Annotated in this window: 48 protein-coding genes, 2 rRNA genes, 1 other RNA gene and 1 pseudogene (1 of these 52 running past the window's edge); 29 read left to right on the forward strand and 23 right to left on the reverse strand. The window is 46.8% G+C overall.

The window, feature by feature from the left end:
• From DN599_RS18055 to DN599_RS18065, 3 genes are all read left to right on the forward strand, one after another.
• Window positions 1-673, forward strand: a 23S ribosomal RNA gene (locus DN599_RS18055); the annotation flags it as partial.
• Window positions 674-921: 248 nt separating this feature from the next.
• Window positions 922-1,037, forward strand: a 5S ribosomal RNA gene (gene rrf, locus DN599_RS18060).
• Window positions 1,038-1,946: 909 nt separating this feature from the next.
• Window positions 1,947-3,218: a CinA family nicotinamide mononucleotide deamidase-related protein gene (locus DN599_RS18065; protein ID WP_110458992.1), complete on the forward strand. Its 1,272-nt coding sequence runs from the start codon at window positions 1,947-1,949 to the stop codon at window positions 3,216-3,218.
• Window positions 3,219-3,234: 16 nt separating this feature from the next.
• Here DN599_RS18065 and DN599_RS18070 read toward each other — a convergent pair whose 3' ends face one another.
• Window positions 3,235-3,777 carry a YceB family lipoprotein gene (locus tag DN599_RS18070; RefSeq protein WP_110458993.1) on the reverse strand — a complete coding sequence of 181 codons (543 nt, stop codon included), beginning with the start codon at window positions 3,775-3,777 and terminating at the stop codon, window positions 3,235-3,237.
• The gene (gene ppc, locus DN599_RS18075; protein ID WP_110458994.1) at window positions 3,777-6,413 is read right to left on the reverse strand and encodes a phosphoenolpyruvate carboxylase; all 2,637 of its coding nucleotides are present in this window, start codon (window positions 6,411-6,413) and stop codon (window positions 3,777-3,779) included. Before ppc ends, DN599_RS18070 begins: the two co-directional genes overlap by 1 nt.
• A 520-nt stretch (window positions 6,414-6,933) precedes the next feature.
• Here ppc and argC point away from each other — a divergent pair.
• The 5 genes from argC (at window position 6,934) to argH (ending at window position 12,397) form a co-directional block, all read left to right on the forward strand.
• Window positions 6,934-7,917 (forward strand): N-acetyl-gamma-glutamyl-phosphate reductase, encoded by a 984-nt coding sequence (gene argC / locus DN599_RS18080; protein WP_110458995.1) that lies wholly within the window; start codon window positions 6,934-6,936, stop codon window positions 7,915-7,917.
• A gap of 22 nt (window positions 7,918-7,939) precedes the next feature.
• A complete protein-coding gene (argB, locus tag DN599_RS18085) occupies window positions 7,940-8,725 on the forward strand; it encodes an acetylglutamate kinase (RefSeq protein ID WP_110458996.1) in 786 nt (261 codons plus the stop codon).
• A gap of 47 nt (window positions 8,726-8,772) precedes the next feature.
• On the forward strand, window positions 8,773-9,678 hold the full coding sequence (locus DN599_RS18090; RefSeq protein WP_110458997.1) for an ornithine carbamoyltransferase: 906 nt from the start codon (window positions 8,773-8,775) through the stop codon (window positions 9,676-9,678).
• A gap of 64 nt (window positions 9,679-9,742) precedes the next feature.
• Entirely contained in the window at window positions 9,743-10,960 is a 1,218-nt protein-coding gene (locus DN599_RS18095; RefSeq protein ID WP_110458998.1) for an argininosuccinate synthase, read from the forward strand.
• A 72-nt stretch (window positions 10,961-11,032) separates the two neighbouring features.
• Complete coding sequence (gene argH, locus DN599_RS18100) at window positions 11,033-12,397, forward strand: argininosuccinate lyase (RefSeq protein ID WP_110458999.1); 1,365 nt, start codon at window positions 11,033-11,035, stop codon at window positions 12,395-12,397.
• Window positions 12,398-12,492: 95 nt separating this feature from the next.
• Here the strand turns inward: argH and DN599_RS18105 are convergent, their stop codons facing one another.
• Window positions 12,493-15,042 (reverse strand): penicillin-binding protein 1A, encoded by a 2,550-nt coding sequence (locus DN599_RS18105; RefSeq protein WP_110459000.1) that lies wholly within the window; start codon window positions 15,040-15,042, stop codon window positions 12,493-12,495.
• A gap of 186 nt (window positions 15,043-15,228) precedes the next feature.
• Between DN599_RS18105 and DN599_RS18110 the strand changes: the two genes are divergently transcribed.
• The 9 genes from DN599_RS18110 (at window position 15,229) to DN599_RS18150 (ending at window position 24,284) form a co-directional block, all read left to right on the forward strand.
• Complete coding sequence (locus DN599_RS18110) at window positions 15,229-16,308, forward strand: pilus assembly protein PilM (protein ID WP_110459001.1); 1,080 nt, start codon at window positions 15,229-15,231, stop codon at window positions 16,306-16,308.
• A complete protein-coding gene (locus DN599_RS18115) occupies window positions 16,296-16,874 on the forward strand; it encodes a PilN domain-containing protein (RefSeq protein ID WP_110459002.1) in 579 nt (192 codons plus the stop codon). The genes DN599_RS18110 and DN599_RS18115 overlap by 13 nt, the downstream gene beginning before the upstream one ends.
• A complete protein-coding gene (locus tag DN599_RS18120; protein ID WP_110459003.1) occupies window positions 16,871-17,491 on the forward strand; it encodes a type IV pilus inner membrane component PilO in 621 nt (206 codons plus the stop codon). The genes DN599_RS18115 and DN599_RS18120 overlap by 4 nt, the downstream gene beginning before the upstream one ends.
• Window positions 17,491-18,006, forward strand: coding sequence for a pilus assembly protein PilP (locus DN599_RS18125; protein ID WP_110459004.1), 516 nt, complete (start codon window positions 17,491-17,493; stop codon window positions 18,004-18,006). Before DN599_RS18120 ends, DN599_RS18125 begins: the two co-directional genes overlap by 1 nt.
• 22 nt (window positions 18,007-18,028) lie before the next feature.
• Window positions 18,029-20,080 (forward strand): type IV pilus secretin PilQ, encoded by a 2,052-nt coding sequence (locus DN599_RS18130; protein ID WP_110459005.1) that lies wholly within the window; start codon window positions 18,029-18,031, stop codon window positions 20,078-20,080.
• A gap of 215 nt (window positions 20,081-20,295) precedes the next feature.
• Window positions 20,296-20,811 (forward strand): shikimate kinase AroK, encoded by a 516-nt coding sequence (gene aroK, locus DN599_RS18135; protein WP_110459006.1) that lies wholly within the window; start codon window positions 20,296-20,298, stop codon window positions 20,809-20,811.
• Window positions 20,812-20,826: 15 nt separating this feature from the next.
• A complete protein-coding gene (gene aroB / locus DN599_RS18140) occupies window positions 20,827-21,903 on the forward strand; it encodes a 3-dehydroquinate synthase (protein WP_110459007.1) in 1,077 nt (358 codons plus the stop codon).
• Window positions 21,904-21,919: 16 nt separating this feature from the next.
• On the forward strand, window positions 21,920-23,392 hold the full coding sequence (locus DN599_RS18145) for an AAA family ATPase (protein WP_110459083.1): 1,473 nt from the start codon (window positions 21,920-21,922) through the stop codon (window positions 23,390-23,392).
• A gap of 52 nt (window positions 23,393-23,444) precedes the next feature.
• Entirely contained in the window at window positions 23,445-24,284 is an 840-nt protein-coding gene (locus DN599_RS18150; protein WP_110459008.1) for a Dam family site-specific DNA-(adenine-N6)-methyltransferase, read from the forward strand.
• Here DN599_RS18150 and DN599_RS18155 read toward each other — a convergent pair.
• Both DN599_RS18155 and DN599_RS18160 read right to left on the reverse strand, forming a co-directional pair.
• Entirely contained in the window at window positions 24,281-24,502 is a 222-nt protein-coding gene (locus DN599_RS18155; protein ID WP_110459009.1) for a DUF2970 domain-containing protein, read from the reverse strand. The genes DN599_RS18150 and DN599_RS18155 overlap by 4 nt on opposite strands.
• Window positions 24,465-24,812, reverse strand: coding sequence for a hypothetical protein (locus DN599_RS18160; protein WP_110459010.1), 348 nt, complete (start codon window positions 24,810-24,812; stop codon window positions 24,465-24,467). The genes DN599_RS18155 and DN599_RS18160 overlap by 38 nt, the downstream gene beginning before the upstream one ends.
• Before the next feature lie 214 nt (window positions 24,813-25,026).
• Here DN599_RS18160 and rpe point away from each other — a divergent pair, with 214 nt between their 5' ends.
• The 3 genes from rpe to trpS are packed head-to-tail and all read left to right on the forward strand — an operon-like array spanning window position 25,027 to window position 27,408.
• The gene (gene rpe / locus DN599_RS18165) at window positions 25,027-25,707 is read left to right on the forward strand and encodes a ribulose-phosphate 3-epimerase (protein WP_110459011.1); all 681 of its coding nucleotides are present in this window, start codon (window positions 25,027-25,029) and stop codon (window positions 25,705-25,707) included.
• On the forward strand, window positions 25,704-26,402 hold the full coding sequence (locus DN599_RS18170; protein ID WP_110459012.1) for a phosphoglycolate phosphatase: 699 nt from the start codon (window positions 25,704-25,706) through the stop codon (window positions 26,400-26,402). Before rpe ends, DN599_RS18170 begins: the two co-directional genes overlap by 4 nt.
• A gap of 4 nt (window positions 26,403-26,406) precedes the next feature.
• Window positions 26,407-27,408, forward strand: coding sequence for a tryptophan--tRNA ligase (gene trpS / locus DN599_RS18175; RefSeq protein WP_110459013.1), 1,002 nt, complete (start codon window positions 26,407-26,409; stop codon window positions 27,406-27,408).
• A 70-nt stretch (window positions 27,409-27,478) separates the two neighbouring features.
• On the opposite strand, the gene DN599_RS18180 is transcribed toward trpS, so the two are convergent.
• Entirely contained in the window at window positions 27,479-28,354 is an 876-nt protein-coding gene (locus DN599_RS18180; protein WP_110459014.1) for a LysR substrate-binding domain-containing protein, read from the reverse strand.
• Window positions 28,355-28,486: 132 nt separating this feature from the next.
• Here DN599_RS18180 and DN599_RS18185 point away from each other — a divergent pair, with 132 nt between their 5' ends.
• Window positions 28,487-29,359, forward strand: coding sequence for a DMT family transporter (locus DN599_RS18185; RefSeq protein ID WP_110459084.1), 873 nt, complete (start codon window positions 28,487-28,489; stop codon window positions 29,357-29,359).
• A gap of 20 nt (window positions 29,360-29,379) precedes the next feature.
• Here DN599_RS18185 and DN599_RS18190 read toward each other — a convergent pair whose 3' ends face one another.
• The 4 genes from DN599_RS18190 to DN599_RS18205 form a co-directional block, all read right to left on the reverse strand.
• The gene (locus DN599_RS18190; protein ID WP_110459015.1) at window positions 29,380-29,949 is read right to left on the reverse strand and encodes a BON domain-containing protein; all 570 of its coding nucleotides are present in this window, start codon (window positions 29,947-29,949) and stop codon (window positions 29,380-29,382) included.
• Entirely contained in the window at window positions 29,946-30,539 is a 594-nt protein-coding gene (locus DN599_RS18195) for a phosphoheptose isomerase (RefSeq protein ID WP_110459085.1), read from the reverse strand. Before DN599_RS18195 ends, DN599_RS18190 begins: the two co-directional genes overlap by 4 nt.
• A gap of 69 nt (window positions 30,540-30,608) precedes the next feature.
• Entirely contained in the window at window positions 30,609-30,953 is a 345-nt protein-coding gene (locus DN599_RS18200; protein WP_110459016.1) for a YraN family protein, read from the reverse strand.
• A complete protein-coding gene (locus DN599_RS18205) occupies window positions 30,950-32,782 on the reverse strand; it encodes a penicillin-binding protein activator (protein WP_110459017.1) in 1,833 nt (610 codons plus the stop codon). Before DN599_RS18205 ends, DN599_RS18200 begins: the two co-directional genes overlap by 4 nt.
• A gap of 88 nt (window positions 32,783-32,870) precedes the next feature.
• Here DN599_RS18205 and rsmI point away from each other — a divergent pair, with 88 nt between their 5' ends.
• From rsmI to DN599_RS18220, 3 genes are all read left to right on the forward strand, one after another.
• Entirely contained in the window at window positions 32,871-33,713 is an 843-nt protein-coding gene (gene rsmI / locus DN599_RS18210) for a 16S rRNA (cytidine(1402)-2'-O)-methyltransferase (RefSeq protein ID WP_110459018.1), read from the forward strand.
• Window positions 33,714-33,787: 74 nt separating this feature from the next.
• An RNA gene (gene rnpB, locus DN599_RS18215) (RNase P RNA component class A) lies at window positions 33,788-34,139 on the forward strand.
• Window positions 34,140-34,512: 373 nt separating this feature from the next.
• On the forward strand, window positions 34,513-36,063 hold the full coding sequence (locus DN599_RS18220) for a GGDEF domain-containing protein (RefSeq protein ID WP_110459019.1): 1,551 nt from the start codon (window positions 34,513-34,515) through the stop codon (window positions 36,061-36,063).
• 197 nt (window positions 36,064-36,260) lie between these two features.
• On the opposite strand, the gene DN599_RS18225 is transcribed toward DN599_RS18220, so the two are convergent.
• The 6 genes from DN599_RS18225 to DN599_RS18250 all read right to left on the reverse strand — a co-directional run bounded on the left by DN599_RS18225 (window position 36,261) and on the right by DN599_RS18250 (window position 41,341).
• Complete coding sequence (locus DN599_RS18225; RefSeq protein ID WP_110459020.1) at window positions 36,261-37,643, reverse strand: ATP-binding protein; 1,383 nt, start codon at window positions 37,641-37,643, stop codon at window positions 36,261-36,263.
• A complete protein-coding gene (locus tag DN599_RS18230; RefSeq protein ID WP_110459021.1) occupies window positions 37,643-38,302 on the reverse strand; it encodes a response regulator in 660 nt (219 codons plus the stop codon). The genes DN599_RS18225 and DN599_RS18230 overlap by 1 nt, the downstream gene beginning before the upstream one ends.
• Before the next feature lie 69 nt (window positions 38,303-38,371).
• Window positions 38,372-39,214 (reverse strand): FAD:protein FMN transferase, encoded by an 843-nt coding sequence (locus tag DN599_RS18235; RefSeq protein ID WP_110459086.1) that lies wholly within the window; start codon window positions 39,212-39,214, stop codon window positions 38,372-38,374.
• 142 nt (window positions 39,215-39,356) lie between these two features.
• Window positions 39,357-40,649 (reverse strand): DUF3570 domain-containing protein, encoded by a 1,293-nt coding sequence (locus tag DN599_RS18240; protein WP_110459022.1) that lies wholly within the window; start codon window positions 40,647-40,649, stop codon window positions 39,357-39,359.
• Complete coding sequence (locus DN599_RS18245; RefSeq protein WP_110459023.1) at window positions 40,640-40,855, reverse strand: DUF4266 domain-containing protein; 216 nt, start codon at window positions 40,853-40,855, stop codon at window positions 40,640-40,642. Before DN599_RS18245 ends, DN599_RS18240 begins: the two co-directional genes overlap by 10 nt.
• A 3-nt stretch (window positions 40,856-40,858) precedes the next feature.
• Window positions 40,859-41,341 carry a TlpA disulfide reductase family protein gene (locus DN599_RS18250; protein ID WP_110459024.1) on the reverse strand — a complete coding sequence of 161 codons (483 nt, stop codon included), beginning with the start codon at window positions 41,339-41,341 and terminating at the stop codon, window positions 40,859-40,861.
• A 373-nt stretch (window positions 41,342-41,714) separates the two neighbouring features.
• Here DN599_RS18250 and DN599_RS18255 point away from each other — a divergent pair, with 373 nt between their 5' ends.
• Window positions 41,715-43,556: an SLC13 family permease gene (locus tag DN599_RS18255; RefSeq protein ID WP_110459025.1), complete on the forward strand. Its 1,842-nt coding sequence runs from the start codon at window positions 41,715-41,717 to the stop codon at window positions 43,554-43,556.
• Between the two features lie 103 nt (window positions 43,557-43,659).
• Here the strand turns inward: DN599_RS18255 and DN599_RS18260 are convergent, their stop codons facing one another.
• Together DN599_RS18260 and DN599_RS18265 are read right to left on the reverse strand one after the other, a co-directional pair.
• Window positions 43,660-45,339, reverse strand: a complete 1,680-nt coding sequence (locus DN599_RS18260; RefSeq protein ID WP_110459026.1) for a BamA/TamA family outer membrane protein — start codon at window positions 45,337-45,339, stop codon at window positions 43,660-43,662.
• Window positions 45,340-45,516: 177 nt separating this feature from the next.
• Window positions 45,517-46,737, reverse strand: a complete 1,221-nt coding sequence (locus tag DN599_RS18265; RefSeq protein WP_110459087.1) for a threonine/serine exporter family protein — start codon at window positions 46,735-46,737, stop codon at window positions 45,517-45,519.
• A 222-nt stretch (window positions 46,738-46,959) separates the two neighbouring features.
• Here DN599_RS18265 and DN599_RS18270 point away from each other — a divergent pair, with 222 nt between their 5' ends.
• Both DN599_RS18270 and DN599_RS18275 read left to right on the forward strand, forming a co-directional pair.
• Window positions 46,960-47,358, forward strand: coding sequence for an MAPEG family protein (locus tag DN599_RS18270; protein WP_110459027.1), 399 nt, complete (start codon window positions 46,960-46,962; stop codon window positions 47,356-47,358).
• Window positions 47,359-47,545: 187 nt separating this feature from the next.
• Complete coding sequence (locus DN599_RS18275; RefSeq protein ID WP_110459028.1) at window positions 47,546-49,834, forward strand: YgiQ family radical SAM protein; 2,289 nt, start codon at window positions 47,546-47,548, stop codon at window positions 49,832-49,834.
• Between the two features lie 79 nt (window positions 49,835-49,913).
• Here DN599_RS18275 and DN599_RS18280 read toward each other — a convergent pair whose 3' ends face one another.
• The 4 genes from DN599_RS18280 to speFL form a co-directional block, all read right to left on the reverse strand.
• Complete coding sequence (locus DN599_RS18280; protein WP_110459029.1) at window positions 49,914-51,068, reverse strand: porin; 1,155 nt, start codon at window positions 51,066-51,068, stop codon at window positions 49,914-49,916.
• Between the two features lie 84 nt (window positions 51,069-51,152).
• Window positions 51,153-52,472, reverse strand: coding sequence for a putrescine-ornithine antiporter (potE, locus tag DN599_RS18285; protein WP_110459030.1), 1,320 nt, complete (start codon window positions 52,470-52,472; stop codon window positions 51,153-51,155).
• A 58-nt stretch (window positions 52,473-52,530) separates the two neighbouring features.
• Window positions 52,531-54,693: an ornithine decarboxylase SpeF gene (speF, locus tag DN599_RS18290; RefSeq protein ID WP_110459031.1), complete on the reverse strand. Its 2,163-nt coding sequence runs from the start codon at window positions 54,691-54,693 to the stop codon at window positions 52,531-52,533.
• Between the two features lie 279 nt (window positions 54,694-54,972).
• On the reverse strand, window positions 54,973-55,077 hold the full coding sequence (gene speFL / locus DN599_RS19120; RefSeq protein WP_110459032.1) for a leader peptide SpeFL: 105 nt from the start codon (window positions 55,075-55,077) through the stop codon (window positions 54,973-54,975).
• A gap of 626 nt (window positions 55,078-55,703) precedes the next feature.
• Between speFL and DN599_RS18305 the strand changes: the two are divergent.
• Window positions 55,704-56,840 (forward strand): annotated as a pseudogene (locus DN599_RS18305) (ISAs1 family transposase).
• Window positions 56,841-56,969: 129 nt separating this feature from the next.
• Window positions 56,970-57,296, forward strand: a complete 327-nt coding sequence (locus tag DN599_RS18310; protein ID WP_110459034.1) for a YkvA family protein — start codon at window positions 56,970-56,972, stop codon at window positions 57,294-57,296.
• Between the two features lie 81 nt (window positions 57,297-57,377).
• Here the strand turns inward: DN599_RS18310 and DN599_RS18315 are convergent, their stop codons facing one another.
• Window positions 57,378-57,671, reverse strand: the 3' end of a protein-coding gene (locus DN599_RS18315) for a hypothetical protein (protein ID WP_110459035.1). It continues 3,267 nt past the right edge of the window; only the last 294 of its 3,561 coding nucleotides appear in the window; its start codon lies off the right edge, out of view; it ends in the stop codon at window positions 57,378-57,380.

The raw sequence follows: 57,671 nt of genomic DNA on the forward strand, positions 1-57,671 counted from the left end.
CTGGTGGGTAGTTTGACTGGGGCGGTCTCCTCCCAAAGAGTAACGGAGGAGCACGAAGGTTGGCTAAGTACGGTCGGACATCGTACGGTTAGTGCAATGGCATAAGCCAGCTTAACTGCGAGACATACACGTCGAGCAGGTGCGAAAGCAGGTCATAGTGATCCGGTGGTTCTGAATGGAAGGGCCATCGCTCAACGGATAAAAGGTACTCCGGGGATAACAGGCTGATACCGCCCAAGAGTTCATATCGACGGCGGTGTTTGGCACCTCGATGTCGGCTCATCACATCCTGGGGCTGAAGTCGGTCCCAAGGGTATGGCTGTTCGCCATTTAAAGTGGTACGCGAGCTGGGTTCAGAACGTCGTGAGACAGTTCGGTCCCTATCTGCCGTGGGCGTTGGATGATTGAAGGGAGCTGCTCCTAGTACGAGAGGACCGGAGTGGACGAACCGCTGGTGTTCGGGTTGTCATGCCAATGGCATTGCCCGGTAGCTACGTTCGGAATCGATAACCGCTGAAAGCATCTAAGCGGGAAGCGAGCCCTAAGATGAGTCATCCCTAGGACTTTAAGTCCTCTAAAGGGCCGTAGGAGACTACTACGTTGATAGGCAAGGTGTGTAAGCGTTGTGAGGCGTTGAGCTAACTTGTACTAATGACCCGTGAGGCTTAACCATACAACCCAAAAGGGTTTCAGTTAATGGTTAACTTTAGCGAAAGAATACAGNCACTTGATTTAGTGTGACTCAAATTTAACTCTTGTATAAAGAGAACAGCTTTCTAAATTTATAATTTTGGTTAATTACGCAGGTAATTGTTTGGCTGACAAAGCCGTAACGAGCGAAGCGNGGAGTGTACTTTAGTACATGAGCACTGTAGCGAGGAAACAATGCCGTCAGACGGACAATTAACCAGTAAGAATTTGTCTGGAAACCATAGCATTGTGGTACCACCTGATCCCATCCCGAACTCAGAAGTGAAACGCAATCGCGCCGATGGTAGTGTGGGGTCTCCCCATGTGAGAGTAGGTCATTTCCAGACGCCTAATACGACAAAGCCCGTTGCTAATGCAACGGGCTTTTTTCATTTTAGCCTGGAGCTAACCACTCGAACATGGGGAAATAAAAAGTCCGAACGTAGTGAGGCTCAAACTCATGTGGAGGTCGATAAATGTTCCAGACAATATCGACACTTCCGCCATCCTTGGCGGTCGTAGGGGGCAGCGTCTGCGCTTATTAAGCGCAGCTTGATGCTGGACCTGAACGCGGAGAGCTAGCTCAAAGCTGACCGTGACAAGACGCCTAATAAAGCAAAAAGCCTTAGCATAATACGCTAGGGCTTTTTGCTTTCTACGCTCCCGTGAAAGAATCACTCCGATGTCGGTCGATAAATGCCCCATACCATATCGACACTTCCGCCATTCTTGGCGGTCGACTGTCGCTAGCGGACTCCTAAGCACTCTGTGAGGGGGATTTTTCGTTTAACCGTTGTTGAAATTATTACTCGAATATGGGGAGGAGTGAGACATCTGCAGTTATCAAACAAAACTTGATACTGGCTTGGTAGTCAATTATTCCTGCAATTTCCTACATCTATATAGTTCTGCGCCAATGGTCATAGTGTGGGCAAGCTCGAAAGGAAAGATAGTCTATAAAGCCCGTTGCTAACGCAGCGGGCTTTTTGTATTTGGGCTTACCTTGTCTGTTTCTAGTAACTATGCTGCTTGCTATATTCATATAGGAGCGTGAAAAGCACAATACAGCCCAAGGCTGCCAACACAGTGTGTGAAGTGGTTATAAACTGCGTCCATGGATTTTTGACGCCGAAGAGTCAACGCATTAATGTCGATACTACCTAGAGGAACTGTCTATTGGTCGAAAATACTATTGCTATTGAATCTTGTGTTGCCTACCTTATGGCAAGATAAGTACGTGGTCTCAAGGGATAGATATGAAAATAGAGATGATTTGCACTGGTGAAGAGGTGCTTTCAGGACAGATTGTAGATACCAATGCCGCGTGGGCAGCCAATGCATTGATGGATCACGGCATAGAGATGCAGCAACGTGTCACCGTTGGCGATAGATTGGATGATTTGGTACAGGTCTTTCAAGAAAGAAGCCAACACGCTGATATTATTTTGGTTAATGGTGGCTTAGGGCCGACCAGTGATGATTTATCTTCGTTAGCTATGGCCAATGCTAAAGGTGAACCATTGGTTGAGTGTGCAGAGTGGCGTGCTCGTCTTGAAGAGTGGTTCACTCGAAATGGCCGTCAAATGCCGCCGAGTAACCTTAAGCAGGCGCTGTTACCTGAGTCGGCGATTATGGTTGATAACCCAGTGGGCACGGCTTGTGGTTTTAGGGTAAAGCTCAATCGAGCTTGGTTATTCTTTACGCCAGGCGTGCCATTTGAATTTAAACGTATGGTTGAAGAGCAATTTATTCCATTTGTTAAGCAACTTAGTGATACCCATGTCGAAGTTGAAGTTTATAAATTATTAACTATTGGCAGTGGTGAATCCGTGTTAGCTAATCAGCTTGAGCAGTTAAGCTTACCGGATGGGCTGACTTTAGGTTATCGCTCGTTTATGCCATATATCGAAATTAAATTATTTGCTCGTGGGGCCGAGGCGATTGCACAATTACCTGAGGTTGTTGCTGTTATAAAGCAGCAGCTCGGTGAGTGTGTGGTGGCGGATAATAGTGATTCATTAGCTAAGGTCGTGCATCAGTTGCTCCTTGAGCAAGCAAGCAGTTTGAGCGTAGCAGAGTCTTGTACGGGAGGCATGATTGCTAACAATCTTGTGGCTTTTGCAGGGAGTTCTGGTTATTTACATCAAGGATTAGTCACTTACAGTAACGAGTCTAAGATAAAGGTGCTCGGGGTCAAATCGACCACACTCGATGAGCATGGGGCCGTCTCAATCGCGACTGTCACTGAGATGGCGCAAGGTGTGCGAGGTCTTTTAAACAGTGATTATGCTTTGGCAACTAGCGGCATTGCTGGCCCAGATGGGGGGACAGAGCAAAAGCCAGTTGGTACTGTCGCTATCGCTCTGGCCACGGAAAGTGGCACCTATAGTCAAATGCTCAAGTTTCCGGGACGATCTAGGGAGCTAGTACGCGCCCTAAGCACTGCGGTAGCTTTCGATATGTTACGACGTGCACTGTTACAGCAAGCGGTGATTGTTGATTATGGTTATTACCACAGAGTCGAATAGTGATTAAGGTATATTTTTAATCTTTAAAAATCAGTTTTAATTTACCCGGAGTGACCTCAATTCGTTTGGTCATTTCGGCAATTAATGCCTGATTGCTTTGTTGGGTATCGAGCACATAAACGGGTTGAGTCTCAAGAAAGTGGGTTAAAAACCCCATCAGTTGCGGCGCTATTGGTGCGATAGCTTTTTCGATATCTTTAGGCGTTGAGGCGACTTCAACCAAACGCAGTTGGCGTAGATACACACTGTGGGTGTTGGCGTCATACCAAGGCTTGGCTTCAAATTGTGTAGTTAACTTTGCCGTCAGTGGCGTCAAGGGGTTACGTACCTTAACTGTACTACTGGCAGTAATGGCCATGATGTCAGGTTTATGCCCTAATTTCACAGCCACATCATTAACGCGCATTTCAATGCCAAACAGGGTATTACCCTGCTTGGTGTCGAAATGTATAGCATCATTAAGATAGTTGCTGAGTTGTTTTTCGCTGATGCTGTATTGACTGGCGCACCCAGTCAATAGCAGCAAAATACTCAGCATCGCTATGCGCAAAAGATTCATCAACCGGTATTTCTCATGCCTGCTGCAACGCCTGCAATGGTGAGCATTAGGGCTAATTCGACATTGCTTGATGCGGCCTCATCTTTGCGGGTTCGGGCCAGTAGCTCTGCCTGTAAAAAGTTTAGGGGATCGATATAAGGGTTACGAAGTTCAACCGATTCACGATTCCATGGGGTATGTGACATCAAGGTTTCTGCTTGAGTCAGCGCTAACACCGCCTTAATACCCGTGGCCATTCTGCTGCGTAACTCCTCACCAAGATGGTGCAACTCTTTGGGTACTAAGCAGGTTTCGTAATATTTAGCTAGATTAGGTTCGGCCTTGGCATAGACCATCTCTAACATAGATATACGAGTTTCAAAAAATGGCCATTGCTGCTCCATCTCTTGCAGTAGTGCTAGCTCGCCGCGATCGGCTGCCGCTTGTAAGGCTTCGCCTGCGCCTAACCACGCTGGCAGCATAAGGCGGTTCTGTGACCAAGCAAAGATCCATGGGATCGCCCTAAGACTTTCAATTCCACCATCGACACGGCGTTTGGCCGGACGACTTCCTAATGGTAGCTTACCCAGTTCTACCTCGGGGGTTGCTGCACGGAAGTAGGCGACAAAGTCAGGTTCGTCTCTGACTATCCCACGATAGGCTTTAACCGAATCGGCTGCTAGCCGCTCCATAGCATCACGCCACTCAGGTTTAGGCTCAGGCGGTGGTAAGAGCGTCGCTTCCATAACGGCCGAGGTGTACAGCGCCAAGCTTTGTACCGCTAATTTGGGGAGGCCAAATTTAAAGCGGATCATCTCACCTTGTTCTGTTACGCGGATGCGTCCATCTACTGAGCCAGGCGGTTGGGATAAGATCGCTTTGTGTGCAGGTCCGCCCCCACGGCCAATGGTGCCGCCACGACCATGGAACAAAGTGAGTTTAATATCGGCTCGTTTACATATTTGTACTAGCTGCTCTTGAGCGCGGTATTGTGCCCAAGCTGCTGCCATAACGCCGGCATCTTTGGCTGAATCTGAATAACCTATCATCACCTCTTGGCTACCTTTACAGTAGCCACGATACCAGTCGATATTAAATAGCGCTGACATGCAGCTTGAGGCATTGTTGAGATCATCTAAGGTTTCAAACAATGGCACCACACGCATGGGGTGCGGACAGCCGGCTTCTTTTAGCAATAACAGTACGGCTAGCACATCCGAGGGTTGGCTGGCCATGGAGATCACATAGGAACCCAGCGCTTTAGCTGACTGATTGGCGACCAATCTAACGGTGCTTAAGACCTCTGCCACATCATCACTGGGTTGCCAATTATGCGGGATGAGTGGGCGCTTACCCGTAAGTTCTCTAAGCAAGAAGGCTTGTTTTTCGTGTTCATCCCAGTGGTGGTAATCCCCTAAGCCTAAGTAGCGGGTAAGTTCGGCGATGGCATCGCTATGGCGCTGAGCATCTTGGCGAATGTCGAGTCTTAGCATGTGGATGCCAAAACAAGCGATACGGCGCAGCATGTCGAGCAATAAGCCGTTAGCAATCAGGCTCATGCCTGACTCTGTGAGGCTGTTGTACAGCAAAGTAAGCGGCTGCTTTAGATCATCTTCATGCCAAATGAGGGTGCTTAAGTCCACTTCGGGAGAATGCCCCTCGAGTCGCAAGTTTAGGTAATCTATGGTATCGCGTAATTTTTGTCTTAAGTCTCGCAGCACATCTCGGTAAGGCTCATGACTATGGTTAGTGAGTGCTGACAGCTCTGCGTTCGCCTCTTCCATTGACAGTTCATTGACCAGCAGCACCACATCTTTAAGGTAGAGTCTTGCCGCCGTATGACGGTTACGATCTAAGACTTCTTGGGTAATTTTGGCGGTAACAAAGGGGTTGCCATCACGGTCTCCTCCCATCCAACTTGAGAAGCGCACTGGGGCGATATTGGTGGGCAGCTGTTTGCCTGTGCGCTCTTCAACTTGTTCATTGAGTTGACGTAAAAAGTCTGGAATGGCCTGCCACAATGACGCTTCAATAGTGCTCAATCCCCAGCGGGCCTCATCGACGGGTGTTGGGCGTTCATGGCGGATCTCATTGGTATGCCAGATTTGCGCGATCAGTTGGCGTAATCTAAGGTGGTTCTGCTTTTTTTCGCGCTCGGTGAGCTGTGGGTTTTCTAAGGCTGCGAGAATGTCGACGACTGCCGAGTATTTTTGTATCAGCGTGCGTCGAGAAATTTCAGTTGGATGGGCTGTCAGTACCAAATCGATATCGAGTGTTTGTAAGCACTCGAGCATTTTGTCTTGATCAACTCGTCCATTAAGCATCCGCCCGAGCAACTGCTCTACAGGATCGGGCACGCAGACTAATTCGTCGCAATTTCTACTGATGGTGTGAAACTGCTCGGCAATATTGGCAAGGTTTAAAAATTGATTAAAGGCTTTGGCAAATGGCACTAACTCATCATCGGGAAGGGCGGCTAATAGCGTCAGCATCTGCTCTCTTGCCGCATCATTTCCTTGGCGTGAACTTTTAGCCAAGTGCCTAATCTGTTCAATTTTATCTAAAAATGGCTCATCCAAGTGGGTGCGAATGGTATCGCCTAAGATCTGGCCTAAAGTCCCTACATTGGATCGTAACGATGCGTACATATCAGCCATAAATGCTCCATACCTCTAAATTAATCATTCACAATACCCAGCCAATTAGGCTGCGGTCAAGATAGCATATCTGGATATTACAAACTTATGTGCTACACATCACTGCTTAGCGACACTTAAGTTGCATTGTTATTGCATTATCACTCCTGTTTTGGGATTGCTGCGGGCTTTATGGCGGTAGCCTAGTTATCGGCTACTATCCTAGGGCTGGGTTGAGTATCAACTAGCCAAAAAAGCATCAGTTATGACCCATTTTCGAAAAAATCACTATAAATATATATTCACGCATGTTGCATAAATAATTTCTCGTGATAATCTATCAAGCAACTTAAGGCCAGCGCCTTTATCTACAAGTGTATTATTGAGACGACAAATGAAGATTTCATACTTAAAAACGGATTATAAGGTTAGCTACACAAACTTCCTGCGACGATAAACTTGTCATGTTGGTATCTCTACCAGGGCTTAAGTAGTGCCCCCTCTTTTTCCTTTATGGTTAATTAATAAGAAGTCTATAAGTATGAAAAACATCGCAATAATTGGCGCCAGTGGATACACAGGTGCACAGATAACTGCATTAATTCAGGCCGATAAAGAGTTACAGATACAAGGTCTGTATGTGTCTGAAAACAGTCTCGATAAGGGCAAAGCCCTGGCCGATTTATATCCTGTATATTGCCATATCACCTTACCGCTATTACCGCTTTCTGAAGCTGCTAAGCAGACAATAATTGCAGAGGCCGATGCTGTCGTGTTGGCGACTGATCATGGTGTCAGTTTGCATCTTGCCGCTTACTTTTATGCTCAAGGGTTAACGGTGTTTGACTTAAGTGGTGCTTATCGGTTTGCCGATGCGCAGCAATACCCTAAATGGTATGGTTTTGAACATGAATATCCAGAGGTGCTTGCTAACGCGGTTTATGGGTTGGCTGAATGGAATCATGCTGCAATTGCAAACAGTAAAATGATTGCTGTACCAGGCTGTTATCCTACCGCTTCATTGACAGCCCTAAAGCCATTAGCTGCATTACTAGGTGAAAGCCTGCCGGTGATCAACGCGGTCAGCGGAGTGACTGGCGCCGGGAGAAAGGCGCAGCTGCACACCAGCTTTTGCGAAGTAAGCCTCACTCCTTATGGCGTGTTAGGGCATAGGCACCAACCAGAAATTGCAACTCAGTTGGGTAAAGAAGTTATCTTCACGCCGCATCTCGGTAACTTTAAACGTGGGATTTTAACCACGATTACGGTGCAGCTTAAAGCCGGGGTGACTGAAGCCGACATAGCTAACGCGTATAGCGTCTACAATGAATGCCCACTGGTTCATGTATATCAACATCAATTTCCTAAGATCGATGATGTCGTGCTGACGCCCAACTGTTTATTAGGCTGGAAATTCGATGCCCAAACGGGGTACCTCGTAGTGGCGAGTGCAATCGATAATTTGATGAAAGGGGCTGCTAGCCAAGCTCATCAATGCATAAAGATTCACTTTAATTATTCATAATCAAATTCACGAGAGCATAGCCATGATATCTTCACAGCAACCTTTAGTACTTAAAGTCGGTGGCGCGCTATTACAGTGCGAAATGGGAATGGCTCGCTTAATGACCACAGCAGCCAATATTATCAAAACAGGACAAGCTGTCATTATGGTGCACGGTGGTGGTTGTTTAGTGGATGAGCAATTGGCCGCCAATGGCATGCAAACCGTTAAGCTTGACGGTTTACGGGTTACGCCAGCTGAGCAGGTACCGATAGTCGTGGGGGCGTTAGCAGGGACGTCCAACAAGATATTACAGGCGGCGGCAGTTAAAGCCGGTGTGACCTGCGTAGGCATGAGCCTAGCCGATGGCGGTATTGTCTCGGCGCAGATAAAGGATGAGCAGCTGGGATTTGTCGGCGAAGTTAGCCCAAAAGATGCGACCTATTTAAATTTTATTTTGGCACAAGGCTGGATGCCCATCGTCAGCTCCATCGCTGTGGATGACTTAGGTCAGCTATTAAATGTCAATGCCGATCAGGCAGCAACCGTTTTAGCTAAATTGGTTAATGGCAAATTAGTTTTACTGTCTGATGTGAGCGGCGTACTTGATGGTAAAGGGCAGCTTATTACCTCTTTGAATAAGGCCGAAGCCGCTGAGTTGACTCGCCAAGGTGTTATCGACAAAGGCATGAAAGTTAAAGTAGAAGCGGCTTTAGAAGTGGCGCAGTGGTTGGGGCAACCCGTGCAGGTTGCTTCATGGCGCGATAGTGCTCAGTTAGCGGCATTGGTGCAAGGTGAAGCCATCGGTACTCAAGTACTGCCGCAATAACCTTGATTGCATATTCGCCAAGGATTTTTATTTTCAGGAGTAGAGTTATGAACCACCTATTATCGATTAAAGAGCTGAGCCAACAAGAGTTGGTGGAATTACTGTCATTGGCTAAAACGATCAAAGCGAATCCTGGTGACTACCGCACCGCATTAGACGGTAAGAGTGTGGTGATGTTATTTGAAAAGCCTTCACTACGCACTCGTGTTAGCTTCGATATCGGTATCAATAAACTCGGTGGTCATAGTGTCTATTTAGATCAACAAAATGGTGCCTTAGGCCAGCGTGAACCCGTGTCAGATTTTGCCGCTAACATCTCTTGCTGGGCCGATGCGATTGTGGCGAGAACCTTTTTACATTCAACCATTGAGGCGCTTGCCGAGCACGGTACAGTACCTGTAATTAATGCCTTATCGGATATGTATCACCCTTGCCAGGGCTTAGCCGATTTTCTTACCTTGGCAGAACAATTTGACGATTTGAGTCAACTTAAATTGGCTTATGTTGGCGATGGTAACAATGTGACTCACTCCTTGATGTACGGCGCGGCATTATTGGGGGCCACCATGACGGTTATCTGTCCTCAGGGACATTTCCCCGATGGCAAGGTTGTACTCGAAGCGCAAAAAATTGCCGCGGCTCACGGTGGCGAGTTAATGTTAACCACAGATGTTGACAAGATTGCCGGTCACGATGCGATTTATACCGATACTTGGATCTCCATGGGTGACAACACCAGCCTCGATGACATTAACGATAAATTTGGCCCTTATCAGGTTAATCGCACCATGATGCAAAAGGCTGGAGCAAAATATTTTATGCATTGCCTGCCAGCTTACCGCGGCGTAGAGGTAACTGCCGATGTGGTCGATGGCGAAGGGTCATTGATTTTACAGCAGGCCGAAAATCGTATGCATGCACAAAATGCCGTATTAGTGACACTATTAAGTTAATTAATTTCCCCTACAACACCATTGAATGCCTTGGCGTTCATGAATACATCATTAGGAAAGAGTCATGAGTAACGAAACAACAGCAGTAAAAAAAGTGGTATTGGCCTACTCAGGCGGTTTAGATACTTCGGCAATTATCCCTTGGTTAAAAGAGACCTACGATAACTGTGAAATCATCGCTTTCTGTGCCGATGTTGGGCAGGGTGAAGCAGAGCTTGAGGGGTTACATGAGAAGGCTATCGCTTCGGGTGCATCAGAGTGCCATATTGTCGATTTAAAAGAAGAGCTGGTGGCCGATTATATCTATCCCACTATTGCCACGGGGGCCATTTATGAAGGGACGTATCTACTGGGTACTTCTATGGCTAGACCGATTATTGCCAAGGCTCAAGTGGAAGTGGCTCGTAAAGTAGGCGCCGATGCTTTATGCCATGGCTGTACGGGTAAGGGCAATGATCAGGTGCGTTTCGAAGGCTGTTTTGCTGCTCTGGCTCCCGATCTGAAAGTGATTGCGCCATGGCGTGAGTGGGAGATGGTGAGCCGGGAAGATCTGCTCGACTACCTTGCCGAGCGAAATATTCAAACCACAGCGTCGGCGACTAAGATTTATAGCCGCGACGCTAATGCTTGGCATATTTCTCACGAAGGTGGTGAACTAGAGGACCCATGGAACGAGCCAAGTAAAGGGGTTTGGACCATGACAGTGGCGCCAGAAGATGCCCCAAATGAAGCGGAATATGTGTCAATCGAGGTGGAAGCTGGCCGCGTCACCAAGGTTAACGGTGAAGCATTATCACCGTATGCGGCGCTCATGACACTTAACACCATTGCCGCGGCACACGGTGTAGGCCGTATCGATATTACCGAAAACCGTTTGGTGGGGATGAAGTCACGTGGCTGTTATGAAACTCCGGGTGGCACAGTGATGTTTGCCGCGCTGCGGGCGATTGAAGAGTTAGTGTTAGATAAGAGTAGCCGTGAATGGCGTGAGCAAGTGGGCGCGCAAATGGCTCATTTGGTTTATGACGGTCGTTGGTTTACGCCGCTGTGTGAATCACTGCTGGGGGCATCGCAGCCGCTGGCAAATCTGGTTAACGGTGAAGTGGTGATTAAGCTCTATAAAGGGCAAGCACAGGCAGTGAAGAAGCGTTCTCCCAATAGCCTATATTCAGAAGCCTTTGCCACCTTTGGTGAAGATGACGTTTATAACCAGAAAGATGCTGAAGGTTTCATTCGTTTATATTCATTAGCTAGCCGCATTAGAGCATTAAACGCTAAGTAATTTAATGAGTTTACCGCTTGCAAGGGGCGAGTTATCGCCCCTGTATTTTTACCGAATGAAGAGGATATCGAGATGGCGTTATGGGGTGGAAGATTTAGCCAAGAGAGCAGTGCACTGTTTAAACTTTTTAACGATTCGTTGCCCGTTGACTATCGCTTGATCGAAGAAGACATTGTTGGCTCGATTGCGTGGGCCGATGCTATCGCCTCGGTTGGTATTTTAACTGATGTTGAATGTCTCGAATTAAAAAGTGCGCTTAATCAGCTTCTCGATGAAGTTAACGACAAGCCTGAGTTAATTTTGGCCTCTGGTGCTGAAGATATTCACAGTTTCGTCGAGCAATCACTGATCGCTAAGGTGGGCGACTTAGGTAAAAAATTGCATACGGGTCGTTCGCGTAATGATCAGGTGGCCACCGATCTTAAGTTATGGTGCAAAAAAGAGGGGCAAAGCCTATTAGGTTTGTTGGGTAAACTTAGAAGTGCCTTACTGGATTTAGCCGAACGTGAGCTCGATGCTGTTATGCCTGGCTACACCCATCTTCAACGTGCTCAGCCCGTGGCATTTGGTCATTGGTGTTTAGCCTACGTTGAGATGTTCGAGCGTGATATTAGTCGCTTAGAGGATGCGTTGAAACGCGCCGATACTTGCCCTCTGGGCACAGGTGCGCTAGCGGGTACGGCTTATCCTATGGATCGTTATGCGCTGGCGAAATCGTTAGGGTTCGCATCACCGACCCTGAACAGTTTAGACACTGTCTCGGATAGAGACCATGTGATTGAATTATGTAGCGATGCGTCGATCAGCATGATGCACTTAAGCCGTATGGCCGAAGACTTAATCTTCTTTAATAGCGGAGAGGCGGGTTTTATCGAGTTAGATGATCAAGTCACTTCTGGCTCATCATTGATGCCACAAAAGAAAAACCCAGATGCATTAGAGCTGATTCGGGGGAAAACTGGCCGCGTTTACGGCAGCTTAGTGGGGATTTTAACCACCATGAAGGCGCTACCGCTAGCCTACAATAAAGATATGCAAGAGGACAAAGAGGGGCTATTTGATGTCATGGATAGCTGGTCCATTTGCTTAGAAATGGCGGCGTTGGTGTTGTCTGGTTTAAAGGTGAATCGTGAAAATACCCTTAGGGCTGCGCAGCAAGGATATGCGAATTCGACTGAACTGGCGGATTATCTGGTTGCTAAAGGGATGCCTTTTAGAGAGGCGCACCATGTGGTCGGGGAGGTAGTCGTGGCCGCGATTGCTGAGCAAAAGCCGATTGAAGATTTTACATTATCTAGCTTACAGACCTTTGCCAGCGTGATTGAGCAAGACGTTTACCGATGCCTGACTATCGATTCATGCTTGGCTAAGCGTGAAGCTTTAGGTGGCACAGCATTAGCGCAAGTCAAAGCAGCGCTGAGTGCTAAGTTGGTATAACCGTTATTGCGTTTATATGAAAAAACCTGCCGTGGCAGGTTTTTTTATGGTCAAGATCCTAGCTTCAATGAGGCCTAATTGCCTATTTGCATCGCTTACTGGAATAGCTCTTCTACGGCATCATCGATAAAAATATCATCTTGCTGCTGTGGCTCGGTAGCCATCTCAGTAGGCTCGGTACCACTGACAAAGTATTCAAACGCACTGGTATGGTCAGTTTTGCGGCTAAGCTTACCTGTGGCTAAATCAATGCGCGCCGATACAATCCCCTTCGGAGGTTGCGACGGCTCTTCAGGCGTATTGGCGAGTGCATTTTTCATAAACTCGTTCCAGGCCGGTCCAGCCGTTTTTGCTCCGGCTTCGGCGCCCGATATTTGATCTTTTTCACCATTAGCGTTCCAAGCGGTGCGTCCCAGCTCTTTGCTGTGATCATCGAACCCAACCCACACCGTGGTGACCAGTTTTGGATTGAAACCACTAAACCAGGTGTCACGAGATTCGTTGGTGGTACCCGTTTTACCGGCAATATCACGTCGGTTCACTACGCGAGCGGCGCGCCATGCGGTGCCGTTCCAACCAGTGCCTTTGCGCCAATCACCCCCGCCCCAAATAACACTTTTAAGTGCATCGGTAATTAAGAAAGCGGTTTGCTCTGAAATAATACGCTCGGCATGACGCGCTTCAATAGGGCAACCATTTACGCTTACCGCTTGAGATAATTCATTAGTTGTCTCTGCACTGGTGGTCAGTTCTGTCGCTGTGATCAATGCAGGCAAGGTATCATTAGGTGTATCGTCGATTTCGGGGGTACAGGCAAATGTCGGATTTGACTGTTCAATCGTTTGTTCGTAGGCGTTATCAATATGGTCGATATAGTAGGGCTCGACGCGATAACCTCCATTAGCGAACGCCGAAAACGCGGTGACCACCTGCAATGGTGTTACCGAAGGTGAGCCCAATGCTAATGACTCATTTTTGGGCATATCTTCTCTATCGAAACCAAAACGAACTAACGTATCAATGGTCTCTTCTAAGCCGACATAACGCATGGTTCGAACAGACATGACGTTAATGGATTGGGCTAGGCCAACACGTAAGCGAGTCGGGCCTGTGTATCTGTCGGGGGAATTTTTAGGTCGCCATGCTGTGCCTTGACGGATGTCGGCGTTATTAATGGGCGCATTATTAATCAAGGTCGCGAGGGTGTAGCCTTTTTCTAGCGCGGCAGTATAAATAAACGGCTTAATGTTAGAGCCCAGCTGACGTTTCGCTTGGGTGACGCGATTATATTGGCTGGTGTGGAAACTGTAGCCGCCAACCAAGGTCTTGATGGCGCCGTTATGTGGATCAAGAGAGACAATGGCGCTAGCCACTTCTGGAATTTGAGATAGCTGCCAAGTCTCTGCGTGGCGGATCCAAATTTGCTCACCGACATTTAATATCTCGCTCGCTGCTTTAGGGGCACGGCTTTGACGTGAGTTGCTTATGAACTTACGTGCCCATTTTAATCCTTGCCACTCTAGAGTAATTATCTGTCCCTCTGCGGTAAGTACTTGGGCACTTTGTTCACCCACTTTAAGCACGGCTGCCGGTTCTAATCCTTGGAAACCTTGTGTTTGTTTGAGCTGCTCGATAATGCTTTCGTTTGCTGGTAGGGCAGCGGCTGGTTGCCACAGTACCTTGGTTGGACCGCGGTAGCCGTGGCGCTCATCATAAGCGTAAACATTATTTCTTAAGGCTTGCTGTGCTAGCTGTTGTAGCCTTGAATCAATTGTGGTGTAAACGTTATATCCACCTGTGTATGCTTCTTCTTCACCATATTTTTCTGCTAGGTAATCACGTGCCATTTCAGATATATAGGGGGCGTACAGCTCAACTTCTGCGCCGTGATATTCCGCAGTAATAGGAGCGGCTATCGCTGCTAAGTATTCCTGCTCGGTAATATTATTTTTTTCGAGCATGCGGCTAAGTACCCAGTTACGACGATTGATGGCGCGAACGGGGTTGCGAATGGGGTTAGCTGCGGATGGCGCTTGCGGCAGACCGGCAATCATTGCCATTTCGGGTAAGGTGAGTTGCGCGAGCTCCTTACCGTAATAGACTTGAGCCGCAGCGCCTACACCATAGGCTCGGTTACCTAAAAATGAACGATTGAGATAGAGGGTGAGGATCTCTTCTTTGTTCAGTGCTTTCTCAATTTTAAGGGCTAAAAAAATCTCTTTAATTTTTCGGATGTAGGTTTTTTCTCTGGATAAGAAAAAGCCTCTGGCGACCTGCTGGGTAATGGTACTGGCCCCTTGGCTCTTTTTGCCCGTAGTCGCCAAAATAAAGGCTGCACGAACGATACCGATAGGATCGATCCCTTTGTGCTCAAAGAAACGCGCATCTTCGGTGTCCAGTACTGCGTTTATCAGTTGTTGGGGTACCTGTTCATATTCAACTGGGATACGACGTTTTTCACCAAACTGTGAGATGAGTTTGCCATCTGCACTGTAAATTCGTAACGGAGTCTGCAATTTTACCGTTTTAAGGGTGGTAACATCGGGTAGATCGGGAAGCACATAAAAATATGCAGCGGCAATAGCACCTACTCCCAAAAGAGTGAGGCTAAATAGCGCGATAATAATTCGTTTAAACCACTTCACCAGATTATTCCAATAAATAGAGCAGGCACAACAGTATATAAGGCGAGAGGCTATTGGTGAAGCAAAAAAGGTTGTCAAAAAAATGGCAATTGTAAAAGTGATAAACATTTTGTACAAATAGCTATAACAGATTGATTTTGTGCTAATCTAATTCTTGAAATTATAACAATAAAGTGGCGATATATTATGCTTTCAAATTTATGGAAGCGTCAGGCTCCGCAGATGGTGGGTATCGATATCGGTTCTCACGAAATTAAAGCAATTCTGCTGAGTAAGACTGCTGATGGTTATAAAATATTGAGTCATGCAGCGGTACCTGTAAAAAAAGGAGCCGTTAACGATCATGAAGTGCGCGATACCGATGCTGTTTTAGAGTCGCTGAAATTGATTAAGCGTGCATTACCGAAATCGGTCAAATACGCTGCAGTTGCTGTATCGGGATCGGCAGTGATGACCAAGGTTATCTACATGGACGCTTCGCTTAGCGAAGAAGAGATGGAGACCCAAATTGAGATTGAAGCCGATAACTTGATCCCTTATTCACTCGATGAGGTCAGTATCGATTTTGAAACGCTCAATGTGAATAGTACCGATCCCTCAAAAGTGGATGTACTACTTAGCGCTTGTCGAACCGAAAATATTGATGCCAGAGTCGATAGTTTGGATGATATTAATCTTGAGACTAAAGTCGTCGACATCGAAGGTTATGCCTTAGGGCGTTCGTTTGAGTTAGTGGCAGCACAACTACCTGACGGTGGAAAAGATAAAATCGTTGCGCTGGTGGATATTGGTGCCAATATGACCACCTTTTCAGTGGTTGAAGGCGGAGAGACGACCTTTATTCGCGAACAAGCGTTTGGTGGTGAGCAGTTTACTCAATCAATTTTATCATTTTATGGCATGTCTCATGACCAGGCCGAAACCGCTAAGGTTGAAGGTTCTCTTCCTCGCAATTATATGTTCGAAGTGCTATCTCCTTTTCAAAATCAGTTATTACAACAAATAAAACGTACATTACAAATTTACTGTACCTCCAGTGGTAAAGATAAAGTCGATTATATTCTCTTGTGCGGTGGCACCTCAAAACTCGAAGGTATGGCCAACTTATTAACCAATGAGCTGGGTGTACAAAGCGTAATTGCCGACCCCTTTGCAGGTTGTTTGCATGCCGACGATGAAATTAAAACGCGCCTGCAGCCAACAATTAATAAATATATGGTTGCGTGTGGATTAGCGCTTAGGAGTTACTCTCAATGGCGAACATAAATTTACTTCCATGGCGAGAAGAGGCACGAGAAAAACATAAACGCGATTATTTAGGCATATTAATGGCTGTTTTTATCGGCGCTTCACTACTGGTTTATGCGGCGTTAATGGTCATCGATATGATGACCGAAGAGCAACGTGGCAGAAATGCCTATTTGCAATCTGAAATTCAATTATTAGAAACGCAGATAGCCGAAATTAAGAAAATTCGTGAGCGTAAAAAAGATATTGAACGTCGTACCGAGATTATTCTTAATTTACAGCAGGCGCGAAATTTACCGACACATGTGTTAGATGAACTGGTGCGCATTGTCCCTCCTGGAATATACCTATCAAGTATCGAAAAGAAGGGCAGCTTGTTATGGATAGAAGGGCGGAGTGAATCTAATAACAATGTGGCCAATATGATGCGTAAAGTGACAACATCATTATGGCTTCATGATCCTAATATGCAGTCTATCGTTTCTCAAAATGAAGCGATGCGCCAACTACAGCGATTCAGTTTACGTGTTTCTATTAGTGACGAGAGTGCAGAAAGTAATACTGCCCAAGGAGCGAGCAAATGAAACTCGATCTGAGTGAATTTAACGATGTCGACTTTGAAAACATTGGGGGTTGGCCAACTCAGGTTAAAGTTGTTTTTGCAACGTTACTGGCAATTCTTATCTTTATTGCTAGTTACTTCTTATTTGTTTCAGATGCCATCGATACGTTAAATCGCGAACAAGATAAAGAACTCACACTGCGGGATGATTTCAAAGCGAAATATCAATTAGCGGCTAATCTTAAATTATATCGTGAGCAACTTACCGAGATGGAAGTTCAGTTTGCTGAGTTACTTAAAATGTTACCTTCGCAAAATGAAATGCCAGGATTGCTAGATGATCTTACGTTTGTTGCCACCGATTCGGGTTTGGGGATCGAAAGCCTCGAATGGCAAGAAGAGATCCAACGTGATTTCTATATCGAGTTCCCCATTAGTATGTCGGTGACAGGGGATTACCATGAGATGGGGCAGTTGGTAAGTGATGTGGCCAAATTACCTCGTATCGTGAGCTTACATGATTTCGTGATTAAGCGGAGCGACCAGGGGCAGTTAGCGATGGAGATCTTAGCTAAGACTTATCGTTTTAAAGAAGGTGTTCAGTTACCTAACGATAAAAATGCCAAGGGGGCTAAGTAATGAAACAGCTACCCTGGTTAGTGTTAATTATTGCTTTAACAGGTTGTATGGGGGATCGCAGCGATATAGAGGAGTTTGTGACCACAACTAAGGCGCAGCATGTCGCTTATGTTCCGCCATTAAAACAACCGCCGACATTTGAACATTTTGTCTATCAAGCCCATTTGATGCGCAGCCCATTTGTGCCACCATCACGTGAATTAACTGAAGAGGTTATCGATACGACAAAAGATTGCCTCCAACCAGATTTAAAACGCCGTAAAGGACGATTAGAAACCTATGCGTTAGATAATTTAAAAATGCGTGGTACGTTAAGTGAAAAGGAAACGATTTGGGCACTAATAGAAACAAACGATGGCAGTGTTTATCGATTAGGTATCGGTGAGTATTTAGGGTTGTATCACGGGCGAATTGCTAAAGTAACACCGCAAACAGTCGAAATAATAGAATTAATTCCTGATGGTTCAGGTTGCTGGGCTGAAAGATTAAGCAACATGGAGCTCACTGGTGAATAACAAGCGAAGGATAAGGGGAAAGATGGAATCTTCTGCCGTGAGAAATGCATTACTAAAAATGTCACCTTTATTTAATGCGGCCTTAGGCCTAGCGTTAATATTAGGTGTGGCGCCGTATTCTTCAGCTGCAAACCGCTTAGTGGATGTTAAGTATCACTCAGTCGTTGATCACCAGCTCGAATTACAGTTGATATTTGAGGACGATGTTACAGAGCCAGATATTAATCTCAATGCGTCGCCGGCCCAAATTATTTTGGGATTCGATGACAGCCTATCAGGTTTAGAAAAGTCGCGATTACCTGTCGATAATGTCGGCGTTAAATCAGTCTCTATGTTACAAGACAGTGACAGGCTAAATGTGCTGGTGGACTTGGTTAAGGTAAAAGCGTATCAAGGTAAAGTGTTAGGTAATACCTATAGGCTAACGATTAATGATGAAGTTGCTAACCGCAGTGAAAGTGCGGTTAATCCATTTGTTAATGGCATCAAAAATATCGATTTTCGTCGTACGACAGAGGGTGGTGGTGAGTTATTGGTTAAACTAAATAACGCTTCAGTTGCCGCCAATGTTGAACAGGTGGGGGCCAAATTAGAGCTCAAATTATATAACACGGATATTGGCTCCAACTTATTGTATGTGATGGATGTGCAAGATTTTGCCACTCCTGTTAGAAGCTTTGAAACTTTCAAAGAAGAATTAACCACTCGCATATTACTCAATATTGATGGCCAATATGATTATAACTATAAGCAAGAAGGTGATCTGTTTCGCTTAAGTGTGAATAAGGCGGTACGGAATAACGTTGTAAAAGAAGAGAAAAAATATGAGGGACGCTCGCTGTCACTTAACTTCCAAAGTATTTCTGTTCGAACCGTATTGCAAATTATTGCCGACTATAACAACTTTAACCTAGTGACCAGTGATACTGTCGAGGGGGATATTACCCTGAGACTCGATGATGTACCTTGGGATCAAGCGTTAGACTTAATTTTGCAAACTAAAGGTTTAGATAAGCGCATCGAAGGTAACATTTTAATGGTTGCGCCAGCGGAAGAGATGGCAATACGTGAAAGCCAAGAGCTTAAAAATATGCAAGAAGTGAAAGAGCTTGCTCCGCTTTATTCTGAATATTTACAGATTAATTATGCTAAAGCTCTCGACATTGCCGCATTGTTGAAAGGAGATACTTCGAGTTTATTATCTGCACGCGGTACCGTTGCGGTCGATGAGCGCACCAACACCTTGCTGGTTAAAGACACCGAAGAAAGTTTAGAAAATATTCATCGTTTAATCGAAGTATTAGATATTCCGATTCGTCAGGTTTTGATCGAGTCACGCATGGTCACGGTGAAAGATGACGTCTCTGAAGACTTAGGTATTCGCTGGGGCATCACTGATCAGCAAGGCAGTAAAGGCACTTCAGGTAGTTTGGGCGGAGCCAATGATATTGCCAATGGTATCGTTCCCGATATTGGCGATCGTCTCAATGTTAACCTACCCGCAGCAGCTACCAATCCTGCAAGTATTGCATTTCATGTGGCTAAGTTGGCCGATGGTACCTTGCTGGATCTCGAGTTGAGTGCGCTTGAGCAAGAAAGCAAAGGTGAAATCATCGCCAGCCCGCGCATTATGACCTCTAATCAAAAGGCGGCTTATATTGAGCAAGGTGTCGAGATCCCTTATGTCGAGTCGGCTTCAAGTGGTGCGGCCACAGTGCAATTTAAGAAAGCGGTGTTGTCGCTACGCGTGACACCGCAAATCACCCCGGACAACCGAGTGATCTTGGATCTTGAAATCACGCAGGATTCACAAGGTAAAGTGGTTGATACACCGCTAGGGCAAGCGGTATCTATCGATACTCAACGTATTGGTACTCAGGTGCTTGTCGATCATGGTGAAACTATCGTATTAGGTGGTATTTACCAGCAGCAACTGATCAATCGTGTCAGCAAAGTGCCTGTATTAGGGGATATTCCTTTTGTGGGTTACCTGTTTAGAAACACTTCTGATAAAAATGAACGCCAGGAGTTATTGATTTTCGTAACCCCAAAAATCATTTCAGAAGATTTGTAACTACCTATGCTCTATAGTAAAAAAGCCAGCGTATAAACGCTGGCTTTTTAGTGGGGGAGTATAATTTCACAGAATTTACTCGCATCACTTGCCTTTAAGGTGGGATAACTGAGATAATCCATGGTCAAGTCTCATTAGAGCAAGGTAACATTTAAGGTCGGCCTGATTTTCTGGTTGGCGTAGGCAAACTTCATATAAGATTCAGACGTAAAGCAATGGCTGAAAAACGTAATATTTTCCTAGTAGGTCCTATGGGGGCTGGTAAAAGCACTATAGGTCGTCATCTGGCGCAGATGCTCCATTTAGAATTCCACGATTCAGATCAAGAAATTGAAAACCGCACAGGTGCGGATATTGCGTGGGTATTTGACGTTGAGGGCGAAGAAGGTTTTCGTCGTCGCGAAACACAAGTTGTCGCTGACTTAACTGAAAAACAAGGTATTGTTTTAGCAACTGGCGGCGGATCAATCGAGAGTAAAGATATTCGCAACAATCTTTCTGCTCGTGGCATAGTGGTCTATTTAGAGACGACTATCGACAAGCAAGTTGCGCGTACGCAACGAGATAAGCGTCGTCCGTTACTACAAGTAGATGACCCTCGTGAAGTGTTAGAAAAACTTGCTGAAACGCGTAACCCTCTTTACGAAGAGATTGCCGATGTCATCGTTAAAACCGATGAACAGAGTGCGAAAGTGGTTGCCAATCAAATTATTGAACAGTTAGGTTTTTAATCATTAGGCGGAAGCATGGAACGGATTCAGGTTGAACTTGGTGTACGTAGTTACCCGATTTATATTGGCCCGAATCTGCTGGAGAAGCTCGAGTTATTCGAGTCACACCTCCAGAATAAAAAAGTGCTTATCGTCAGTAATGATACAGTAGCGCCCCTGTACCTTGAAAGGGTACAGGCGCTATTAACTCCTTTTCAATGTGCGACACCGGTCATCTTACCCGACGGTGAGCAGTACAAAACGTTAACAACACTGGATGATATCTTGACCTCACTGCTGTCGCAGAATATGGGGCGAGATACTGTGCTTATTGCACTGGGCGGCGGCGTTATCGGTGACATGACTGGCTTTGCAGCGGCCTGTTACCAACGCGGAGTCGATTTCATCCAAATACCAACAACCTTATTATCCCAAGTTGACTCTTCTGTTGGCGGCAAAACAGCGGTTAATCATCCCTTAGGGAAGAATATGATCGGCGCTTTTTATCAACCGCAACTAGTGGTCATAGATACACAGTGTTTAAACACACTACCGGTGAGAGAATTTGCAGCCGGAATGGCAGAGGTGATTAAGTACGGTATTATCTGGGATCAGGCTTTTTTCTGTTGGCTTGAAGATAATGTCGCTGAGTTAAAGCGGTTAGATGAGTCGGCATTACAGTATGCGATTGCTCGCTGCTGCCAGATAAAAGCAGATGTCGTCGCCCAAGATGAAACCGAACAAGGGGTGCGGGCATTACTTAATCTCGGCCACACCTTTGGCCATGCTATTGAGGCCGAAATGGGTTACGGTGTCTGGCTGCATGGTGAAGCGGTTGCTGCTGGTACTGTGCTTGCGGCTCAAACTGCTTGTAAAATGGATTTGGTAGAGCAAAGTGTTGTCGAGCGAATCGCAAAACTCTTTACCGCTTTCGACCTGCCTATCCAGGCGCCTAATAACATGGGTTTTGAACAGTTTATTAAGCATATGCGTCGTGATAAAAAAGTGCTTAAAGGTAAGCTTAGGTTAGTGTTACCCGAAGGCCTAGGCCAAGCGGGAATTTATGCTAACGTTCCTGAGCCTCTTTTAGAAGAGATCCTTTGCCGCGCTTAACTTGTGTGGTGATCCTGTGACATATCAAGCTTCGATATTATTACCTAGCCAAGAATCTTTGCTGCATCGTTTACAGCACGTGATCTTATATGGTCAGCAGTTAACCGTATTAACAGGTGAATATGGTGCAGGCAAAACCACCATAGTCACAGCGCTTGTCGATGCTCTCGATGATGTCAGTTCCGCCTTGGTTACGTGCCCGCAGCACGCTGACTGCGCCGAAATTCGTCGTAAAATCTTAGTGCAACTATTGTCTGAACCCGTCTTCGATGATGAGTTGCCACTGCCAGAAACCCTGCTAGATTTAGCGCAAGCTTTACCGGCTAATAGCCATATAGTGCTCGATGATGCTCATCATCTCCCGTTGGAGATTTGGGCAGAATGTATAGTGTTAAGCCAAATGCAGTTGGTGGGTAAAAGTCTCTCGGTAACACTCACCACCCCCAATGTATTTTTAAGCCAGTTATTAACGCAACTGCCAGAAAGTCAGCATCAACTGTTACTTCCCATGGTGATCGAGCCGTTAAGCTATGCCGAACGCGAGGCGCTTTATTACACCTTGTTGCAGCGCAGTGAGCAAACCACTTTTACTCCCAGAGATATTGTTAAAGACCAACTGCAACAGCAGCAAGGCTTACCGAGTGAGGTGGTGGCGTTACTGTCACTTGCGCTTGATGGGGAGCCTGAGACTCCAGTTAAAAGAGGCTGGCTTAAGTCGGTTTTACTGACTCTGCTTGCTTGTGCCGTCTTGGTTGCTGGATATGTTGTCATGCTGCCTGATGTTGAGCCGTTAGTCTTACCTCAGCAACAGACTGTCGCTTCTGTTCGTGCCACTCGCGCCAATATTACTTATGGTGAGGCGTTACTGGCGCCCTATTTTGATTCGCGTCAGTTAGGCCTACAAGCGCCCCATGCTGAGGATATTGCTGAACGTGCAATAGCGCGAGCCACCTTGCGACATGATAACCTAATTGCTGCTGAGCAGAGCGAGGAAAATACGTTAAGTGACGGTGTGGAGGCTGAGGTCGATTATAGTCAATTGGGGCAATTTGAGCCTATCAGTACCGATAGGGCAGAGATGCAGCTGCATAATGATAAGGTGGAAATTTTTTCGCTTAAAGATGATGTTACAGCTATAACGACAGCGCCACAGCAAGAGGTTGAACCTGAGCCTACTCTGAATAATAACGGTGAATTAAACCGCCAAATGCCGCAGACGGGTTACACATTACAACTGGCTAGCGTCAAAAAGCTCAAGTCACTCAATGAAATTGTTGAACAACTTAATGGCTCAGATAATATTCAAGTGGCGCGCTACAAACAGCGCTGGGTCGTGCTATACGGGCGTTACAGCTCCCGCGAGCAGGCAATGGCAGAGGCGCAGCGCTTACAAAATGAAGTAGGGCTAGCACCACCTTGGTTGCGGGTGTGGGGCGATTTATCTCAATATGAGTTACAACAACGGCTCCCGACTCGTGAAATTCAATAATAAACAGAGTACAATCGGCACCTTGTTTTCATGGCGCATTCAATCGATTTAGATGATTAAAAAGCAAAGGGCCTTCCTTAAGTGGGCTGGTGGAAAATTTAAGCTGGTTGATGCTCTCACGCAACACCTTCCCCAAGGCGATCGATTAGTCGAACCTTTCGTTGGTGCTGGCTCGGTGTTCCTCAATACTGATTACCAGCAATACCTGTTATGCGATATTAATCATGACTTGATTAACTTGTACAAAATCGTGCAAGCCACTCCTGAAAAATACATTCGGGCGGCTAAGGCGATGTTCAGCGATACTAAGAATGACAAACAAGTCTACTACCAAGTTCGCAGTGAGTTTAATCAGGTAAGCGATCCGTTTTTACGTTCAGTCTACTTTCTTTATATGAACCGTCACGGCTTTAATGGCCTGTGCCGCTACAATAAAAAAGGCGGCTTTAATGTGCCTTTTGGTTCATATAAAAGACCCTATTTCCCTCACGATGAGATCATGGCATTTGCTGACAAAGCTCAGAAAGCTGAGTTTCGCTGTATTGGTTATGAAGAGGCGTTTGGCTTTACCCAAAGTGGTGACGTTGTCTATTGCGATCCGCCGTATGCACCACTATCGACAACAGCCAGTTTTACCACCTATGTGGGCTCAGGTTTTAGCTTAGATGATCAGGCATTACTAGCTCGAAAAGCGCGTCACACCGCGATTGACCGAGGTATACCTGTGTTGATCAGCAATCATGATATACCATTAACTCGCGAGCTTTATCACGGCGCCCGTTTCGATACGATTCAGGTGCAACGTAACATTAGCCAAAATGGCAGTGGCCGTAAAAAAGTAGATGAGTTGATGGCGCTATATGATGATAGATATCATAGCGAAAACGATTAAGTCAGTACCAGATTAACGATAACGATTAACCCTATTACCAAGCCAATGGCTAAAATTATCCCCATGATAATATAGGGGATTGGCGAGTGAGATTGAAAGTCACGATGGCGGTTTTGATCGCTTTGCACGCCAAAAAAAGCAGCTAAAGTGCTAAATAACAGTTGGATGAGGGAGTGCCCTTTAATAGCGATTTTTCTGGCTCGCTGGGTTAATGTCATCCATCGGACTGGTCTTATGCCCATGGAGTAATTCTAGTAGGTCGACAAAATGGAACTGACTCGAGCGGCTATTACCCGTTAACCAATTTATCCAACTAACATTATCAGATGGTTGCGCACAGCGATTACTCGGGTGGCTTGCGGGTAATGCCGAGTTATAAACAGCGTTGCTATCGCATTCACAGGCCGATGAGTTAGCGGTCTGGGTATCATCTTTAACGTTTACGGCTGTCATCCCAACAGCAAGAGTTGCCACTGCCAGTAAACCTACTGATTTTATATTATTCAATAGTTTTAGCTTATCTTTCATCTCTACATCCTGTATCACACGTAAATGTCACAATTGGCAACATTATAGCAAAGCCGTTTATATTTTGAACATCTATTTACGTAGGTAATTAAGTCGCTTGAATAAAAGCGCTTATTTCTGAGTTTGAGCACAGTTAATGCTAGTAAAGCCCTAGAGTGGCAGTAAGGCATTGAGGTAGAATAGCGTATTTATTATCCACACTAGCGAGTTTACCATGCGTCCATTTTTAATTGCTCCCTCGATTCTTTCTGCCGATTTTGCCCGCCTTGGGGAAGATGTTGATGCCGTGCTCAGTGCGGGTGCCGATGTCGTTCACTTTGATGTGATGGATAATCATTACGTACCCAATCTCACCATAGGCCCTATGGTGTGTAAGGCGCTGCGTGATTATGGTGTTACTGCCGAGATTGATGTGCACCTAATGGTTAAGCCTGTGGATCGTATCATTCCCGACTTTGCTGATGCGGGCGCATCGATCATCACCTTTCACCCAGAAGCCTCTGAGCACATCGATAGAAGTTTACAGTTGATTAAAGAAGCGGGTTGTAAGGCTGGGCTGGTGTTTAACCCAGGTACGCCATTGCATTATCTTGATCATGTGATGGATAAGCTGGATGTGATTTTATTGATGTCAGTTAACCCTGGATTTGGCGGCCAGTCGTTTATTCCGTCAACGCTGGACAAGCTACGTCAAGTGCGCGAGCGCATCGACGCCAGTGGCTTTGATATTCGCCTCGAAGTCGATGGCGGCGTTAAGGTCGACAACATTGCCGAAATCGCTGCCGCTGGCGCCGATATGTTTGTGGCTGGCTCGGCAATTTTTAGTCAGCCAGATTATAAAGCTGTCATTGATGAAATGCGCGCAGAACTGGCGACAACAGAGGCTAAGTCATGATCCATGCTAAGCAAATTAAGGCGATAGCCTTTGATCTGGACGGCACCCTCATCGACAGTGTGCCAGATCTTGCCGCCGCCACAAATGCTATGCTGGCCGAGTTAAATCTGCCTAACTGTAGTGAGTCACAGGTACGTTCATGGGTGGGCAATGGTGCCGAAAAGTTAGCCGAGCGAGCACTTAGTTTTGTTCATGATAGGGCGATAGATGCGGCCGAATTAGCCGATGCTATGCCGCTATTTATGCGCCATTACCAAGCCAATTTACAGCAACACAGTAAATTGTATGACGGTGTTAAGCCGGTATTACAACAGTTGCATGCTGCCGGATATCGCTTGGCTGTGGTGACGAATAAACCTTATCGTTTTACCCTGCCATTACTCGAGGCTTTCGGTATTGCCGAGTTCTTTAGCCTAGTGCTGGGTGGCGACTCATTAGCCAAAATGAAACCCGATCCTATGCCGTTAACTCACCTATTAACCCAGTGGCAGTTAACACCAGAGCAGCTTTTAATGGTGGGCGATTCTAAAAATGACATTTTGGCGGCCAAAGCGGCGGGTATTGCCTCAATCGGCTTGACCTATGGGTATAACTACGGTGAAGATATCGGGCTCAGCGGCCCAAGTGCCGTATGTGAACAATTTAGTGAAATAACAGCATTAATTAACTCAAGTGCTGAATCAACGGAGCAATAAACGAATGACTGCAAAACCTATCGTGTTTAGTGGTGCTCAACCATCTGGTGAGCTGAGTATTGGTAACTACATGGGTGCTCTGCGTCAGTGGGTGGGTATGCAAGACAGTCATGACTGTATTTATTGCGTTGTCGATCTCCATGCGATCACCGTTAGACAAGATCCGATTAAATTACGTGAAGCCTGTCTAGACACGCTAGCCATCTATTTGGCCTGCGGTATCGATCCTAAAAAGAGCACCGTCTTTTTACAGTCTCAGGTGCCTCAGCATACGCAATTAAGCTGGGCGCTAAACTGCTACACCCAAATGGGTGAGCTAAATCGTATGACTCAGTTTAAAGATAAATCACAAAAACATGCCAATAATATCAACGCAGGTTTGTTCGATTACCCAGTATTGATGGCGGCCGATATTTTGCTATATCAAGCCAACGAAGTGCCAGTTGGCCAAGATCAGAAACAGCACTTAGAGTTAACGCGTGATATTGCGACCCGTTTTAACAATGCCTATGGCGATACTTTTGTGGTGCCAGAGCCATTTATTCCAGAAACGGGTGCTAAGGTGATGTCGCTGCAAGAGCCGTTGAAGAAGATGTCTAAGTCTGACGATAATCGTAATAATGTTATCGGCTTACTTGAAGATCCCAAAGCGATCATGAAGAAAGTCAAAAAAGCGATGACCGACAGTGAAGAGCCACCAGTGGTGCGTTTTGATGTCGATGCTAAGCCAGGCGTGTCTAATCTGCTGAGTTTAATGTCGGGCTGCACGGGTCAGTCGATTGCCAGCCTTGAAGCCGAGTTTGAAGGCAAGATGTATGGTCATTTAAAAGTGGCCACAGGTGAAGCCGTAGTGAATATGTTAGAGCCACTACAAGCGCGTTTTCACGAGTTTAGAGCCGATCAAACCTTCCTTAATCAAGTGATGCAAGAAGGGGCTGAAAAAGCGCAGGCACGTGCCGAGGTTACGCTGAAGAAGGTATACGAAAAGATTGGCCTTATCGTCTAATCGATAGCCAATTTTCTGTGTTAAAAAGCCAGCTAAGCTGGCTTTTTTCATTAGTGGCAATGCAAACGCTTTACTGCTGCAGCAGGAGCCAATTGATAAAGCTGGCGATGGCGGGTTCTTTGACGCGACGTTGTTTGCATAAAAAGTTGAACTCAAATCCAGTATCTATGCTGGGAAAGGGCAACGCGATGAGACGGTGGCGGGCAATATCGTCGGCCACCATAAAATCCGATGCTAAGGCCACGCCTTGGCCTGCAATCGCGGCTTCAATGGCGAGTAATACATGGCTAAAAAGGTGCTGCTTAGTATGGCGTGTGACGGTAAGTTGATGATGGGCTAACCAACGCTGCCAATCGAGCCCCAGTGGCCCCTCATCGACGGTCAGTAAAGGTTGCTTTATCAACCAAGGTAGATCCAGCGTCTGGCCTTGATTGACAAAGTCGGGGCTGCAAACCGGGATAAGGCGTTCTCGATGGAGCAATTGTTGCCAATAGCCTTTTTGTTGTTTTTGTCCAGTAATAAACATATCGGCTTCACTATGGGACAGCACAGGATCGTCGGTGACCATGTCGAGGCGGATCTGAATTTCGGGTTGATGCCGCCTAAATTCACTTAGGCGTGGGATCAACCATTTCACTGCAAATGAGCTATATACCGCTAACCGTAATGCTTGTTGCTGCTCACCAATCATCTGTTGATTGAGCACACTCAATTCATTAAAAATTCGTGCTGCTTCTTGGTAGAGCAGTTGTCCTTTGTCGGTGAGTTTTAAAACGCGTCCTTCACGCTTAAACAAAGGTTGCGAAAAATGCTCTTCAAGCAGCCGAATTTGATGGGACACCGCGCTTTGGGTTATGCACAGCTCATCGGCCGCACGGGAGAAATGTTGCTGACGCGCGGCGGCTTCAAAAACCTGTAATGCCCTTAGCGGCGGAATTTTCCTCATTGTCGTGTCTCTTGCGATCTCATTTAGTCTAGGTATGAATTTAATTCATCTATTAAAAGAAATCATCACTTCTGCTTTAGTTTTTTGCTGCTTATGATGCAGCCGTTATGGGAGATAGTTGAGATACTGCCAATGCAGCGAAATATTGTGATTGGGCTGGGACTACTGATTCTAGGCAATGTATTTAGTGCGCTATACGATGTCTCGATTAAGTGGTTGCCACAAGAGAGTAACGCGGCGATGTTTTTGCTGCTGCGACAAGTGACGGCCATCGTGATGATGCTGCCGCTATGGTGCTATGCCGGCCGACCGCGATCGCAGTTTATGAAGTTACATGCACTGCGAGCTAATAGTGGCGCCGTTGGGGCGTTATGCTTGATAGCAGGGTTATTAGCGTTGCCATTGGCCACAGTGGGATCGCTGTTTTACTCGGCGCCGTTAATGATTATTGTTATGGGGATGCTGTTTCTTAATGAACAATTAACGCGCACGCAAGTGGTAGTGGCTGTGCTGGGCTTTATTGGCATAGTGATCATATTACGTCCCAGTGAGCTCAACATGGCAGGATTAGCAGTGCTGTTTTCTGCCATGGTGTTTGCAGGTAATCAATTAGCGCTGCGTAAACTGCCCAGCACCGAAGCGGCAAGCCTCACCGTGATGCTATATAACTTACTCAGCCTACCGCTGGTGGCCTTAATTGCCGCGCTGACGGGGTTTACTGGTTTTAGCTGGCAAATGTTAGGGGTCGCAATATTAAGTAATGGCTTTTTGCTGGCGTATCAGCTGTTTTGTGTGTTGGCGTATCGCCGCGCGCAGGCGGGTGATATTGCGGTGGCCGAATACAGTGGTTTGTTATTTGCTATCTTTTTTGGCTGGTTATGGTTTGATGAATGGCTCGATGGGCTCAGCTGGTTTGGCGCGGCATTAATTGTGTTGCCATCGCTGATTTTTCCACAAATTAAGTTGGCACTGGCCAAGCGAAAGCTGGCGTTGTCTTCACTGTAGGCCATGATGCCAAGCGCCCACTAGCTACTAGGCGTCTCGAGCACTTTGATCACTTTACGCACGCCAGCAGTATTGCGGGCGATGTCCACAGCCAGATCGGCTTGCTCGCGACTGACGACGCCAAGCAAAAACACCTCGCCGTTTTCGGTGATCACCTTAATACGGGTAATATCGAGTGCGTTGTCATTGAGCATGCGCGTTTTGACTTTGGTGGTGATCCAAGTGTCATTACTGCGCGTGGTAAAAGAGGTTGGGTTACCGATACGGATCTGATTATGGATCTTACCCCCTAGGTTGAGCCCTTGGATGATATTAATCGCCTTGTCACGCAACATAGAGTTAGGTGCTTGGCCGATAACCAACACATTGCCGTTCATGGCGATACCGGTAATATTAGTTTGGTTTTTAATATCATCGTGGGCGCCTAGGGCGCTCGATATTTGGAAGTCCGCATTGGTGTCCTCGATTTGCGTCGAAAAACTCCGCTCATCGTTTACCATCATGGCACCACCAACCGCACCGACCATTACAGCGCCGGCGCAGCCTTGAAGCAGTAAAGCAATAGCAATTAATGGGAGCCAAGCTCTCATGCTTGCTCGTCCTGCGGGAATAGCGTGCGATCGATATTGTCGCAGAGGCAATGGATAACCAATAAATGCACCTCTTGGATACGCGCGGTCACATTCGAGGGTACACGTACTTCAACATCGTTAGTGCCCATCAGGCCTGCCATCGCGCCGCCATCTTTACCGGTTAAGGCTACGATAGTCATATCACGGCTCAGTGCCGCTTCCATCGCCTTGATGACGTTACCCGAATTACCACTGGTTGAAATCGCCAGTAGAATATCGCCAGGTTGACCTAAGGCTAATATTTGCTTAGAAAAGATCTCGTCATAGCTGTAATCGTTACCGATAGCCGTAATGGTTGAGGTGTCAGTGGTTAACGCGATAGCCGGTAACGGTGGACGCTCAATCTCATAACGGTTAAGCAGCTCGGCCGAGAAATGCTGTGCATCCCCTGCGCTACCGCCATTACCACAAGCTAGAATTTTGTTGCCACCTAATAGGCATTGCACCATCATTTCAGCTGCTTTCTCAATCGACTCAGGCAATGCTTCAGCAGCATCGATTTTAGTTTGGATTGAGTGAGTAAAACTATCTTTAATACGTTCTAACATGGGTAGGTCCTTAAAAAACAATAACTCTGTCAACAAGCCTTTACTTGTGTGCATGAGGCTTAGTGATCACTAAAATGCATTGGTGATCCAATTTATATCATTGGCATCTATGGCGACGACATCAAAGCGGCATTGTGCATCAATATGATTGCGCTGCATATAATGATTTGCTGCTCGACGCAGTCGCTCGATTTGGCCTCGGCTAATCGCGTGTATTGCACCGCCAAACTGCTTGGATTGGCGGTATTTTACCTCAATAAAAATCCATTTTTTACCCTCATTCATGATGAGGTCTATTTCACCAAACGGGTAGCGCACATTGCGTTCGACGAATATCAGCCCTTGAGCCTGTAAATAAGCTAACGCCGCATCTTCTGCTGAGCGGCCTCGGCTTAAATGGGCTGGCAGCGTCATAGTGGTCGCAGATTTCCGCGTTGATAACGTCCCCAACTCAGCTGGCGGTTAATAGTACCATCCGGCGCGGCCGAAAGGAGTCCACTGCCACCAGAATATTGATAACCCGGTAAGGCTCGCATCTGGGCTAATTTACTCACCAACTGCAGTGCATCATAACCCATAATATAGAGGCGTTTTTGACTGTTGCTCCAGTTGGGCCACAGCTTAGCCACCTCTGCCGTTTCGGCATTGGCTTTTAATAGCCAGGGAATATCACTAATGGTGAGATTATTGAGCTCCTGTGCGGCGGCACGTGAGTTGTTTTCAATACGACTACGGCTGGTGGTATAAAGCGGTACCGGCTGAGCAAACACACTGAAATTAACATCGATAAAGGGTTTGAGTAAGGGCAGATCTTGGCTGCTGGAGATCATGTAAATAGCATCAATGTCGCGACGAGAGCGAAAGTCTGCCTCAATTTGATTACCCAGCAAGGCTTTAATGCGCGCAATACGCTCTTTACTGTCAATCACGCCTAGCGACTTTTGTACCGTCACCTTCATTTCATCGCCGCTATTATAAAAGTGTACCTCAGCAGTTTCCTCAGTCAGGGCTTGCCACTTTTCGTTAAAGGCATCGGCCATGCGGCGGCCGATATTATCATTGCTGGCTAATAGGAGCGGCTTTTCTATACCGTCTTTAAACAGCTTTTGCGCGGCATCAATAGCTTCGTCGGTTGGCGACAAGGCAAAGAAAAACTGATCGGCATTAGGGGTAATGTTGTCGGCCTTATTCAGAAACAGTTGCGGCAATCGCGTGTTCTGTGGCGCCGCATTTTGTGCCTCGATAATGGTGGCGACTTCCGATTGCAGTAGTGGGCCAATAATAAATTCGGCGCCAGCATTCACCGCTTGTTGGTAGGCGATATCGGCACCTTGGGCTGAGTCGAAAAAGTTCACCGAGACCGAATCATCAGGATTTGCCAGATAACTCGAGACGATACCTTGCTTAATTGGGCTGGCGATAGCGGCTCTCGAGCCGCTAAGCGGCAATAGCACCGCGATATTTTTGGGTCTGTAAGGCTTAGCGTTAACCGCACGCTCAAGATCCGTTGGCAGCTTCATGGCTGCTGGGTGGCGCGGATTATCATGTTGCCAAGCCGATAATTGCTGCACGAGCACTTGAGGATCTATGGCATAATGCTTAGCAATATACGCCAGCTGTAACCAACCGGTAAAAACCGGGGTGCTGGTATCTTGGCTAAATGATAACAAGGTTTGTTCATGCAGCAGCTGTAAAATCCGCCAAATCTCGTCATTAACCCGATATGAGTCTGGCTTAGGAAGATAAAGGCTCAGCAGGCTCAATTGTCTTGCTTGTTCGATAGGCTGTTTAATCAGTTGGTAGATGCGCGCCTTAAGTTGGTAATAGTTAGCCATTTGCCATTCGGCTAAGCGCCACTGGCTTGGATAATTGAGCTGGGCGAGTGCATCATCATAGGTCGAGGTAAGCTCTAGCACGCGTGCGGTTAAATATTTATGTTGCGCCAACAGTTCTGGCTTTTGCACTAAGTTAGCTTTGATTGACGCCAATGTTTGCGCCGCATTAGTGGTATCGCCCTGATTAATAAAGGCGTGGGCCGCTTGCAACATGAGTCTATCGCGTTGCTCAGCCGATGATGCCTTTGCAGCATCGGCTAAATACTGTGAGGCATTGAGTGGCGCGCTGCTCAAAGAGACCTGGCTTTGGGTCTCCTTAACTGGCGGTGTCGAAGTGGTACAACCAAATAACACCGTTGATAAAACCGCGATAAAGATAAATTTAGTTGTATTCAGTCTTTTTAACACAGGACTTCACTCTGGTAAGATGCTGGCTGTAGTTTAACCTGCTCTTCAGCTTGACGAAAGTCTTGTGACAATCATTACAGAGGTAGATATGGACCTGTCGGTCGCGCTTTACATAGTTCCAACCCCCATAGGCAACCTTGGAGACATCAGTACTCGTGCAATCGAGGTGCTGAATCAGGTGTCACTTATCGCCTGCGAAGACACGCGTCACAGTGGTAAATTACTTAGCCATTTTGGTATCGAAACCCGTAAAACGGCGCTACATGATCATAATGAAAGGGATCGTGCCCAGTGGATCATTCAAAAACTGTCCAATGGCGAAGCGGTCGCGTTAATCTCTGATGCGGGCACGCCTTTGATTTCAGACCCTGGATATCACTTGGTTTCTCAGGTACGAGAGGCGGGTTACAACGTGATTCCGCTACCCGGGCCTTGTGCAGCCATTACCGCATTGAGTGCGTCAGGGTTGCCATCGGATCGCTTTTCTTTTGAAGGCTTCTTGCCGGCCAAGGAGAAGGGTCGCCTCGATAAGTTAACCGAACTGGCTGAAGATCCACGTACGCTGATTTTTTATGAATCGCCTCACCGCATCGTCCACAGTCTCGAATCTATCGTGGCCGCGCTAGGCGAAGATCGCCATGTGGTGATGGCGCGAGAAGTGACTAAGACCTTTGAAACCTTCCTCTCAGGCTCGGCTGCTGAAATCTTGCAGACGGTAAAGCAAGATCCTAATCAGCAAAAAGGTGAAATTGTGCTGATGTGCCATGGTCATCGAATTAATGATGATGAAGGCATCCCAACGGTGGCTATCAACACGCTTAAACTGTTAATTGAAGAGTTACCGTTAAAAAAGGCTGCTGCCATCGCTGCACAGATCCACGGATTGAAGAAAAATGCCCTATATAAATATGGCTTAGAGATCGGATTGTAATCGATTCTCCAGCCTAGCTTGTCTGTGGCGAAGATTAGGTGGAATGCCAAGAGTCATTAAGCTATAATCCGCGCCGAGTTGGCCAGACAGTTGCTGCGTTCGCAAGAACGGGGAGGAAAGTCCGGGCTTCAAAGAGCAGGGTACCAGGTAACGCCTGGGCGGTGTGAACCGACGACAAGTGCAGCAGAGAGGAGACCGCCAGCTTGATTTATCAAGTTGGTAAGGGTGAAAGGGTGCGGTAAGAGCGCACCGTGCGGTTAGCAATAGTCCGTAGCAAGGTAAACTCTACCCGAAGCAAGACCAAATAGGGTTCCGTATGGCGTGGCTCGCGTTGGAACCGGGTAGGTCGCTTGAGCCTGTGAGCGATTGCAGGCCTAGATGAATAACTGTCCACGACAGGACCCGGCTTATCGGCCAACTCACCCTCTTTATACAAAAGGCCTCGCAGCAATGTGAGGCCTTTCGTATTTATGCTTTTGCCAATTTAAGTAGGATAAAGTATCGGTACTCATAGTTTTTGTACAAACTGTTATCTTATTTCCACCTTATCTAAATCTAGTTCTTTCTAATCGAGCGGTGACAAATTAATACTGCATTCTTTCAACACAACAGAATAAAGTCGTATATGCTTTATATCACAGCTCAAATGACCTTTTTGTGTTAACATCTCACTGCTAAATCTTACTAAATATAAACATTGTAAAAATACAAATAAGGTCACCGCTCATTTTGCCATTAATGCGACGCCCGAAAGGCTTGAAATGGAGCTCACCGATGCAAATGGTCTTACGCGGTTTATATGCAAATATTAGATAATCGTACTTTACTCATCGTCACCGCACTTATTTCAATCGGTTCAGCCGTGGCGTTAATTTCGTTGTGGTGGGCGCAACATCAGCGTAATGGTTCAGGCTTTTGGGCATCGGGCATGTCTTGTATTGCGTTAGCTAGTTTGCTGCTTTTTGGGTGGGGTAGCCTGCCAGATTTTCTCTCCATCGTTATCGCGAATACTCTATATGTAATTGGTTTGCTGCTGATATATCGTGGTGTGCGTATTTTTACCGATCGCGCACCAATAACTTTAGTCGATTTTAGCTTTCCACTGCTGACCTTGCTGCTGTTTAGTTATTTCTATTATGTTGATAATAATATCAATATTAGAATTGCCATACTCAGCTTCGCTTTTGTGATTATTTGTGCAATGACAGTGAAGACCTTACTGGCAGAGAGAGAGGCACCGTGGCGCACCGCAGGTTATGCGGTTGCATTTATGTTTAGCTTATTTGGTTTATCCCATACTATTCGCGGTATCGTTGCGCTTTTTTCTCCCTCCTATAGTGAATTTTTAGATCCGAGTGTGACCTCCTCCAGTGTGTTACTGAGTGGTGTGTTTATTATGGGGGGCATTGCTATTTCGCTGGTTTTACTGAGTTATTCGGTATTAGAGTCGAAATTACGGATTTTGTCATTGGCGGTCGAGCAGTCGGCATCGGCCATTATCATTACCGATTGCACGGGAGCGATTAACTACGTTAACCCGGCCTTTGTTGAGAAAACAGGTTACAGTTTTGATGAGTTGATGGGGCAAACCCCTCGATTATTACAGTCGGGGGAGATGAATCCCAGTGAGTATGTAAAGTTGTGGCGAGAGATCACTTCTGGGCATATCTGGCGTGGTGAGTTTCACAATCGCAAGAAAAATGGTGAGTTGTTTTGGGAGATCGCTTCGGTTGCGCCAGTGAAACAACATGACGGTAATATTAGTCATTTTGTGGCGGTTAAGGAAGATATCACAGATTTAAAAGAGGCGAAAAAACGCATCCGTCACTTGGCGAATCACGATGCGTTAACCGGACTGCCCACCAGAACGCTTTTTATGCAGCGTCTTAACGATGCTTTGCTGGCGGAAAACAGTCACAATAGAGCCGTGCTTTTTGTTGATTTAGATGGTTTTAAGGCGATCAATGATTCGTTTGGGCATGATGCCGGTGATCAACTCTTAATCGCTGCCACTCAGCGTCTTAGTTATAGCATTCGCGATATCGATATCGCGGCGCGTATTGGCGGCGATGAGTTTTTGATTTTATGTACAGAAATTGAAAATCAAGCTTCGGTTAAATTGGTCGCTGAACGTATCGTTAATGTTTTAAAACAACCTTTTACCTATGGAGATACTGAGGTTGCTATCTCCGCGAGCATTGGGATAGCCTTGTATCCGCAACATAGCGATAATGCCGATACCTTGGTGAAAATGGCCGATAAGGCGATGTATCAGGTTAAAAGGCAAGGTAAAAATAATTACGCTTTTGCCACATTATCTTCATCCCCGTCAGAGACACCGCCCAAGTAGGGTCTAGATCCCAGTGTTTAAGGTTGTCAGTCAAACTTAGGCCGCCTAAAGCCACTTATACCAAGACCAAGCAGGTCAGTGGATGAGATGATGGCTTGCCAGCATCGCTGCTCAAACGGGTGTGTGCTTTGCTGTTTGCTCTGGAGCCTTTATCGGGTTAATGGCTACACTAAGCATTTTTAGCTAAGCATTTTTAGCTAGGCGGCGGGTAAGCTGACCGTCACAGTGAGTCCCGCTTGTGGGCGTGATGTTAGGGTGAGTTTACCGCGATGCAGCTCAACAATATGGTGGCAAATCGATAATCCTAAGCCCGCCCCTGTACCTTCATTTTCATTCACTCGATAGAAGCGCTCTACGGCATTAGCAATTTGCTCTGGCGTCATCCCTTGGCCGTTATCTGTAATACCAATATCGATGTAGTTGGCGTTCCTTGTCGCGCTAATGCGAATAAGTGACTCTTTTGGGCTGTATTTACAGGCGTTTTCTAATAGGTTTTTGAGTACTAATTCGATATAAAAATGGTCGGCGGCCACATACAGGTCACTGGGGATCGCCATCGCCCATTCGAAATCGGTGATCCCTGGCATAAGTTGGTTTAGCGCCTCCTCTACCATAGTTTGTACATGGCTGCGCCCGAGTGTGAGCTCTTCTATCGAATCGACCCGTGCGAGTAATAACAGTTGCTCTACGGTATGACTGAGGCGGGTGACGCCGCTGTTAATGGCGGCTAAATGTAATTTAGCTTGTTGTGACGGGGGGATGAGTTCTTCTAGTCCATCTTGATGCAGCTTAATGACCGACAGTGGGGTTTTTAATTCATGCGCCGCATCGGCGCTGAAGCGTCGTTCTCTCGCTAAGGCGTTGGCAAAGCGGTTGATGTATAAATTGAGCGCCGTTTGTACTGGGAGAAGTTCGCTAGGCAGGGGCATAGAGATAGGCGTGACATCATGGGGGCTTCGTTGGTTGAGCCGTTGCTCAAATGCCTTGAGCGGTTTAAATAGCCAATAAGACAGCAGTAACATTGCCAGCAGCACAACTGGCGCGATCATCAAAGGAGCGCTAACGGCATTATGCATAATTTGTGACACCAGCTCTTGGCGCACTTCGTCTTGCTGGGCGGTGACAATCCAGACATGGTTATCTTTTGAATAATAGCTAAACACATGCCACAGTTCATCGGCTAAGATTTTTTGATGATAACCGGCGACAAATTCGGTTATCGGCTGGGCGGTGATGTTGTCAGACAGAATTAAAGGCTCGCCTTTATCTGACCAGATCTGAAACGCTAATTTGTGTTCATAGGAGAGTTGTAGGGCGTCAGCCTGTTCAGCAAAAGTATCAACATCACTATTTTCAACATGAAATACCTGCGCCTGTTCGGTTAATGCTTGGGCATCACTTGCTGTAATGCCATGTTGATAAAACAGTTCCAGCATTTTAGCCGTTTGCATCATTTGCGCATCGAAGAGTTCTTCAATCTGCTCTGAAGCATCACGGGTGCTCATCCAGCTCGACAAGCCAACCGACAGGGCGATGCCTGTCAGCATCAGCGTAGTTAGCATCAAACGTAGTGAATACATTATTCGGTCTCAACCAAGGTATAACCTATGCCGCGTACGGTTTTAATCAATTCATTGGTGGTTTTTTTGCGTAAGTGATGAATGTGCACTTCGATAGAGTTACTACCCACTTCATCCCAGCCATAAGTGAGCTGCTCGAGCTGGTGGCGAGTTAGTACTCTGCCAGCGGATTGCGCCAACTCATGTAACAGCTGGTACTCGCGCCGAGAGAGTGCAATTGCACGCTCACGAAACTGCACTTCGCGGGTATTTAAGTTCATGTGCAAGGCGCCAACGCTTAAGCTGTTGTTATTTTGCCCATGATGACGGCGTACAATGGCGCGGATCCGCGCGGCTAGCTCGCGCACATCGAAGGGTTTGCTTAGGTAATCGTCGGCGCCCATATCTAAACAGGCCAATTTGGTGTCGAAATCGGTATTGGCTGTTAGCACTATGGTAGGGGTGGATAATCCTTGCTTACGCCAATGTTTTAATAGGTTTTTGCCACTGCCATCGGGTAAGCCAAGGTCGAGTACTATGGCACTAAAGGCTTCGTTGTGTACTGAGTTCAAGGCCTGTTGATAGCTACTAAGGTGATCGATCTGCATGCCCACTTTGCCGAGGCTCAGGCAGATCCCTTGGGCGAGTAAATCATTATCTTCGACAAGCAGTATACGCATATTGATCCTATTGCGATGACCCAACAAGGATGCGGTCGATTAGTTTATTTATATCAAGTTGTGAGTGAATTATCGATACACTTGAAAATAGACGCCTTGCGCCGTCAAAAAGGCCTCGGCGTTAGCGCCTTCGAGCATAGCCATGGTCGACAGCATGCCAGCCATCACACAATTTTGTGCCAATACGGTGACCGATAGTGGCGCGTTTGCTACGGGAAAACCGCTACTCGGGTCGACAATGTGGCCGTAACGCTTATGGTCTTTTTCAAGGTAGCGCCTTGTTGTGCCGCTGGTGGCGAGAGCGCCTTGGCGGATCTGTAATAACGCGCTTGCGCTATCTAACGCATTGGGGTTTTCGATGCCCACTTGCCAAGCACTTTCGGGGGATGTGCGCGCTACAGGGCAGGCGATATCACCGCCAAAGTTAACCAGTACCGAAAGCGCTGGCCACCGCTCGGCTATTAACCTGGCGGTATTATCGACCGCATACTCTTTGGCGATGCCGCCAAAATCTAAACTCATGGCCTTGGGCATCTGTAGGCTGGTCGGGGTGATGTGCAGCGCCGAAAAGTCGACCAAGGATTTAGCGTGGTCGATCTCTTGAGCTGAGGGGATGCGCCCATGTTGGAGATCTTCAAAGCGCCATAGCTGCATTAATGGGCCTGCGCTGATGTCGAAACGGCCATCACTGAGGCTATAGCACTGCTGCGCAAAGCTAAGCAAACGATGGGTTTCAGCGTCGATGGGCATGGGGCTGCCGTCGCCATGATTAAGCTGCCAAAGAGGATTATGGGTGATAAATCGGCTGTATTTGGTTTCTATTCGCTTAGCTTCATGGGCAGCGAGGTTAAGGATATGGCTTGCTGTGGTCACATCTGACGTGGCGATAAGTAATTCGCAAGGACTGGCCATGGCGCGAAATTGTCCCAAAAATCCCCACGGGCGGGGGTGCAGCTCTGCACCCTGCGCTAAAGGGGGCTGCGTCATTTCGGTACGTGAGTCACTGGGTGCCATGGCTATCCTTAAAGGCCCGCATCTGCGGGCACGAGGTTGGCTAAAATGAGTAGCTAAATTGCGCCATGATCGCCTTTACCTGAGGGAATTGATCATAGTTTTGCAATTGGCCTATCAACTCTGTGCCATTATTTTCAGGGTTTTGTTGATAATACTCCAATCGATAGCTCATTTCATGGCCACCCGCTAAGCGTTGACCAAATTTAATGCCAACGGTATAAGCGGTCATGTCACCAATGCGGTAATCGGCGCTGGCATATTCAGGCAGTGGGTCTGAGCTGAGCAGAAACGGTTGATAAAAGTTAGCCGCCTGTTGTTGATAGTAGCGCAAGTGAATTTGACCATAGAAATTACCACTGAAATAGTAGCGATAGTGGGTTTCTAAGGTGTGTGATTGAATGTCCCAATCGTCAGTGCTGTAACGATAAGAAAAATCCACCACGCCTGAGTCCAGTGCGCCTTTAGTCATCATGTAAACGCTATGCTTTAGGCGCGAATCGGGTCTGTTTTCATACAGGTAGTCTTGGGTGGTACCTGTGCTATCGACTTGGCTTAATATTTTGTACGGATCATTCATGTAGCCAGAGACGCTTGATAAGCCGTAGTTGGCTTGGAACAACCAGCGACGGTTAAGCACTTGAGTCACCCCTAGCAATAGATCGGCGGTACTCTTGTCTTCGGTGCCCTCGATACGGGTGCTATTGAACGCCGCGCGATAATCATCTTCATTTTGAAAGTCGCCACGATGCACCATTGCCGAAAATGCCACCGGTTTGCCGCCAACGGGATCGATAACATCATAGGTATAGGAGCCAGATAACGCTAAGGTAGTATTATCTTTATTAAAGCTGCGCTCTACGCCGCCATTGAGACCCATCGACATATAATCGAACTCTTTGGAGCCATAAATACCGCCGTTAACCTTCCATTGCGGGGTTAAGGTTTCACTCCAGTTGACGCTAGCTTGTACGCGAGTGTCATGAAAGGTGTCATCAAGGGGCGTTTCGCCAGGGGCAACCACATATTCACCATTGCCCGAGGGGCGAGTGAATGTTTGGCTGGTGTCTTGCGCCACAGCCCCCGAGGCCGATGCGCCAGTTAGGCTGTCGACGACTAATTTCATGTCGAGTAGCGAGGTGTCGCCAAAGGCTTTTTGTACGTTACCTATCGCCTCGACCGCTTGCACTCTGTCTTGTTCGCCGTAATACATTACGGCGGCATCGACCTTCCAATCATCAGGGCTCGTTTCAGTTGCTTGCGCTTGCTGGCCAACTAAGGAGCAACTCGCCATTGCCAATGCACTGGCAATATTACGATGTTTAGTTAATTGCATCCGCAACCTCCCCCCGCAAATGCGCGGCCACCACTGGTACCTTCTTTACTGAAATAGATATGATCATCAAGGGCATAATCGAGCTTTTCGGCATCTAACGCCATGTCGGCACGGGCCAGTTGATCTTTTTCCCACGGCTCTACACCTAGGTTCGAGCAGGCCGATAGACTGGCGATAATGGCCGCAGTTAGAATTGTTTTTTTCATTGCTTACTCCTTTAATAGCGTCACGAGCTCTTGCTCATACTGCGATGCATATTCTTCGAAAAAGCCCATGTGGCTCTGAACGAGCTCACCTTGTTTGTTAAAGATAAAGCTGCTTGGCATACCTTGAAGATTAAACTCTTGAGCTGTGGTGCCTTCGGGATCGAAACGCACATGAAACTGCGCCGGTAACTTACTGAGAAATTTATCCGCTAATGCCTTTTCGGTATCCAAATTAATGGCAACGATGGCGAGTCCTTGTTGCTGATATTTAGCTTGCATGGCGTTCATCCAAGGAAAAGATTTACGGCATGGGCCGCACCACGAAGCCCAAAAGTCGACATAAACGACTTGGCCTTTAAATTCGCTAAGCGTGGTTTGCTCGCCTTGTGAGGTTAATACCGGGTGCGATAACGAAGGCGCGGCATAGGTCGGCAGCGAGAGAAAACTTGAACAGGTCAAGCTAAGCAGTAGCAACAATTGCTTCATAAAGTCGATTCCAGATGAGGTGATGCTTATCAATCTAGTGGGCGAATCTTAAGGTTTTCTTAACACTTGCGAGTCAGGGGTGAGTTGTTTCTAGAGTATTATGCCAAACAGACCGGTTTGCCCCCTCAATAGGTATTAATCTGGCTTAGGTCGCTGGTGCAATGACATAACAATGGTTTATCGCCTCTCAATGACACGCTTGCCTCATACCCCATGAGAGACAGGTTAAAAGCCGCTAGAACCATGATGCAACACAATGTTTGCTGGTGTGTGCGCGCCTTGGGTTAGGTTGTTTTTGTGAACACTCAGGCTTGCTAAAAGTAGGAATATCAACTGTTATTGAGCTACCTAAAAAATTGTGTAGGCCATGAGTATGACCCAGCCACAGATGCTGATTTTTCTTGTCCTTGCCGTAACCGTTATCCTATTTATCTGGGGGCGTTGGCGGCATGATCTGGTGGCAATGGCGGCGTTGCTTGGGTGTGTGTTACTGGGTTTACTCCGCCCTGAAGAAGCTTTTTTAGGTTTTGGTCATCCAGCGGTGATCACTGTGGCTTGCGTGTTGGTGTTAAGTAAAGGGCTGCAGCTCTCTGGTGCGGTGGATGCCATGATGCAAAAAATGTTGCCCTCCAGCGACAGCCCCACAGTGATGATCACTGTACTTATGAGCATAGGCGCCTTGTTCAGTGCTTTTATGAATAATGTCGGCGCGATGGCGTTGTTGATGCCGGTGGCCATACAAGTGGCCACTAAGTTATCACTGCCACCGGGACGAGTGTTGATGCCACTGGCTTTTGGTACGATTTTAGGGGGCATGACGACCCTCGTCGGTACGCCACCTAACATCATAGTGTCTGGCTTTCGCGCCGAGACAGGTTCCCAAGGTTTTGCCATGTTTGACTTTACACCAGTAGGGTTAACCGTGGCGGTGGTGGGCGTAGTGTTTGTGGCGCTTATTGGTTGGCGTTTGGTGCCATCGCGCAAACAGGCGGCTGGCAGCAGTTTCGACACAGGGACCTATCTTGCTGAGGTGCGGGTTGAAGAGGGCAGTCAGTCGCTGGGTAAATCTTTACGCCAAATTGATCATGAGATGGATGAGACCGATGCTCAGGTCGTGGGCTTGGTTCGCAATGCATTTAGGGTGTCTGCCCCGAGTCAGTCGAGAATTTTACGTGCTGGCGATATTCTGATTATCGAGGCCGAGCCTGAGTCGCTGTCACAGGTGCTGTCCAAGTTTGAATTTAAATTAGTGGAAGATCGCATACCGCCTAAGGTCGATAAGACAAATCAGTCTGAATCGGCCGAAGTTGACAGCGCCGACGAAGCCCCTGCTGAGGTAAAAAAAGAGTCAGAATCGGATGATATAGTGTTGCAGGAATTAGTGGTGATGCCGCGATCGGCCATCAGTGGTAGAACCGCAAAGGGGCTGCAGATAAGAGGACGCTATGGCGTTAATTTACTGGCGATTTCTCGGCGGGGGCGGCGTTCGATAAAGCGGTTACGATTAACGCGCATCGAAGCGGGCGATGTGTTGCTGATGCAGGGAGAACTCGAAGCGATAAGTGATTTTGCCGCTAGTTTAGGTTGCATGCCCTTAGCTCAGCGTGCGATTGGGATCATAGTGACCAAAAGAGTCATGCTGGCATTGTTTATTATGGTGTTGGCTGTCACTGGCGCGGCAACGGGCTTAATCCCAACGGCTATCTCGTTTGCTTTGGGCGTACTAGCCTATATGGCGCTGAACATAGTACCGCTGCAGAGCGCCTACGATGCGGTTGATTGGTCGGTTATCGTCTTGCTTGGGGCGCTTATTCCTGTTGCAAGTGTCACCGCATCGACTGGTGCGGCCGATCTGCTCGCTAAGGCGTTGCTCGATAATTTTGCACAGGGTCATCCAGTCGTTGCCTTGGGTTTGATACTGGTTATCACTATGAGCCTGTCGGATTTTATGAATAACGCGGCCACGGCTGCGGTAATGTGCCCCATTGCCATCAGTACCGCCAGCCAGCTAGGGGTGAATCCAGATTCCTTTTTGATGTCGGTCGCTATCGGCGCCTCGTGTGCTTTTTTGACCCCGATTGGGCATCAAAATAACACCTTAATCTTAGGGCCGGGGGGATTTCGCTTTGGTGATTATTGGAAAATGGGATTGCCGCTAGAGTTGTTAGTCGTGGCGATAAGCTTACCGTTACTGCTTATGGTGTGGCCACTGTAGGGGTAGTTATCGTAGTCATGTCGCTTTGGTGATAACGTCGCTATTTATCGCATCGCTATGGCAATCACCTTGAAGGTTTATACGCTGGCGATGCCTTTAGCCGTTAAAAGTGCTGTTTTACTTGAAAGCGCCATTCCCAACTGTTGACGTCGGCGCCACTGGTAAAGGGCACTGATAAATCGATATGAGCCACACTGCCGTAACTGGATCGCGACGAGTAAATGCGGGCACCAATGCCAAAGCTACCTATGGGGCCGGACTCTTCATTATCTTGGTCGGTTCCGCCAGTGGCATGACCATAATCACTAAACACCGCCCAGCCCAGTTCGGCCAGTTGATACAGATTAATATTGGGATAGTTACGAATTTCGGCGGTCACCAACCATTGATTATCGCCATGCTGGTAATCATTTGGGTAGCCACGCACTCCAGTGTTGTCACCTAGGGCAAAGGTTTGATCTAGATAGTTATTTTGTGAGGCGCTCAGGCGCATTTTTGCGTAAGCGGTCCACTTTGGCGACATTTGATAAAAATATTCCGCTGTCGTACTCACCTTAAAATAGTCGGGTTGGCTGGTGGCAAACACGCCTTCGCCATCGATGTTCATCAGCAGTAGTTGAGTATCGCTTTGGTAACCCCGAGATGATCGCCAGTTGATGTGGTAGCCCACTGGGGAGTTGTCATCGGTGTCTTGGGTCTCGATACCAAGACTGACATAATGTTGCCAACCGAGATTAATGTCTTCGTTATAGTTGATAAGGTAAACATTGTTGAGCACCTTAAAATCATCTTGCAGGTAGTGATAGCCTATCCAGGGATAGAGGTAATCTCTGTCTTGTGGCAGCGGCGCATCGGTAAATTCGGCGATATGCTCAAAGCTATGTTGATCTTGGGTGACCCCCACCAGCACACGAGAACGCCAGTCATTTTCCTTGTTTAGGCGCCAACCATACTGGACATTATTGAAATTGATCTGATGCTCAAATTGATTCACATCGACCCCATTTTGGCGCAGGGTATCGGTTCGCAAATCATTGATATAACGGCCTGAGTACATGTCGGTATCATCGAGAGTATAAAATGGCTTGGTAAAATCAACCATGGCCGCCTCACCATCGCTGTTGTCGTAAAAGTTGACAGAGAGAGTGGCGCGTCTTATCCAGTTATCCATGGGCGCTTGAAAGGCCAGCTGGTAGCCGCTGCGATCGGTGCTGGATTTGTATTTCAAACGAGTACGAATACCGTAACCGAGTAAGTTATCTTCTTTAATACCGATAGAAAATTTACTCTCACCACCACTTCTACTGGCGCTAAATGTGGGCAGTAGCGACCAGTTATCCCACGTTTGCACTAATATTGTTTTCCCTGGGCCTGTTGGATCCGCATCGGGATCGGGCTGCGCAAATGTTATCTGGGCATCGCGGATGTAAGGCTCGTACCTTAAGATGCGCTGCGCTTCTTCAATATCTTGTTGTGACACCTGATCGGCAGCGTCGAAGCTGAGCTTGCTGAGTATGGTCGACTCGCGCGTATTGATGTGCAGATAGTTGGCCCAGCGGTGAATAAAAAAAGCCTCGGGATCGGACTCATCGAAGATAGCATGGCTGACGACAACGATATTGTTGATCGGGGTTTTTACCGTTTGGAGATCTGTTTGTGCTGTGTTGGCTAATCCTGCTTGGGTATTAGTTGGCGCAGATGTCGGCTCAGGGGAGGTCGCCGCATGCAGTGGGGCTAGCAGGAGGTAACTTAATAGCGCGAGATAGCGAGCGACATATGGCATGGAGCGACCCACCTTATTGTTATGTGATGATCAAAGTACCCATGACTTACAATAAAGATACATTTAAATAACACACCCAGTGTCAGTATTAGTCAAGCTGGGAATTGAAATAAGGTAATGATTTTATTTACGCAAATGCTGATGCATGCGCCGTATTGCATCAGCATAGTGCGTAGATTATAGGGTTCCGCGCGGTGGTACAGCGACGTTGGCAAATATGAGTCCGGCGATCAGTGACATAAAAATTAAGAAAATTTGCGAGCCAATATGCGATTGGTTAAGCATGGTTTCACCCAATATGAGGGTATTGAGACCAATATAGGTTTTACTGCCCGGCACCAAGATAACGATCCCCTGCAGTAGGGCAATGGAGGCGGGAGCCTTCATCCAACGAGCATATAAGTTGGAATAGATCCCGACCGCCAAGGCGCCAAAAAAAATGCCGATAGATTCACCTAAATAGATCCCCGCAAGCATGGCCGAAAAGAAGGCGATAATACCGGCAAACACCCCCCAAGCGGCATCTTTTAAACGTGCCTTGAAGATGATGACCAATGCCATGGACAAGATGGGGACCGCTGACCAAATGGCCCAGCGAGGCAAGGGATCGGGTTCGAAATAGATGGTTTCACCAAAAATTGCCGAGCCAATCACCATGCCAAAGATGGCGCCAAAATAGAGCTTAAACAGCAGCATGCACGCGTCCATGATCCGCGCTGTGCCCGAAATTAAATCCCGCGCCGCCAATTCGGCTAAGCCCAGTGTTAACGCCAGCCCGGGGACAAAGATAATAATGCCGGAGAGAATCACCACCGGAATATTAATGAAGGGGTCGAAATAGGCGATGCCGCAGGCGACGATGGCACACAAGATGGCCGCCAAGGGTTCTAGGGCTTCGGCAATACGTGTCGAGTGCTCGGCGCGGTAAACAAGGCCATACACCATAAAGCCCAAGGTGGCCGACCAAAATACGTCATGCCAACTGGTGCCCATTAGCATGGCAAAGGCGCCTGCCGAGCACCCAAAGGCCAATAAGGTCAATAGGGTGCCGTAAGGGCTGGGTTTGTTAGCAATCTCTTCGAGTCTTTCGGTGGCCTCTTGCAAGGTGCGCTGACCGGAAACGAGCTCGCCAACCAGCTCATCGGTTCGCGCTAGCGAGCCTAAATCGAGATCGCCAGGCTTGACTCGGGCCACATGGTTATATTCTTGGTCGGCATCATGCTGTAACACAAAGGTCATCGACGTCGGTGATATCAGGAAATATCCCTCAATGCCTAATAATTTAGAGATGGTCTGAAGGTGAGATTCTAAGCGGTAAGCAGGGGTGCCAAATTTATGCAAATACTTACCTAACTTAATGATAAACTTGCGCTTCTCTATAAATTCTTCGCTATCCAATTGCGTGTTCCGTGATGATAAAGCTGATGGGGAGTGCTCGAGCGAGCGCATCTTACCCTATCTTAAGTTAAAAAGGTTAACGGCTTGGTGTTTTTTTAATGCGCATCACCTGTGTGGGTCATCTAATGTTAACCTTGGGTTTACAATTGCTGCGTTCAGCAACTTACTCGTAAAACAGCTGTGGCGCGATAACAGTGTCAACCACAGCATCAAGGAGAGACAATGTCGGTCACAGTATCCAGTTTATATATCGGATTAACCGCCATCATGGCGGTCTATTTTGCGCTGCGTGTGGTGAAGTTAAGGCGGCGTTTAAAGGTTGGTTTAGGGGTAGATGACCAGCCCACATTGCGGCTTGCCAACCGAGTACATGGTAATCTGATTGAGCATGCGCCTATGGCGCTTATCTTATTGCTGGTGGCTGAACTGAACGGGTTGCCTCATGGTTATTTGCATTTTTTAGGGCTAATTTGGCTGCTTGCCAGAGTACTGCATGCGCTAGGGTTAACCTTGGGGCAAGGGGGGTATCATGTTGGGCGGTTTTGGGGAGTGTTATTGACCTGGATCGTTATCCTTACGCTATCTGTGGTTAATATTGGCTATTTTATTATCGGCGCATAATATTACCAGATTGCTGCTTTTTTGGTCGCAATAATGAGGGGGGAGCTGTTATACTCCGCGTCCTTTTTGATGTTGCGCCGCGAGCGTTGCATCATTGCTGTAATTGGCGCAAATGACAAGGTCAATTGGGGCAGCTCCCTAAGTGACTACACTTATTTATTGGTTTGATAGTTAGGCAGTATTATTCATGCAGGTTGAATCCACGTTATTTACACATCCCAAGTATTTGGGCCGTACCGAACCGGCGGCACCTTTTTTGCCTATGTCTCGCAAAGAGATGGATAAACTGGGCTGGGATTCATGTGACATTATTATTGTCACAGGTGATGCCTATGTGGATCACCCCAGCTTTGGTATGGCCGTTATCGGCCGTATGCTTGAGGCGCAGGGATTTCGCGTTGGCATTATCTCCCAGCCTGATTGGTCGAATAAAAATGACTTCATGAAGTTAGGCAAGCCTAACCTCTATTTCGGCGTGACTGCAGGCAACATGGACTCGATGATCAACCGTTACACTGCCGAGCGTCGCCTGCGTCATGATGATGCCTATACCGCAGGGAATATTGGCGGTAAGCGCCCCGATCGCGCCGTCACCGTTTATACCCAGCGCTGCAAAGAAGCCTTTAAGCAAGTGCCCGTCGTCATTGGTGGCATCGAGGCGAGCTTGCGCCGTATCGCCCATTATGACTATTGGTCAGATAAAGTGCGCCGCTCAGTCATTCTCGATGCCAAAGCCGATATCTTAGTCTACGGCAACGCCGAACGTCCGCTGGTTGAGTTGTCGCACCGCATAGCGGCGGGTGAGCCTATTAGTGAGATCCATGATGTGCGCGGCACCACAGTGATTCGTAAGGAGCCACTGCCGGGTTGGAAGGGCATGGATTCACGCAAGATAGATCAGTTGCATAAAATCGATCCTATTCCTAATCCTTATGGTGCCGACGATGTGGGCTGTCAAAATCTGTCAGGGCCGAGCGATGTTAAGGTGTTCGACAACGATGCGCCCAAGGCTATTTCAGTGCAGCCACCTCGGCCTAAGCCTTGGGAAAATACCTATGTGTTGCTGCCCAGCTATGAAAAGGTTGCCGAAGATAAGTTTCTCTATGCCCATGCATCACGTATTTTGCATCAAGAGCAAAATCCCGGTTGTGCCCGTGCCCTATTTCAGACTCACGCCGAGCGCGCGATTTGGGTCAATCCGCCAGCATGGCCATTAAACACCGATGAGATGGATGGCGTATTTGATCTGCCCTATCAACGGGTACCGCATCCTGTCTATGGCGATGCCAAGATCCCCGCTTATGACATGATCAAGACCTCGATTAATATTATGCGTGGTTGCTTTGGTGGCTGCTCGTTCTGCTCTATTACTGAGCATGAAGGGCGAATTATTCAGAGCCGCTCGCAAGACTCTATTATTAAAGAGATCAAAGATATTCAGCAGAAGGTGCCCGGTTTTACTGGGGTGATATCTGACTTGGGTGGGCCAACGGCTAACATGTATCGCTTAGGCTGTAAGAGCGAAAAAGCCGAAAAGACCTGTCGCCGTTTATCCTGTGTGTTCCCGGCCATTTGTGGTCATCTGGACACCGACCATCAGGCGACGATCGATCTGTATCGCGCCGCCCGTGACGTGCCGGGCATTAAAAAAGTGCTTATTGCTTCGGGTGTGCGTTACGACTTAGCCACAGAAGATCCTCGTTATGTCAAAGAGTTAGCCAGTCATCATGTGGGCGGTTATCTTAAAATTGCCCCCGAGCATACCGAAGAGGGGCCGCTCAATAAGATGATGAAACCCGGCATGGGCACTTACGACAAGTTTAAAGAACTGTTTGATAAGTATTCGGCTGAGGCGGGCAAGAAGCAGTATTTGATCCCCTATTTTATTTCGGCGCATCCAGGCACCACAGATGAAGATATGGTGAACTTGGCGTTGTGGCTTAAAGGGCAAAAATTTAAGCTAGATCAGGTGCAAAACTTTTATCCGTCGCCGATGGCGAACGCCACCACCATTTATCATACAGAGCTCAATTCACTTAAAAATGTGAAACATACCAGCGAAACCGTCCAAGTACCCAAGGGCGGTCGTCAACGTAAGCTGCATAAAGCCTTGCTGCGTTACCATGACCCTGCTGGCTGGCCAATGATCCGTGAAGCCTTGGTTAAGATGGGCAAAGAACACTTAATTGGCGGTGGCTTAAATTGCTTAGTGCCAGCTGAAACGCGTCAAGAGCGCCAAGGCTTATTGGCCAAAGCCGTTGGTGGTAAAACCCCTGCGGGTAAAAAAGCGGTCACCCGTTTTTCGGCAAACCAATTTGATGACAGAAAAGGTAAGGCCACATCTTCTGATAAGCCAAAATCAGTGGGCAAAGCCTCAACTAATAAGCAAGGTGGGGGTAAGCCGAGTTCAGCAGGCAAGGGCGCTAAACGTCCAGTGAAAAACGCCTGGGGCACCACGCCTAAACATCAAAGATAAGTTTTGAAGCTAAAAAAGGCCACGCTGTAAATTCCATTTGCGTGGCCTGGCGTAGCAAAATAATTTGCTAATGGGTGCATCAGAAGAAGTAGTTGATCCCTACCGCAAAACCGTTCTCTTCTTGCGCTTCTAAAGCCGCATCGTCCATGCTGCTGAAGTCTAGTTTGGCTTCGGCAAACATCACTGTGTCATTGCTGTAGCGATAGTGCAGACCGATCATTGCAAACTGGCGAGTCCACTTACCCTGAATGGTGCTTGTCGCATCAGTGTCTAGATCTAGGTAAGTTAGTACCGCCATAGGGACAAAGCCTTTGTCGTATTGATAGGCGACCATCAGCTCCGCACCTGTAGCATCGTATAATTCTCCGCCGACAAGCTCATTATTCTTACTTTGATGAGTGTTGAAGCCAACATATAGACCGCTAGCCTCACGATTATCAGCGTAATGATAATAGTCGCCATACATGGCACCGATACCTATAATTTCGTTGGTTTCATCGATGGCGATATTGTCTAAATGGCCATCGAAGTCGCCGCGATTAAAGCCTGCGAGTAGTTTAAACTTATCGGTAACGCTGTAAGTGACACTTGTACCATAGCTATTATCGAAGCTGAGTTCGGAGTTGTTCATTGTTGAACCATCAGCATTTTTTAGCGCAATATCGCCATTAGTTTTTGCGGCATACTGTAAGGCAATATCGAGCGAGCCGAATGAATTACGGTATTGGAACGCGGAATCTGCGCGTCCCGTACCCGTTAAGCCACCATCACCAAAGGTATAGGCGCCGACAGAGTAGCCTGCAAACACGTTTGGTAGATCTGTAGTACCAGCCACATCATAATAGGCACCCCACTGCTTACCAAAACTCAAACTCCCCCATTTATCATGACTTAGGCCGACATAACCGAGACGATTATAGAGAAAGTCATCATCTTTCTCCGATGCGAGCTTACCGCCTTCTAGCACTAAGCTGTCTTCGCCTTTCACCATGTTGATACCCCATTCGGTAACGGCGAAGCTACTCCATCCATTTTTTTCGCTACGGTCGAAGCGAAAACAGATGCGAGAGGAGTCGTCGATCACTGAGGTTTCGTGGCTGTCATTTAGGGTTGCAAATCCTAGCCAACCGCTCATGTTGAGCGTGTTTTTTTCATTTTTATAGAGTTCAATAGCGTTGGCACTGGTGGCTGCAAGCAGCATTGGGATCGCCAAAGCAAGACAGGTCTTTTTCATCATGTCACCTTAAATTGACTCATAACAATATTGTTAGAAAAGGAGGCACCACACATAGGGTTTGGTAATGGTGGTGCCTAGTGATTAAGCGGCTCTCATTTCGGCTTTATGTGCCTTGTTAGAAATCACGCCATAGATGGTCCAACCGAAGAAGGTACAGATGGAACCTAGCATTACTGCCGTTTCACCTGAGCTATATAGGGCATAGAAGCTATATAAGGCACCGATAACCGCAATGATGTTAGATACACGTGCCTTGTGAGCTGGGACCTTGAGTTGCTTTTGCATCACGCCAAGGGCCGCCATAGACAGGATGTAAGGAATGATGTTGGTTACAACCGCTAGGTTAACAAGCGCTTCAAACTGCTTGTTCAACGTCGGGCTGATGGTCATCAGTGACAGTACTGACTGGATCATGACTATGATGGTCATACCGGCAACTGGCGCTTCAGACTTGTTCAGTTTAGAGAATACTTTTGGAAAGAAACCTTCATCGGCAGAGGACTTGAAGACCTGTGCGATGGTGAACTGCCAACCTAATAGAGAACCGGTACAAGAAAGAACCGCACAACCCATTACGATTTTACCGATAGTTGGGTTGAACATTTCAGCAAATACTAGGCCGAAGGGAGCGTTAGAGGCGGCAAGTGCTTCATTGGAAACAATACCCGCAACGACGTTAGTAGAGATGATGTAGATGATAGCCGCACCGATAGTACCGCCCAATACGGCGATAGGTACGTTCTTCTCTGGGTTATCGACGGTTTCTGAGTTAGCGCAAGCAGACTCTAGACCAAGGAAGGCCCATAGTGTCATCGCAATAGAACCACCTAGTGCATCGAAGAAAGGCAGATCATGCGGGTTCCAAGCGCCGGTATACATGTCAACATCGAACCAGAACCAACCAATCAATGACACACCGATCACAGGGATGATGATACCCCAAACCGTTACGCTACTGACTTGACCGGTAATGCGTGCACCGCCGAAGTTAGCGATAGTGGTGAGCCAAAGTACGGCAATCGTCGCCAGACAGATGGCGATTGGGCTCATTTCGACCTCTAACATCACAGCGCCGTAACCGACTGCTGAAATAGCAATAGCCACGTTAGCGATCAGTAGTGATACCGCATAGGTATAGTTGGCCATAAAGTTACCGTTACGACCGAAGGCATATTCGGCATAACCGCCCATACCGCCCGATTTCTTGCTAAACATACCGCATTTAGCGAATGCATAGGCCAGTGCAGTTGAACCTGCAGCAGTGACTAGCCAAGATAAAATAGAGATGGTACCCACTTGCGCCAATTGGGTTGGAAGCATGATGATGCCAGAACCCATCATATTCACTATGGTGAGAATGGTGAGTTGTACTACACCAATTTTGTTATTTGATTTGCTCATAATAGTTACCTAAATCAGTTGTTACGCAGAGAGCGCAAGGCTCTCTGCGTGAAGGGGGTTAGTTTTTCAATACATAGCCGAGTGCTTGAACACGACCGTTATCGGTTTCTTCGAGGTAAACCCCTTGTAGCTCTGGCGAGAACCCAGGTAGCAGGTTTATGCCTTCTTCTAATGCTAAGAAGTAGCGTTGTACCGCACCGCCCCATACTTCACCTGGAACCATACAAAGCACCCCAGGTGGATATGGCAACGCACCTTCAACCGCGATACGGCCTTCAATTTGAGACAAGGGCACGAGTTCGGCCTTGCCTTGAATGAAGGCAATGTTGGCTTCTTGAGGGTTCATTACGGCTTTAGGGAAGTGTTGTTGGCGGAACATCTCTTTTTGCAGCTGCTTAACATCGCGGCTGACATAAAGATCGTGCATCTCTTGGCAGAGTTGACGGATGGTGTAACCTTGGTATCTTGCCTTGTTGGCGTCGTAAACGTTAGGCAGTACTTCGGCTAGTGGTGCATCTTCGTCGACAAGTTTTTCAAAGCGTGAAATTTGCGAGACTAAGTGTTGCATCTTGGCCATATCTTCCGCTGGCGTCATTAGGAAGAGGATTGAGTTTAAGTCGCACTTCTCTGGAATGATGTTGTTTTCACGGAGGAAATTAGCCAAGATTGTTGCTGGAATACCAAATTCGGTATAGTTTCCGGTTTCGGCATCGATACCCGGTGTGGTTAACAGGAATTTACAAGGATCTATGAAATATTGTCCCTTCTCATAGCCTTCAAATGAGTGCCATTTTTGACCTGGTTCAAACTCGAAGAAACGCAGATCGTCAGCCATCTGTTCGGTTTCATAATCTTGCCATAAACGACCGTCGATCATGGTTGGCACAAATGGTTTGATATATTTGCACTTCTTCAGTAGTAATTTACGAGCTTCGATGCCGGCCTTAACCGCTTCGCGCCACAGGTAGCGACCACTTGCACCTTCGTGCATTTTGGCATTGACATCTAGTGCGGCAAACAGTGGATAAAATGGGCTGGTAGAAGCATGCATCATGAAGGCGTTATTGAAACGCTTATGGTTACAATATCTATCTTGGCCTTTGATATGTTTATCTTTTTTGTGAATTTGTGAGGTTTGAGAGAAACCGGCTTGTTGCTTATGTACCGACTGAGTCACGATGATCCCAGGATCATCGGGCGTTAGTTCGAGTAACAATGGTGAGCAGTCATTCATCATTGGGATAAATTGCTCATAACCGACCCAAGCGGAATCGAAAAGAATGTAGTCACAAAGATGACCAATTTTATCAACGACTTGGCGTGCGTTATAGATGGTGCCGTCATAGGTTCCTAGCTGGATGATCGCTAAGCGGAAAGGACGAGCTTCGTCGGCACGTTCTGGGGCGGTTTGACGAATTTGTTCACGTAGATAACGTTCATCAAAACAGTGAGCATCGATACCACCGATAAAACCAAATGGGTTACGTGCGGTTTCTAAATAAATAGGGGTTGCACCCGCTTGAATCAGTGCGCCGTGGTGGTTAGATTTATGGTTATTTCGATCGAATAATACTAAATCACCTTTTGCAAGTAATGCGTTAGTGGCGACTTTATTTGATGAAGATGTTCCGTTTAAAACAAAATATGTTTTATCGGCGTTAAAAACCTTAGCTGCATATTTTTGGGCATCATTTGGTGCGCCTTCATGAATTAATAGATCGCCAAGTTTAACGTCGGCATTACACATGTCAGATCTAAATACCGTCTCGCCAAAAAAGTCGAAGAACTGGCGCCCAACAGGGTGTTTACGGAAGAATTGTCCCCCCTGGTGACCAGGGCAAGCGAATGTCGAGTTGCCCATTTCTACATATTTTTTCAATGTACCAAAGAAAGGTGGTAACAATGCTTCTTCATATTTTTTAACTGCGGTTTCGACTTGCTTTCCGTAGAAGTCGGTATTATTTCCGCAGAGTTCAAATACACCAGTGATTGATGAGCAAATATCATCTGGAAAAGTTTCTTCACAACAAACTGAAACAAATATTGGTAGTTTCAACCCCGTTTCTTTTATTTTATCAACAACACCTTGTCTTACGTCAGCAACAGATAATACCGCTGCGCCAACGTCACAAAAGTCGGTATTTAAAACATCAATAACATCTCTTTTTGTATCAAAACATGATTGAACAGACAAACTTGCTGCGATTTTAAGTGATTTCATAAAAAACCTTAATATAAAAAATAGATAGCAGGGCCCGTACCAAACAAATAATCTATTTGATATTAAATTAAAGATATAACTATGCCCTGGTGCAGGCTTTAATAACGACAAGCTACGATTCGATAGGGTTGGCTCTTCCAGTTTGACGTGGAATTGCGGCGCTGCCGAATAAGCTTTAGTTACAGGTGTCCTGCACTAAAAATAGTGTTTAATTTGAATGTGTATTGAGGCTGTAATTGAGCTAGGCGAAAGCATTCGCCCACCAACTACAGTAAAGAACTATAGGGAGGTGTAGAAAGAGTAGTCGAAGTAGTCGCGTTGGCTTGGCATCATGATATGTCTAGTTCGCCTTATGTGCGCCATGATTTTAGATTTTCTCTTCATATTACTGCTCCATTAATTATTTAGAGAAAAAGATTATTACGTTTACTTTCGGAATAGATTTTACAACTGTAATCAAGGTAAAAGTTTGAGCTGTGTCTGATTTTTAATCCTGTGTAGAAAAAGAATTTCAAAAATTATTTTTTGTAATAACTTTAATTTCTTAAATATAATGTTCCAAATTAACTTGTGCGAATGGTTATTCTTAACTCGTGCCTTATATATTCAGTTTGTCGCGATTTATCTGGTTGTTATTCACTATTCCCGCCTTTTTATTTTTTTGTTATCACTTTCTTATTCCGCTTTCCTTCTTTTTATTTTCCAAATATGAAACTAATGTTTTTTATTTCTCAATAACGGACTAGATGATTTGTTGATTTGCATCGTGTTATTGTTGTGGTTTTGTTTGTTTGTTTGTTTTATTTTGGTTTGTTCTTGTGGTTTAAGATTTGCGTATTCATAAAGTATGTTTTTATTCTCCAAAAGTATTGCTTGCCTACAAATAACCTCCTGCAATTTAGTTGAGCTACAACAAGTAGATCTTCCAGGGCAAGATCATGAACATTTTCAGTCCAAAGTTGACCTAACCATCCGACTGTGATCTTATGCTCCTCTTTTGAGGAGTAGCCATGAACATAGATACCATCAAAGTGCATTTCACCATCATCCGTGACGAGTGACAAAGCGCAAAAGCCGATTACCCACTGTTTGATATTTTGTTTGGCTCTATCTGTGCCGTGATAGCCTGAGGTCAAGGCTGGACTGACATTCGAGAATACGTTCTTGGTCATCATGAATGGTTCCTTAAGCAGGGCTTGTTTGAAAATAGCGTGCCTGTTGATGATACTTTTGCCCGTTTGATTGCGAACATCGATCCTGCTGAATTTCGCGAATGCTTTCTAGCTTGGATGAAAGCCGTACACAAACTTACCTGTGGTGAAGTGGTAGCCATTGATGATAAGACCTTGCGCGGATCCTATGACAGAAACGACAGGCAAAGCACCATCCATATGGTGAGTGTCTACGCCAGCGCCAATCAACTCGTATAGGGCTAACTTAAAACCGATAATAAGAGCAATGAAATTACCGCGATTCCGGCATTGCTCAAGATGCTCGACTTGCGAGGTGCCATCGTGACGATTGATGCGATGGCCTGTCAGACCAAGATAGCCAAGGCTATTATCAGCAAGGGTGGAGACTACTTATTGGCGGTTAAGGGCAGTCAAGGCAAATTATAGGTCGCGGTACATGCCGTCTTCGCCCCACACCGACGAACTCCAATTGAGAAAACCTCCTGGCAAATCGAGAAGCAGAAAAGCCGAGTTGAAGCGCGTACATGCCATGTACTGAGCGCCAGTGATTTAGTGGGGGACTTCTCAACTTGGAGTGATTTAACCTGCATTGTGATGGTCGAAAACCTCCGGACAGCAAAGGGTAAAGCGCCAGAGTTGGAGTATCGCTACTACATCAGCTCAGCAGAACTGACCCCAGAGCAGGCTGGAGATGCGATCCGAGCACATTGGGGTATTGAGTCCATGCACTTGATTTTAGATGTGAGTATGCGGGAAGATGTTTGTCAGATTTACCGAGAAAATGCAGCTGAAAACTTGGTGGGGTTAAGGCATATGGCACTTAACATGCTCAGGGCTGAGCCAACCAAGATTAGTGTGCCGATGAAACAGAAACGCTGCATGATGAAACCCGCCTTCTTGGAGCAAGTCTTTGTGGCCGATTTACATCAATGGCTAAATCCTAACCATTCATGAGGACGTCCTAGTAGATCTTCGAATGAAAATCTTGGTTTGATTAAGGCTAAATGCCGTTAACGTTATTAGATTAGAATCGAGTGCAGATATGAGTATGAGATTTAAGCTCACTGTTTAAAAGGAGGGAGCATGACACAGCAAGATTACAGTGATGAGAGTTTTTGGCAGAAAGTGAAGCTGTTTGCCAAGCAAGCTGGCCGAGACGTGATTGAAAAAGCGTTATGGCTTTACTACGCAGCGCAGCGTCCCGATACCCCTAAATGGGCCAAGACCATTATTTTTGGTGCGTTAGCGTATTTTATCGCCCCCATAGATGCGATACCCGACCTGACACCTCTGGTCGGTTTTACCGATGATTTAGGCGCGCTTGCCGCGGCGCTGACCATGGTGAGTCTGTATGTCGATGACCATGTCAAAAGCCAAGCGGCAGAAAAAACCGCCGCTTGGTTTGATTAACGCGAATCTATCGACAAACATAGCCTGAAGGTCATGAATCTTTAACCACAGTGGCCACAGAATATGCGTGCTGACTGCATTTTATATGGCGACGGTCGCAGTGGGACTCACTGCGGCGAGGCGGTCACGTACCTGACGTGACTTATCGCCATTAAATATCGTCAGTAGTGTCGCCGCATCGGCTTGCTCGGCTAAGATATCCACCAAGGCGGCGCGATTACTCACATGAAGATAAGTCAATATCGGCTTGAGCGTCCCTTCACGGGCGAGTGCCGCTAGGCGATCTCCCATGCCTGAGTGATAGTTTTTAATCGCAAACAGCACAATTAATTCACGCTTAATATCATGGCTTAATAACCAATCAGTTAGCATCAG

It is taken from the genome of Shewanella algidipiscicola, assembly GCF_900380485.1.
GTDB classification, from domain to species: Bacteria; Pseudomonadota; Gammaproteobacteria; order Enterobacterales; family Shewanellaceae; genus Shewanella; species Shewanella algidipiscicola.

Bases quoted from the DNA above. Each gene is read 5' to 3' on its own strand.
- DN599_RS18065 (WP_110458992.1), top strand. From the start codon at position 1,947: ATGAAAATAGAGATGATTTGCACTGGTGAAGAGGTGCTTTCAGGACAG.
- DN599_RS18070 (WP_110458993.1), bottom strand. From the start codon at position 3,777: ATGAATCTTTTGCGCATAGCGATGCTGAGTATTTTGCTGCTATTGACT.
- ppc (WP_110458994.1), bottom strand. From the start codon at position 6,413: ATGGCTGATATGTACGCATCGTTACGATCCAATGTAGGGACTTTAGGC.
- argC (WP_110458995.1), top strand. From the start codon at position 6,934: ATGAAAAACATCGCAATAATTGGCGCCAGTGGATACACAGGTGCACAG.
- argB (WP_110458996.1), top strand. From the start codon at position 7,940: ATGATATCTTCACAGCAACCTTTAGTACTTAAAGTCGGTGGCGCGCTA.
- DN599_RS18090 (WP_110458997.1), top strand. From the start codon at position 8,773: ATGAACCACCTATTATCGATTAAAGAGCTGAGCCAACAAGAGTTGGTG.
- DN599_RS18095 (WP_110458998.1), top strand. From the start codon at position 9,743: ATGAGTAACGAAACAACAGCAGTAAAAAAAGTGGTATTGGCCTACTCA.
- argH (WP_110458999.1), top strand. From the start codon at position 11,033: ATGGCGTTATGGGGTGGAAGATTTAGCCAAGAGAGCAGTGCACTGTTT.
- DN599_RS18110 (WP_110459001.1), top strand. From the start codon at position 15,229: ATGCTTTCAAATTTATGGAAGCGTCAGGCTCCGCAGATGGTGGGTATC.
- DN599_RS18115 (WP_110459002.1), top strand. From the start codon at position 16,296: ATGGCGAACATAAATTTACTTCCATGGCGAGAAGAGGCACGAGAAAAA.
- DN599_RS18120 (WP_110459003.1), top strand. From the start codon at position 16,871: ATGAAACTCGATCTGAGTGAATTTAACGATGTCGACTTTGAAAACATT.
- DN599_RS18125 (WP_110459004.1), top strand. From the start codon at position 17,491: ATGAAACAGCTACCCTGGTTAGTGTTAATTATTGCTTTAACAGGTTGT.
- DN599_RS18130 (WP_110459005.1), top strand. From the start codon at position 18,029: ATGGAATCTTCTGCCGTGAGAAATGCATTACTAAAAATGTCACCTTTA.
- aroK (WP_110459006.1), top strand. From the start codon at position 20,296: ATGGCTGAAAAACGTAATATTTTCCTAGTAGGTCCTATGGGGGCTGGT.
- aroB (WP_110459007.1), top strand. From the start codon at position 20,827: ATGGAACGGATTCAGGTTGAACTTGGTGTACGTAGTTACCCGATTTAT.
- DN599_RS18150 (WP_110459008.1), top strand. From the start codon at position 23,445: ATGATTAAAAAGCAAAGGGCCTTCCTTAAGTGGGCTGGTGGAAAATTT.
- DN599_RS18155 (WP_110459009.1), bottom strand. From the start codon at position 24,502: ATGACATTAACCCAGCGAGCCAGAAAAATCGCTATTAAAGGGCACTCC.
- DN599_RS18160 (WP_110459010.1), bottom strand. From the start codon at position 24,812: ATGAAAGATAAGCTAAAACTATTGAATAATATAAAATCAGTAGGTTTA.
- rpe (WP_110459011.1), top strand. From the start codon at position 25,027: ATGCGTCCATTTTTAATTGCTCCCTCGATTCTTTCTGCCGATTTTGCC.
- DN599_RS18170 (WP_110459012.1), top strand. From the start codon at position 25,704: ATGATCCATGCTAAGCAAATTAAGGCGATAGCCTTTGATCTGGACGGC.
- trpS (WP_110459013.1), top strand. From the start codon at position 26,407: ATGACTGCAAAACCTATCGTGTTTAGTGGTGCTCAACCATCTGGTGAG.
- DN599_RS18180 (WP_110459014.1), bottom strand. From the start codon at position 28,354: ATGAGGAAAATTCCGCCGCTAAGGGCATTACAGGTTTTTGAAGCCGCC.
- DN599_RS18185 (WP_110459084.1), top strand. From the start codon at position 28,487: ATGCAGCGAAATATTGTGATTGGGCTGGGACTACTGATTCTAGGCAAT.
- DN599_RS18190 (WP_110459015.1), bottom strand. From the start codon at position 29,949: ATGAGAGCTTGGCTCCCATTAATTGCTATTGCTTTACTGCTTCAAGGC.
- DN599_RS18195 (WP_110459085.1), bottom strand. From the start codon at position 30,539: ATGTTAGAACGTATTAAAGATAGTTTTACTCACTCAATCCAAACTAAA.
- DN599_RS18200 (WP_110459016.1), bottom strand. From the start codon at position 30,953: ATGACGCTGCCAGCCCATTTAAGCCGAGGCCGCTCAGCAGAAGATGCG.
- rsmI (WP_110459018.1), top strand. From the start codon at position 32,871: ATGGACCTGTCGGTCGCGCTTTACATAGTTCCAACCCCCATAGGCAAC.
- DN599_RS18220 (WP_110459019.1), top strand. From the start codon at position 34,513: ATGCAAATATTAGATAATCGTACTTTACTCATCGTCACCGCACTTATT.
- DN599_RS18225 (WP_110459020.1), bottom strand. From the start codon at position 37,643: ATGTATTCACTACGTTTGATGCTAACTACGCTGATGCTGACAGGCATC.
- DN599_RS18230 (WP_110459021.1), bottom strand. From the start codon at position 38,302: ATGCGTATACTGCTTGTCGAAGATAATGATTTACTCGCCCAAGGGATC.
- DN599_RS18235 (WP_110459086.1), bottom strand. From the start codon at position 39,214: ATGGCCAGTCCTTGCGAATTACTTATCGCCACGTCAGATGTGACCACA.
- DN599_RS18240 (WP_110459022.1), bottom strand. From the start codon at position 40,649: ATGCAATTAACTAAACATCGTAATATTGCCAGTGCATTGGCAATGGCG.
- DN599_RS18245 (WP_110459023.1), bottom strand. From the start codon at position 40,855: ATGAAAAAAACAATTCTAACTGCGGCCATTATCGCCAGTCTATCGGCC.
- DN599_RS18250 (WP_110459024.1), bottom strand. From the start codon at position 41,341: ATGAAGCAATTGTTGCTACTGCTTAGCTTGACCTGTTCAAGTTTTCTC.
- DN599_RS18255 (WP_110459025.1), top strand. From the start codon at position 41,715: ATGACCCAGCCACAGATGCTGATTTTTCTTGTCCTTGCCGTAACCGTT.
- DN599_RS18260 (WP_110459026.1), bottom strand. From the start codon at position 45,339: ATGCCATATGTCGCTCGCTATCTCGCGCTATTAAGTTACCTCCTGCTA.
- DN599_RS18270 (WP_110459027.1), top strand. From the start codon at position 46,960: ATGTCGGTCACAGTATCCAGTTTATATATCGGATTAACCGCCATCATG.
- DN599_RS18275 (WP_110459028.1), top strand. From the start codon at position 47,546: ATGCAGGTTGAATCCACGTTATTTACACATCCCAAGTATTTGGGCCGT.
- DN599_RS18280 (WP_110459029.1), bottom strand. From the start codon at position 51,068: ATGAAAAAGACCTGTCTTGCTTTGGCGATCCCAATGCTGCTTGCAGCC.
- potE (WP_110459030.1), bottom strand. From the start codon at position 52,472: ATGAGCAAATCAAATAACAAAATTGGTGTAGTACAACTCACCATTCTC.
- speF (WP_110459031.1), bottom strand. From the start codon at position 54,693: ATGAAATCACTTAAAATCGCAGCAAGTTTGTCTGTTCAATCATGTTTT.
- speFL (WP_110459032.1), bottom strand. From the start codon at position 55,077: ATGAAGAGAAAATCTAAAATCATGGCGCACATAAGGCGAACTAGACAT.
- DN599_RS18310 (WP_110459034.1), top strand. From the start codon at position 56,970: ATGACACAGCAAGATTACAGTGATGAGAGTTTTTGGCAGAAAGTGAAG.